The organism is Streptomyces luomodiensis (assembly GCF_031679605.1).
GTDB lineage: Bacteria > Actinomycetota > Actinomycetes > Streptomycetales > Streptomycetaceae > Streptomyces > Streptomyces luomodiensis.
The window spans coordinates 173,015-229,907 of record NZ_CP117522.1; the positions used below are offsets into that span (position 1 = coordinate 173,015).

Sequence of the window (56,893 nt, forward strand, 5' to 3'; positions counted from 1 at the left end):
ACCTCGACGAAGTTGAGGGCGGCGTGCACCGCCAGCCGGCCCTCCTTCACCGGACGCCCGCGCAGCTGCTCGGCCTTCTTCACCCGGTACAGCACGGTGTTCTTGGCGATATGCAGCCGTTCGGCGACAGCAGAGACGGCACGGTCGTCGTCGAGGTAGGCGCTCAGCGTGCTCCGCAGCTCCGCCATCGCCGGGTCGTCGGCCGCGAGCGGCCCCAGCACCCGGGTCACGAACTCCGCCGCCGCGACCGGGTCGGCGTTCAGGAGAATCGGCAGTTCCAGCCGCTCGTAGTCGTACACGGGCCCCGGAGACCGTCCCACCCGGCCGGCCCGTTCGGCCGCCAGCGCCTGCTCGTGGGAGCGGCGGAAGCCGGCGAGGGCGTATCCGGGACGCCCCAGCGCGACGCGCAGATGTGGCGGGAGCCCCCGGTTCCGCGGCGCGGACTGCCGGTCCGGGCCCGGCGTGGGCGGACCGCTGACCCTGCCTCCCCACGCCCACAACTTGGCCGTGCCGGTGGGTACCAGCAGGACCGAGGAGCATCCGGCGGTCGTCAGCAGCCGCGTCGCGGCCTCGGCGAGTTCATCGGCGCCGCCGGCCACTTCGGTGTCGGACCAGGCGATAAGCGCCAGATGGTGCACGGTCAGATCGTAGGAGAGTCGGCTCATGGCCACGTCGCGGTCGATCTTCCGGCCCGCGAGGATGTCCCGCACCATCTCCTGCCGGGCCGCCGCGGCGCCGGCGAGCCAGCGGTCACGGGTGACGGCAAACTCCTGTGCCATCAGGGCGCTCAGCGCGGCCATCCCCTCGAACAAGTCCGCGGACATCTGCCGCATGACCTCCGACTGACTCTCCGGGGGCAGATGGGCACCGCACCAGTCGAAGAGTCTGCCGAGGAAGTCCGAGTGGAACAGTTGGACGCCCTGGAGCCCCACGTCCACCGACACACCCCTCGGTACGGCTTCCCTGACCAGGGCGGAGACCTCGCTGCGCAGAGCAGCGGGCGGAGTGTGGTCCCCCGACAGGGAGACGACGGCGGACAGAGCCAGGGCCTCGTAGGAACGGCGCGGCCGGAAGTGGACGTACCGGACGTCGGAGAGACCGTGGACGTCTCGTCTGGCCGCCATGGCCTGGCCGGCCTCGATGGCCCACCCCGCCGCGGCGCGGCCGACCCGGGCGACCACCTCGGCGACCAGCATGGGATCGGACACGGCGGAGCCGATCACCGCCTCGTCCTCGGGCCGAAGCCGTACCAGCCATACCCGCTCCCGGTCCCTGATCCCGTCCGTGCTCACCGGGCGCTCCGGCGCATGGGCCGACGGTGACTCATCTTGCTTTCCCGTGTCCCCTCGTTGGCGAAGTAGAGTTCACGGCCAATGCGCAGTGGCCGGCCGCGGGACCGGGTTGACGAGGAGGACATGCGGCTCATTGTAGCGGAAATTAATGAACAACGTTCATTTAAGAGGGTGTCTCACGTGGCACGTTTCGCGAGCTTCTTGTAGCCGGTCAGGGCGGCGGCCAGGCCGAGAAAGGCGAGGACCGCGTGGAGTTTGACGGGTCGGCGCCGCCGTGGTCCAAGGCGGGACGGGACGGCGGGTATGCCGCGGATGAGCGGCTTGAGGGCGAGGCTGTCGTGCATGTTCGCGCCGGACACGGCGACGGCGAGCGGGATGCCCTGGGCATCGGACAGCACGTGCGGCTTGCTGCCCCTTCTTGCCGCGATCGACCGGGTTCGGCCCGGTCAGCGATCCCCCCTTTTGGCGCGAACGGAGGCCGCGTCGACGATCGCCGAGGTCCAGTCCACCTCGCCCCGGGGCCCGAGTTCGTCCAGCACCGCCCGGTGCAGCCGACGCCACAGGCCGGCCTCGGTCCGTACCGTGAAGCGGCGATGCGCGGTGGCGGGCGACGTGCCGAACGTCGGCGGCAAACGGGATGGCCAGCACCCAGAGTTCATCAGGAACCAGACACTTTTCGATAGATCAGCACCCACGACCGGCATCATGCCGCACGAACATCACGTCACGTGAGAAACCTCTAAGCCTTGATTGATGCGGCTGTCCTGGCAGCCTGCTCGATCTTCGCGCAGTGGGCTGTACGGGCTTGCTCGTCGATCTGCTCCTCGTTTTCGGCGCGCACCCCGGTCCGGCCGTCGAGGCCCTCGCGCAGGATATCGGCGTGCCCGGCATGCCGGTTGGACTCGCCGAGGACATGGACCATGATGGCGAACAGGTTGGTGTTGGGATAAGGCTCCGGCCACCACGGCACGTGGCCGGGGGCGTCGAGGGGAAGCTCGTTGATCGTCGCGTCCGAGTGTTCCCACGTGCGCCGGTAGAACCCGATGATCTGCTCGCGGGTCTCGTCCTCGGTCGCCCACAGATCGCTGCCGTTGTAGTCCTGCCACCGGGGCAGCGGTTCCGGGGAAGGGCGGTCGAAGACCTCGCCGAAGTACCTGGCCTCGACGGTGGCCACGTGTTTGACCAGGCCGAGGAGGTTGGTCCCGGTCGCTGTCAAAGGTCGGCGGGCGTCGTATTCGGACAAGCCGTCGAGTTTCCAGAGCAGCGCCTTGCGGTCCCGCCGCAGTCTCCCGTGCAGGTTGTCTTTCGCGAATTCATCGATCATGCGGCACGAGCCTGCCATGGGGTGCTCGTGGGCTCAAGATCCCGTGCGTGGTCCGCAACGACTGGCAGAGCCGAGGCCTGGCCATGGCCGCCGCCCTGACCTGCTACAAGAAGCTCGCGAAACGTGCCACGTGAGACAACCTCTTAGCGTGAGAACTCCGACAGCCGCTGCGAGTAAGGCGGGACGGTCGCCCGGTGGCGGATGGCGGCACGGGGCGGGGCCGCCCGCCCGGCCGTGACGGACCGGGCGGGCGGTGGTGCAGACTGCGGGGCGGGTACTACTCGGCGAGCGTCTCGGCCATCCACTTCGCCGAGCGGGCGATGATCTCGCCGAAGTGGTTGGAGAGGATCTCGTAGTGCTGGCCGGGATACTCGATGAGCTCCTTCGGCTCGGGGATGCGCTCGAACATCTCCCTCGCCTCCTCCACCGGCGCCACGGTGTCCTCGCTGGCGAGGATCATCAGCGTGGGCTGGGTGATGCGCTCGGCGTAGGCGCGGACCTCCATCTCGAAGAGGTGGTCCAGGGTGGAGATGGTGATGGCGTTCTTGAAGCTCGGCAGGCTGTGGATCATGTTCTCGACGAACTCCAGCCCCTCCTCGTCGCTGAACATGACGGGGTCGCCGGGCGCGGGCTCACCGTGCAGCCGGATGGTCCTGGCCGGTTCGCCCTTCGCCTGGGCCTGACGGTCGACGGGGATGAGCGCCTCCAGCTCCGCGAGGGTGTCGGCGGGCTGGAGCTTACGGGCGCTCCAGCCGCTGACCGGCGGGATGATCGCGGAGACGGCCTTGACGCGGGTGTCGGTGGCGGCGACGAACATCGAGTTGGCGCCGCCGATGCTCACGCCCCACAGGCCGATGCGGTCGCCGTCGATGTCGTCGCGCAGGGTCAGTTGGGTGATGACGTGCCGCAGGTCGCGGCACTGCTGCCAGGGGTCGAACATCTGGCGGGGCTCGCCGCCGCTGTATCCGGTGCAGCGGTGGTCGTACGTCAGACAGGCCAGGCCCTGTTCGGCGAAGCCCTGGGCCTGGAACGTCATCGACTCGGCCGGTCCGCCGAGGCCGCCTTGGAGGATGACGACGGGCAGCGGTCCCTCGGCGTCGTCGGGGCGGGTCAGCCAGCCGCGCAGGGTGATGCCGTCAACGGTGAACTCGATGTCCTCGACCACGGGCATGGTGCTCTCCAAAAGTACGTGGGTGTACGGGGGTTGCGGGAGGGTCAGCGGCCTGCGACGGGCACGTCGTCCGGCAGGAAGTCGGCCTGGCTGAAGGAGCGCGGGTCGGCCGAGGCGCGGAAGATCGGCCAGACCTCGGCGCGCATGCCTTCCTCATAGGCGGCGATCTCCCGCAGCAGGTCGCCGTCGCCGTTGGCCGCGCGGTCCAGTGCGCCGGCCAGGGACGCCGCGTCGCGCAGGGCGGTGTTGGCGCCGGAGCCGAAGGAGGGCGGCATCGCGTGGATGGCGTCGCCGAGGAAGGTGACGCGGCCGGTCTCCCAGGCGTCGACGGGCTCCAGGCGCCGTACCGACATGGGCGCGACGGTGGACAGGTCGACGCGCTCGACCAGTTCGACCACGGCGGGGTGCCAGTCGCGGACGGCCTCGCGCATGACGGGGTGCAGTTCCTCGGGGCCAGCGCTCCACAGGTCGGGGATGCCGGCGAGGTAGGGGCTGCCCTCGGTGAAGCCGCAGTGGACCATCATGTACGGCTCGACGTGGTCGATGTCGGCGTCCGGGGCGAGTTCCGCGACGGCCTCGGCGACGGGGCGGCGGGGCTGCCAGGCACCGAAGGAGAAATTCACCCCGTCCGCCGAACTGGCCAGCACGAAGCCGTCGAACAGGGCGTCGGGGAGCATGGCGACCAGGTCGTCGGTGAGCGGGACGCAGGCCGCGATGCTGCGCATGCCCGTGTCGAACGTGGGGATCTCCGGCAGCCGCTGACGGCGGACCGGGGAGTGGAGTCCGTCCGCGGCGACCAGCACGTCACCGGCGGCGGAGGTGCCGTCGGCGAAGAGCAGGCGGATCGCGTCGCCGTCCTCCTCGTAGCCGGTGACCGTGTGGCCGAAGTGGACGATGTCCTCCAGGCCCGTGTGCATGATCTGGCGCAGCGTGCGCCGGTTGACCGCGGTGTGCGGGCGGTCGGGGTCGTTCGGCGGCCCGATGTGCGGGCGCGCGCCCAGCTCCTCGCACTGGCTGTCCAGCATGACGAACACCTCGCGGCGCGGTGTGATCCGCGAGGTCTGCATGTACAGCTCGTACAGGTTCTCCGGGAGGCACTCCTTGAGGGCCCCGCCGCCGGTGGCGTTCATGTGCAGCCGGTATCCGGTCCGCACGATGCCGGGGGCCGCCTCATGGACTGCGCAGCTTATTCCGGCCTTCTTCAATCCTTGCGCCAGACAGAGGCCCCCTATTCCTCCGCCGGCGATGAGAACGTGAAACGAGGACATCGGCGTCCCTGCCCTTCTGGAACTTTCCACGCGTCGATACGGCAGGCGATAGGCGCTGCCGGGAACGCGGAGTCCGGTGCGGCTGTGTCCCCGGACTCGCGGTGCCCTAGTCTTGCCGGGCGGAACTTCATCAGGGAAGCTGAATTCGCTGATGTCCGTTATAGATGAAGCTGATGCGCCGTGACGGCTCCTACGAAGGGGTGGACATGAGCCCGGACCTCAACCTGCTCATCTCCCTGGACGCCCTGCTCCAGGAGCGCAGCGTGACGCGTGCCGCCCAGCGCCTCGGACTCAGCCAGCCGAGCCTGAGCGCCGCACTGGCCCGGCTGCGCCGCCACTTCGACGACGAACTCCTGACCCGCGTGGGCAACTCCTACGAGCTGACCGCCCTGGGCGAGCGCCTCGCCGAGCAGACCTCACTCGCCCTGAGCTGGACGGACCGGGTCTTCCAGACCCGCGCCGACTTCGACCCCGAGGAGTCGGAGCACGAGTTCACCCTCGTCGTGGCCGACTGCCACCTACCGGTCTTCGGCCGGGTCCTGGCCGACCTGGTCCAACGGCAGGCACCTCGGGTGCGCCTGACGTTCCAGCACAGCACCGCCCAGTTCGTGCACCGCGCCTCCGACCAACTCCGTGCCGTGGACGCGATCGTGCTGCCGCAGGGCGTCCTGGTGAACATGCCCATGCTGCAGCTGTACCGGGACCGCTGGGTCTGCGTGATCTCCTCCGACACCGCCGACCGGCCACTGGACCGGGAGGAACTGTCCAGCCGCCCCTGGGTCTTCGCCTACCAGCACCCCTTCTCGGGGCTCTCCACGATGCCGCGCCTGGCCCAGGAGGGCGTACGCATACAGTCCTCGATCACCACGGAGGACTTCCTGTCCGTACCCCACCTGGTGCGCGGCACCGACCGCATCGGCCTGATGCCCGAGCGCGTCGCCCGGCTGCACCCCGCCGGCCAGGGCGTCACCATCGCCGCCCTCCCCTTCGAACTGGGCGACCTGCTGGAATCCCTGTGGTGGCACCCCGCCCACGAACGGGACCCCGCCCACACCTGGCTGCGCCACATGGCCTCGCAGGCGGGACGCATCGTGGAACAGTCCTGAGCCCCGTACCGCCCTGGTTTGCGTACGGGACCGTTTCAATTCATCCAGGAGGCGTCTGTGGCTACGGACGAGGCCGCTGCCCCCGTCAAACGCCCACGGGTCACCGCGGAGCGCGAGCGGGAGGTGCCGACCGCCACCCTCCAGGCGCTCGGCGACACCGGCTACGAGGCGCTGTCCATGGACGACGTGGCCGCGCGTGCCCATTGCAGCAAGGCGACGCTCTACCGGCTCTGGCGCACCAAGGCCGGCCTGGTCTCGGCCGCGGTCCGCAGCAGCGGACCGGTGCGGCCCGCGGAGGTCGACACCGGCAGCCTGCGGGGCGACCTGATCACGGTTGCCGAGCGCCTGGCCCGGCACGCTCCGGAGGACAGCCGGCTCTACGCGGCCCTGAGCCACGCCATCCTCACCGACGACGAGCTGGCCTCCGCCGTACAGACGGCGCTGTTCCGGCCGGACACCGAGCACGTCATGCGGTTCGTCGACCGGGCGGTCGAGCGCGGGGAGCTGACCCACCGGCCCGCGGCGGCCGACTTCCTGCCGCAGACCATGCGGAGCCTGGCCATGAGCCGCCCCGCGCTCGACGGGACCCTGCTCGACCCGGACTACCTCGGCCGGTTCATCGACGACTGGGTGATGCCGGCCCTGCTGCACACCTGACCGGCGGGCCGGCCCCTTCTCCCCTTCTCAGACGGCCACGGCCGCCGCCGGCAAAGCGCGCACCACACGGTCCCCTCGTCGGCCCCGTTCACCTTCACCCGCGCGATGTCGTGTACCTCACCGAGGCCCGGCCAGGTGCCGAGCCGACTGATCGTGTCGGTGATCTCTTCCGTCCATGGTCAGTGGCGGGCGAATCGCAGGCGCCGTTGGCGTGCGGTCGCGAGGAGTCGGGCAGCGCGGAGAACAGCAGCAGCCTCCCGCGGCAGCAACGACCGGCGAGTCGAGGTCCGTGGCTTCCGGGTCGAGACAGCATGACGGCGGTGGTGCCGGCCGGGCCGGCACCAGTCGCAGTCACCTCATCGCCCCACCGCTCGCTCCCGGGCTGTTGGATCCAGGACCGGCCTTCGAAGACGGGTCGTGGTCTCGGACATAGACGGTGACTCGCGCCCCGTTGACATGGGTTGTTCCGTACTCGCGGAAATGGCGCCGCAGAGTGCGTGTTTTCGCTTCCTCCTGCGGGTTGGTCAGCGAGTGCGCACCCGCCGCACGGACCGCGACGATCCGGTCGAATTCCAGCATGCGTGCCGCAATATCCTGGGCGGGAAGCTCGACACCTGCAAGGGTGTTCGACGAAACGGGATCCTGCGCCAGGGCCAGATCTGTCAGAAAACGGGTGTCCTCGGGGTTGGCCGCGGTCAAGATCCGGTGCTGGCCGGAGAGATAGAGCAGCCCGTCGCCGGGACGGCCTTCCCCGCGTACGGCGGCGCCGATGGCGGTGACGTCATTGCTCCGGCTCTGCGGCGTCCTCAGCGACAGGCTCGGCGGGACCAGCGCGGCCAGTACGGCAACCACCGCGATCCACACCTTGCGGGAAGACTGCTGCAACCGGTGGAAGTAATCCATCCAGGTACCCAGCAGCAACGCGATTCCGATATTGCTGTAGAGCACATACCGGTCGACGAAAAGAGGCTTGACCAGTGAGGTGATCAGCAGCAGAAGGCCCGGAAGCACAAGAATCGGCACAGCCAGCGCGGAAAGCCGCACGGGCCCCCTCACCCCCAGGGGCCATCGGGCACACGCCACACCCACGACCGCCACAACCAGGAAATAACGAAGCCGCACCGGTCCGCCGATCCAGGACACCTGCCCCGACTGCCCCGCACTGCGGATCGCCAGTGGCAACAGCCCGGCCACAACGCCCGCGGCGGCCACACTCCACGCCCTCAGCACCGGTCGTGGAACACGGGAGACGACCAGTGTGACGCCGTGTGCGACCAGGGCGAGAACCGCGAACTCATGGAGCAGACAGGCCAGCAGCATGGTGGAGCCATAGACCGCCCACCGCCACCGGGCGCGATGCGGGACGCTGACCACGAGCGCATAGGTGGCCCAGGTGACCAGGGCACAGACCATGGCATACGAGCGGCCTTCCTGCGCGTACTTCTGCACCTGGGGAAGGAGCGGAAACACCAGCCCGGCCAGCAGCCCGGCGCGGGGTCCCGCCAGGCGTAGCCCCAGAAGCCCGACTCCGCTCGCCGCCACGGACATTGCCAGCACAGACGGCAGCCGCAACGTCAGCAGCCCTCCGCCGAAGAGACCGAAGATCTCATGCATCACGGCGTAGTAGAGGGCATGGACCAGATCAATATGCTGGGCGGTGTGCCATATCCGCGAAAGATCGCGGTGCGCGAGCTGATAGGTGACGGACTCGTCCCCCCACATGGTGTTCTTCCTGCGGATACCCCAGAGCCCCAGAGCGATGGTCAGCGACAAGGGCGCGATGACGACAACGGCTCTGGCCGGGCTCGGTGATTGCCGACGGGCAGGTACGGGAGGGGAAACGGTCCTGACCACGGCCGGGGCACGTTCATCAAGGGACATCGGCGACAGGGCCTTTCAGCAGTGGCGAACACACTCCGCCAGCGTGGCCGGACTCCATTGACCCGTTGCTGACCCAACCTGACCGGCCGATCAGGAAGGCGGGCCGGCGCTGTGCGAGGCTGCACCCCATGCGCATCCTGGTGATCGAAGACGAGGTGGACCTTGCCCACACCCTGCACACCGGTCTGACCGCCGAGGGCTACAGCGTCGACCTCGCCCACGACGGCCGGCAGGGACTGTGGATGGCCCGGACCGGCGAATACGCCCTTGTCGTACTGGACTTGATGCTGCCGGGACTCAACGGCTACAAGGTCTGCGCCCAGCTGCGCCGGGAGGGCAACGCGACCCCCATCCTGGTACTCACCGCCAAGGACGGGGAGTGGGATCAGGCAGAGGCCCTGGACACGGGGGCCGATGACTACCTGGCCAAACCCTTCTCCTACATGGTGCTCGTCGCACGGCTGCGGGCCCTGGTCAGACGAGCCGCCACGGCCGCCCCGCCCGTCCTTGCGGTGGGCGACCTCTCGTTGGATGTCGCCGGCCGGGTCTGCCGCCGGGCCGGGACCCGGGTGGAACTCACACCCCGGGAGTTCGCCGTGCTGGAGCTGCTGGCCCGCCGGGCGGGCCAGGCGGTCTCCAAATCGGATCTGCTCTATCACGCGTGGCCCGACGACGCCCAGGATCCCAACCTGGTGGAGGCGCGCGTCAGCGCTCTCCGCAAGAAGGTGGACACCGCGTTCCACCGGAAGTCCCTGCAGACCGTACGGGGTACCGGCTACCGGCTGGTGGACGACCGTGAACGCGACTGAGCCGCGACGCCGCTGGTGGCCGCGTTCGGTACGAGCCCGCGCGGCCCTGGCCGCCGCCTCGGCCGCCGCCGTCATCCTGGTCGGCACCGGCTGGTGGGTACACCACGACGTCTACCGTGAGGGCACGCGGATCGCCGAGAAGCAAGCCCAGGAACAGCTCTGGGCTCTCGTCGATCAGCTGAAGGAGGGTGTGGTTCCCGTTCGCAGAAGCGCCGTGCCGTACGAGGTCGTCGCGAGCGGCCGGCGCTCCGCTGTCGCCTACGGCGGAGGCATGGACGATCTCGATCCCGGCACCCGCCATGTGCTGCCCGCCCCATCGCAGGCCAAGGAATCCGCGCTCTTGACGATCCGTCCCATCCGCATACCGGTGCGCCGCGACGACAACCCCAGGGACGGATCCGATATGGCCGGCCGGACCTACATGGTGATGTCCGCCGATATCAGCGCCGATGAACTGAGCAGCGACAAAGCCGCCGCTCTGGGCGTCGCCGCCGACGCCCAGCTGCGCGTCTATGTGGTGGTGCTCCCCCACACGGCCGAGGCAATCACCAAGACCACCGACCGCCTGCTGCTGCGGGCCGGGCTCGTCAGCCTCGTACTGATCGGCGCCATCGCCTACTTCGCCGTCCGCATCGCGCTGCGGCCGGTCGAAGCCATCCGCGTCCTCACCGCCTCGGTCACCGCGAGCGACCCCCGCGAACGCGTCACCGTCCCCGCCACGGGACACGAGATCACCGCCCTGGCCACCACCATCAACACCACCCTCCAACGCCTCGACAACGCCGCCGCCCAGCAGCGCCGCTTCGTCGCGGACGCCGCCCACGAACTGCGCAGCCCCCTCACCACACTGCTGGCCAGCCTGGAAGTCGCGCTCGCCTACCCGGAACGCACCGACTGGCCCGCCGCGGCCACCACCGCCGCACGACAGACCCGCCGCCTCCAAGCCCTCGCCGAAGACCTGCTGCTCCTCGCCCGCCTCGACACCCGCACCCCCACAGCCGACCCCGAAACCGTCGACCTGACAGCCCTCGCCTCCCGGCTGACCGAGCAATACCCCCTCACCGAACGACCGTTGACCCTCACCTGCGACAGCACCGCCCCCGCACACGTACACGGAAACCCCGACGAATACGAACGGCTGCTGCGCAACCTCCTCGACAACGCCGCCCGCCACGCCGCCCACCGCATCCAGATCACCATCCGGAACCAGGACACCTGGGTCGTCCTCACGGTGCACGACGACGGACCGGGCGTACCCACCGAGGACGCCGAGCGCATCTTCGAACGCTTCGTCCGGCTCGACGACGCCCGCTCCCGCGACCACGGCGGCACCGGCCTGGGCCTCGCCATCGCCCGCGACCTGGCCCACCGCCACCGAGGCACCCTCACCCTCACCCCCCGGACCCTCGGAGCATGCTTCCAGCTACGCCTTCCCCGAGCCCCCGCCCCGGCCGAGAAATGACGCGCTTCACCGCGGCAGCCCCTCGGAACCGGAAGACCACCAGATGACCACGTGGCCGGCCGACTCCGCGCGGCCGGCCACGCCGCGATCACCGGCCTCGGCTTCGTCGGCCTCGACGGTGGCGGCGACGACAGCAGCGCCCCAGCGGTCATCACCGGCTGGAAGAAGCCCAGGGGCAAGAAGCTCCCGCCCGCGAAGAAGCAGGTCAACCGACTGATCGCCGCAGAACGAGCCGTTTGCGGACACGCCTTCGCACACCTGACCCACGGCGGGTCAGTTCCGTTTTCTGAGACGTCTTGTCAGGCGGTCTTGACAGCTCCAGCGTCAATCAGCAGGTCCGTGCCGGACATGCTGGCCGCCAGCGGTGAGGCGAGGTAGGCGACGGCCGTGGCAACCTCGGACGGTTCCAGCAGGCGGCCGGTGGCCATGCCCATCGAGGCCGGGATCTGAGCCAGCAGCTGCTCCTGGGTGATCCCCATGGAGCGGGCCAGCTCCGCGCCATAGCCATCCGGGCTCTCCCACATCGCGGTACGCACCGCGCCCGGCGAGATGGTGTTGACGCGCACGCCCTGCGGTCCGAACTCCTCTGCCAGTGCCTTGCCGAACGCGGTCAGCGCGGCCTTGGCAGTGGTGTAGGGGACGGGCCCGGCATGCGGCATCCGGGCGCCGTTGGAGGAGATGTTGACCAGCGCCCCGCGGCGGCGCAGCAGGCTGGGCAACGCCGCCCGGCTGGTCCGCACGGCGGCCAGGAAGTTCAGGTCGAGGGACTGTTGCCACTGCTGGTCGGTGAAGGAGAGGAAGCCGCCGGTCTGGCCCTCTCCGCTGTCGCCGCCGCCGACGTTGTTGACGAGCAGGTCGAGGTCGCCGAGCTCGGTGGTGGCGCGGTCGATCAGCTGGGCGGGGGCGTCGGGAGTCAGCAGGTCCACCGGTATGGCCAGGGCGTCGGTCTCCTTCAGCTCCGGGGTGATGGTGCGGGCGGCGGCCACCACGCGCACGCCTTCGGCGATGAGCGTTTGGACGGTGGCGAGTCCGATGCCGCGGCTCGCGCCGGTGACCACGGCGGTGGTGTTCTTCAGCTGCAGATCCATGGGATGCGCTCCTGTCGCGGCAATGAACAAGTCGCTACTCCAGCGACGCTGTAAAGCTAGTAGATGCAACATCTGTGATGCAAGTAGCCGGGGTTCGGCGTCCTGGATGTACTGTCGCGTTCATGGAGACGAGGGGGCGCGCGCTGCGCGCCGATGCGGAGCGGACGGTGCGGACGATCCTGGAGGCGGCCGAACGCGTCCTGGCCGCCGACCCGGCGGCGACCATGGAACAGATCGCAGCGGCGGCCGGGGTGGCCCGTACCACCGTGCACCGGCGCTTCGCCACCCGCGAGGCACTGGTCGAGGCGCTGGTGATCTGGGCGACCGAGCGGTTCCACCAGGCCGTGGAGGCCGCCCGCCCGCTCACCTCCCCACCGCTGGTCGCCCTGCACCAGGTGACCGCCAACGTCCTGCAGGTGAAGATCGGCTGGAGCTTCGCGATGAGCCGGACCGCTCCCTCCGACCCCGAGGCGGCGCGCGTGCACGCCGACGTCCTGGCCCAGTGCGATCAGCTCTTCCGCCGCGCACAGGAGGCCGGCCTGCTGTCCGCGGACACCGACCTGGAGTGGGCCCGCCGGGTCTACTACGCCCTGATCCACGAGGCGGCCGAAGAAGGGCGGGAGCTCGTCGATATCGGCGCCGTCGACCAGCTGGCCGCACGTGTGGTGGACACCCTGCTGCACGGAGTCGGAACACCGGTATAGACCTCGCCGCGGGGGCCGGTCGGGGGCTCGGCCCATCCGCCCGGATACCCGGAGTCCGGGCGACCTCATCAAGATCAAGTACAGCATCCACCAGCCACACGGACGGCACCGTGGCGCGGCGCGGACGGAGACGGACTGTCCGCCCGCGGCTCGGTCTCACCCGTTCGCGAGCGGTTCGTTTGCCGGACGTGAGTGAGACGTTTCCGAAACGTCAGCGGCCCCGGGAAAAGTGGTGTCCAGACCGCGGGAACCGCCAACGAAGACTCCCGCACCAAACCCAAGGGGGAACCCGATCATGCGTACGTCCCGGATTCGTACCGCCGCCCTGGCCGCCGTCACCGCCGCGCTGGCGCTGGGCCTGACCGCCTGCGGCGGCGCCGACGGCGACTCCAAGGCGGCAGGCGGCGACAACGCCGCCGCTACCGCGCAGAGCCGGTCCGCGTCCAACGGGGACCGCAAGGACGGCGCGGAGCAGGCCAACAGCAACGGTGACACCAAGACGGACGCGCGCTCGGCCACCACCTCGGACGGGTCCGACGAGGTCGCCAGCAAGGACGCAGCGGCCGCCGCCCAGCAGTGCCGCGGCGACGAGCTGCTGGTCACCGCGGTGCACCGGTTCGCCGGACAGCAGGGCGACCACCTGCTGATCACCGCCTCGAACGAGGGCACCACGCCATGCTGGGTCACCTCCTACCCCGCCGTGAAGCTCGGCGACGACGACACCGCACTGCCGCACTCGAAGAAGGACAACCCGGGCGGCGACCAGCACATCACGCTCCAGCCCGGCGGCACGGCATACAGCGCGGTGAACCTCTTCGACTACGGATCGGAGAACCAGACGGCCCAGTCGCTCGCCATCGCACTGCGCGACGCGGACGGCCACCAGAACCCCTTCTACTCCGTCGTCATGAAGGGCGAGAAGCAGCAGTTCAGCTGGAACGAGGCCGACGTACTGAACTGGAACACCGAGAAGCCCTACGACTTCTGACAACCCGCCAGACAGCGAGGGCGTCATCCCGGACACGCCACACCACACCTCCCGCACCCCACCGGCACGGCCTCGGTGCGCCGCTCCCCCGCAGCTCCGGGGCCGCGTCATACCTCCGCTCTCCGGGGAACGACTGATTGGGCCGGGCCGTCCGGCCCGGCTCACCCTCCACACGCCTCCTCGCCAGCCAGGCCGGCCAGGCCGGCCACGTCAGGATCGCGCAGCGGCCACCCAGGGCCGCGATTCACTTCGACACGCCGAACGCGACAGAGAAGTGGCCGGTCGGCGAGCTCCAGGGAAACGCCGCCCGCGCCGAGGGGTCAGCCTGCGGGCAGGCTCCGAGGCGCGGATCGGCGTCCCTGTCCCGGCGGACGCTCCGAGTGCGGCGTTCGCCGCCAATAGCGCTTCCAGACTTCGAGTTGCAGCGTGCATGCGACGGCCGTGACCTCGACGTCCGCGGCGGCCCCGCCCATGATGAAATCGGCCAGGTCTCCTTCGTCGCGGAACACACCGTCGCACACGAAGGTGCTGGCAGCGCCGATGAGCGCGAGGAACCGTGTGGCCGGGTGGGCGGCGAGCGCTGTGCTCAGCCGGGTGGCCGCGCTCGGCGGGCAGGAGATTTCGAGTACCGCCTCGACCTGGTAGCCGAGGTGTCGCGGTTCGACCTCTACGCGGGGGCGCAGCAGTCCCGAGGCGAACATCGCCGTCGCCGTGCGCCGGGCACGGGACTCGGAGACGTCCAGGGCACGGGCGAGGTCGGAGTAGGGGGTCCGCGCGTTGTCCCGCAGTACGGCCGCCACCTCGCGTTCCAACGGGCCGAGGTTCGGGTCGTTGCCCTCCTCGGCCGCGGTGTGCGCGGCGAGCGCCGCCTCCTGGTCCGCGGTCAGCCGCGGCAGCCGCCACGCCGCGGAACTGGTGAGCCTCCGCAGACTCCAGTGCGCCCGTACCCCGCGGATACCCGGGATGCCCGGGATGTCGTCGACCAGCGCACAGCTGGTCGCCGCCCGGGTCATCCCGTGCAGGACGGCGTAGACGTCCCCGTGCCCGGATGTGATGCCGACGTGTGCGGTGTCCGCCCGGTCGGCGAGGGCGGCGGCGACCTCGCGGGCCCGTCCGGGTTCGGTGTCGATCCACAGGTGCACGGGCGGTCCCTCGGCGAGCAGCGACCAGTCCACCTCGCAGATGACACGGAGCAGGCCCTCGTCCAGCAGACGGCCGTACCGGCGCCCGACCGTGCGCGCGGAGCTGCCGAGCACACGCGCCAGCATGTCGAAGGGTGCCCGGGGCGCGTGCTGCAGCGCAGCGATCAGGTCGAGGTCGGCGTCGTCCAGCTTGCCATCGTCCGCCATCGGCGCCCTTCTTCTCGTCACGTGGTGCGCGGAACCGGCGTCCACGCCGCCGACAGCGCACGGATCAGGCAGCCTATCGGCTCGGCCGCCGTGCTGGTGCGCCACCATCGGCGGAACGACTGAATCAGGCATTGGTCGCCGAATCCTTGCCTGAATGCGGCGGACACTGTAGAACTGCTGCACGACTTCGTCACCAAGGGGCGCCCAAGCGCGTCAAGGAGAGTGGCTGGATGGCCGCACCACCCGGAGCACGCCCCGGCATGCTCAAGATCTTCTTCGTGTCCTGTATGGGGACCACGCTCGAGTACTACGACTTCCTCATCTACGGCACCGCAGCCTCGCTGGTCTTCAACAAGCTGTTCTTCCCCGCCGACGATCCGCTCGTCGGCACACTGCTGGCCTTCGCCGCGTTCGGCACCGGTTTCCTGGCCCGCCCGCTCGGCGGGATTCTGGCCGGGCACTGGGGCGACCGTGTCGGGCGGCGCCGGATGCTGATCCTCACGCTGACCACGATGGGGCTGTCCACGATGGCCGTCGGGCTGCTGCCGACCTACGCGGTGATCGGTGTGTGGGCCCCCATCCTGCTCGTGGTACTGCGCCTGGTGCAGGGCCTCGCCGCGGGCGGTGAGTGGGGCGGCGCGGCGCTGTACGGGGTCGAGTCCGCACCACCGGACAGACGGGCGTTCTACGGCAGCTTCACCGGCGCCGGGATCAGCATCGGCGGACTGCTGGCGATCGCCGTCTTCGCGACCATGAACGCACTGTTCCCGGACGCGATGCTCACCTGGGGCTGGCGGATCCCGTTTCTGCTGGGCGGTCTGCTGATCGTCGTCGGCCTGGTCGCTCGCCAGGGCGTGGACGACGTGCCGCGGCAGGCGGACTCCGGCGCCCCACCGGCCGTTCCACTGGTCACCGTGGTCCGCCACCACCCCCGCGCGCTGCTGCTGACGTTCGGCCTGAGCCTGGGCTACAACGCCATCGCCTACATCGGCTTCTCCTTCTTCCTCACCTACGCCGTCGCGGTGGGCCATTCCACCGGTGAAAGCCTCGGGGCACAGGCGGTCTTCCTCACCGGAGCCACCATCTTCTCGCTGGTGTCCGGAGCGCTGGCGGACCGCTTCGGCCGGCGTCCCGTCGTGCTCGTCGGCGCGGTGCTGACCGGGGTCTACCTGTTCGCCTTCTTCTGGCTGGTGAAGAACGGCAACCCGGTGCTGTTCCACCTGGCGTTCGCGCTGGCTTCACCGCTGACGGCGTCGATGAAGGGCGCGACGCCCGCGATGATCGCCGAACAGTTCCCGGCAACGGTCCGCTACAGCGGCGCGTCGCTGGGCTACCAGCTCGGTGCCGCGCTGGGCGGCGGGCTCGCCCCGACCGTGGCCACCCTGGTGTTCGTGTCCTCCGGCAGGGCCACGTGGAGTGTGCCGCTGCTGGGCCTGGCGGTTGCGGCGCTCGTCGCCGTCTGCGTCCTGGGCCTGCCGGAAACGATGCGGCGGTCGGTGGCCGTGAACGAGAGGACTCCACAGGAGGCATGGCGATGATGGCTGTACCCGACCCCTCCGCGCTGCGCGATGTCGACGTCGCGGGCCTGCACCGATGGCTCGAACGGCACCGCGGGCACGTGCTGGACGACGTCCTGGACCTGGTCGGTCAGGAAACCCCCAGCGATGACCCGGCACTGCTGGATCGCGGCCTGGCCCGGCTCGAGCGGTGGGTCACCGGCATGCTCGGCGAACCGCGGCACCGCTCCCGTACCGACGGCGGCTCTCACGGGGACACACTCACCCTCGAGTTCGCCGGTACCGGTTGCGCGCCGGTTGTCCTGCTCGGCCACTACGACACGGTGTGGCCGGCGGGCACGCTCGCCGACTGGCCGTGCACGGTGGACGGCGACCGGGCGACCGGGCCAGGGATCTTCGACATGAAGGCCGGGCTGGCGCAGGCGGTCTGGGCGCTGCGCGCGCTCTACGCCACCGGACACCAGGCGCCCCCGGTCCGGCTCGTGCTGAACGGCGACGAGGAGATCGGCAGCCCTGTCTCCCGTCCGGTGATCGAGCGTGCCTGCGCCGGGGCGGCGGCCGTCCTCGTGTTCGAAGGCAGTGCCGCCGGTGCGCTGAAGACCGGCCGCAAGGGTGTCGGCATCTTCGACGTGACCGTGACCGGACGCGAGGCGCACGCCGGGCTGGAGCCGGAAAAGGGGGTGAGCGCCATCGACGAGATGGCCCGGGTCACGTTGGAACTGCACGCCCTGGCCGATCCGGCGGCCGGTACCACGGTCAACGTCGGCCTCGTACACGGCGGCAGCGCGATCAACGTGGTGGCGGGGCGAGCCGCCGCACGGGTCGACGTGCGGGTCGCCAGCCAGGCCGAGGCGGACCGGGTGGACCACGCGCTCGCGCGCCTGAAACCCCACGACCCACGGGCCGACATCACCGTCACCGGCGAGTGGAACCGGCCCGTGATGGAACGCACCCCCGCGATCACCGCCATGGCCGGCCTCGCCCGCGCGGCGGCCGCGGAACTCGGGGCGGACCTCGCCGAGGTGTCCGTGGGCGGCGCCAGCGACGGCAACTTCGCCGCCGCGACCGGAGTCCCGGTGCTCGACGGGATCGGCGCGGTCGGTGACGGCGCCCACGCCCGTCATGAACACGTGTCGGTCGCGGCCCTGACCGAACGATCCGCGATCGCCGCCGCCGTGCTCGCGGCCTTCCCGAAAGGACGAACCGAATGAAGATCGAGGGAATCGAGCTGATCCGGGTGACGATGCCGTTGCGGAACAAGTTCCGCACGTCCTTCGGCACCGTTCACGAACGGGACCTGCTGCTCGTGCGCGTGGTCACCCCCGCAGCCGAGGGCTGGGGCGAATGCGTTGCGTTCGGCGCGCCGATGTACTCCTCCGAATACGTGGCGGGCGCGGCGGAGGTGCTGGAACGGTTCCTCGGCCCCCGGCTGCTCGAACGCGGCGAGGTGCGAGCCGAGGAGGTCGCGGAACTGCTCGCGCCGGTGCGCGGGCACCGGATGGCGAAGGGCGCCTTGGAAACCGCCGTGCTCGACGCGCAACTGCGGGCCCGTGACGAGTCACTGGGCAACTACCTGGGCGCGACCCGGAACCGGGTGCCCGCCGGCGTCTCGGTCGGCATCCTCGACTCCGTGCCGGAGCTGCTCGACGTCGTCGGCGGCTACCTCGCCGAGGGCTATCTGCGGATCAAGCTCAAGATCGCGCCCGGATGGGATGTCGAGCCCGTGCGCGCGGTGCGGGAGCGGTTCGGCGACGACATCCTGTTGCAGGTCGACGCCAACGCCGCGTACACCCTCGCCGACGCCCGGCACTTGGCGCGGCTCGACGACTTCGGACTGCTGCTCGTGGAACAGCCGCTCCAGGAGGAACAGCTGCGCCAGCACGCGGAGCTGGCACGGCTCATCCGTACGCCGATCTGCCTGGACGAGTCGATCGTTTCCGCCCAGGGGGCCGCAGACGCGCTGGCGCTCGGGGCGTGCCAAATCGTCAACATCAAACCGGGGCGTGTGGGCGGGTACCTCGAGGCCCGGCGCGTTCATGACGTCTGCCGCGCCCACGGCGTGGCCGTCTGGTGCGGCGGGATGCTCGAGACCGGCATCGGCCGCGCCGCGAACGTCGCGCTGGCCGGACTGCCCGGTTTCACCGTGCCGGGCGACACCTCCGGCTCCGCCCGCTACTACGAGCACGACCTCACCGAACCGTTCGTGCTCCGGGACGGACACCTCGACCTGCCCACCGGTCCGGGCATCGGGGTCACCCCGGACGCCGCCGCGCTGGCCGCGCGTACCACCGCGAGCACATGGCTGACCGCGTGAGGCGGAACCACGCCAGGCTCTGGCGGGTCACGTTTCCTCCCGCCGCGCGATGATGTCTTGCCGCCAGGGCGCGGAAGGGGGCGGCGGAGCGCCGTAGGAAGGCCGACGCCCCGCCGCTCTCCACCAACCGCGCCTGATCCTCACCGCTCCTCACCGCCGTCAGCCCTCCTCGGGCTCGCCCGGCGCGACGAGGGCACCGCCCACCTCAAGGACCGGTTCCGGCAAGCCGTCGACGAAGGCGACCTGCCCCCCCCCGGACCCCGACCCCCCGGGGGGACCCGCCCGAGGGCGTGGACCGGCCGGTCCACGGCGCGGTCCCCCTCCCGTCCGGTGCGGCGCGACGGCGTGGACGCCGGACGACGGCCGGTGCCGACTCCGCCCGGTGGCCGAGGCCCGGCCCGCTCCAACGACCCGTACCACCACGGGCGTCAGCAGACCGGTTGTCGTCACCCCAGACGGAGCGCAGGGGCGACGCCCGGTGATCACGCGCAGGCGTCCCCCTCGCCGGCTGGTCCCGCCGTACTGAAGGTGGGACCAGCCGGGCAAACACCGGGGCCCTGGGGTTGGAGCGCCTTGCGTGACGAGTTCGGCGCCGCTTGTCACCCGCAGAGCGGACCAGGCGGCATCGCAGTACTGCGATGCCGGACTGCGGGTGCCGGTCCTCACCCTTGCTTCCGCCCAGTCTCAATCGTCTTCGGTGATGAAGTCGGTCAGCGCGGCAGCGACGGCATCGGGCTGTTCATCGGGGATGAAGTGTCCTGCGTCCGGCACGACGATCCCGGTGGCGTGGTCGGCCCACGGCCTGATGGAAGCTGCCATGTCGGGGATGGAGCCGTGGCTGCTGGAGATCCCGAGAACCGGGACCCCCAGGCGCTGTTGTTCCAGCGCTTCGTGGTTCTTCCGCGCCGACTCGGCGGCGTCCCGGTAGTAGGCCAGGGATGCGCGGAGACCGCCGTCGGCGGCCACGGACGCGGCGTATTGCTCAACTTCAACGTCGTCGAAGGTGTCGGTGAAGAGGGTCTTGACCTTCAGGAACCAGCCGACGTACTCCCGTTCGCGGCCGGCGAGCAGTGTCTCGGGCAGGTCGGGCACGAGGTGGAAGGCGAAGTGCCAGGTCTTCCACGCCCGCTCGGGATCGGTCGGAATGGCGTCAGGGAGTGTGATGCCCGGGATGCCGGCGTCGAGCAGTGCCAGGCCACGCAACTGGCTCTGGTACTTCAAGGCGAGGGAAAAGCCGACCCACGCGCCGATGTCGTGGGCGACCAGCCAGTATGTCGAGACTCCGAGGGCCTTGACCGCAGCGTGGACGTGCGCGGCGACCGTGTGCGTGTCGTAGCTGATGTCCGGGCGTTCGGAGTGGCCCTGGCCCGGCAGGTCGATCGCGATGACGTGGAATCGGTCGGCCAGGTTCGGCATCACCTTGCGCCATGCCCACCAGGTCTGCGGGAACCCGGCGAGCAGCACGACGGCTGGACCGTCCGGCTGACCGCCCTCGACCGCGTGCAGCCGGACGCCGTCCGCGTCGACCCAACGGTGGGTGAAACCGGCCAGCTCGGGTAGCGGCAGGTCGCGGACCGGGTTGCCGGGGACGCGGGGGGCGTTTGCGGGGTCATTCATGATTTTCCTCCACTGGGGTGAGGTGTGTTGACGGTCTGCTGAAGGTGTCGGGTGTGCTGGTTGATTCGGTGCGTCGGCCGAGGGCGAGGCCCACGAGCGCGGTGGATATGACGAGAGCGGCGAGCATGGTGCTGGAGGCGCGTGTCCCGACGGCCTGGTCGGCGAAGCCGAGCAGCAGGACCGGGACGACGAGCCCGGAGTAGAGGAACAAGAAGTAGGTTGCGTTGAGCTCGGCTCGATTGCCGGGATCGCACAGTGCGTCGGTAACGCTCAGACCGTGTCGCAACAGCGTTCCGACTGCCGCGCCGGCGAAGACAGTGCCGACGATGAATAGCGGCGCGGAGTGGGTCCACAGCGCGGCCTCTATGACGATCATCCCCACGGCCAGGAGGGCCGTCCCGATGTCGCGTCGCAAAAGGGCCGCAGGCGTGACGGTCTGCGCCAGCAGCGCGCTGATGAACAGCGTGCCGACGCCCACGCCGATGACGGCGAAGTTCGATACGCCCAGGTCGTCGCGCAGGAACGCAGGAGCCAGCGAGGAGAAGAACCCGTTGACGCCCGAGGAGGCCGCGACGAGCACGCCGCTGGCGACGAACGACCGCACCCGGCTTGCTCCGTCGGGAAGGACCGGGCGGCGGATACGAGGCTGCCAGCGCGCTGTTCGGTCTGCGGTCTCCTCTGCGGTCTCGGGGATGACCAGCCAGGAGACGCCGGCGACGGCGCACGCCGCCAGGTAGCACCAGAACACGGTGTGAGTCGGTGCCGTGACCCATTGTGCCAGGACGCCCGCGGTGACGACGCCGAGACTGAGGCCGCCGATGTTGGCAGCGGTGCTCAGCACGGCTGCCGCCCTGCGCCCGCGCACGAGTTCCCCGATCGCCGACGTTGCCGTCGCGGTGATGAGCCCGGTCGCCACGCCGCTCAGCACACGCGAGATCAGCAGGACCGTGAGGCCGTCTGCCAGCGCAAATCCCAGAGCGCTCAGCGCCGTGAGGGCGAGCGACAGCGCGAGAACGGGACGGCGGCCAATGGCGTCGGACAGGGAACCGGCCACGAGCAGGGTGCCGACGACTCCGACGACGTAGGCGATGAACACGACAACGGTGATGAGCGGTCCGAAGCCGAATTGCGTGGCCCACAGCACGTACAGCGGGATCGTCAGTGTTCCGCCCGCCATGACAACGGTGTAGGCGAACGCGACGGCGCCGACCGCGAGCACGCGGTGCGTATGTCGCCGCGCCGTGAGGTCTGCGGGGTATCCGGCCTTGATCATGCCTTCACCCTACCTCATCTTGAACTGTTTAGTTCATGATGGATGATGGTCTCCACCAAGAAGGCAGAGCAGGAGGGAGGGGCGGCATGGCAGGCAAGAAGCAGTTCGACATCGCCACGGCGCTCGATGCCGCGATGATCCAGTTCTGGCGGGACGGCTACGCGGACACGTCGCTGGACGACCTGTCCCGGGCGACCGGACTCAACCGCAGCTCCATCTACTCCTCCCTCGGCGACAAGGACACGCTCTTCATGCGCTGCCTGGAGCGCTACGCCACGCGTTACGGAGACAAGTACGACGCCGCGTTGTCCTGCGCCGCCGACCGGCCCCTGGCAGCCGCGCGGGCGTTCTTCGACATCACCCTGGAACGCATCGCGGACCCCGGTCTGCCCGACGGATGCCTGGTGGCCCAAACGGTCATGGCGATCCCAGCGCTGAGCGCCAGCGTCGCGGCGCGTGCACGGGAGGCGATCGGCTTCCAGCACACCCGGCTACGCGCCGCGCTGAAGGCCGGCCGACTGCCCGACGAGACGGCCGAGTCCTTCGCGACCCACCTTGCGGCCGTGAACCAGTCCCTCGCCGTCATGAGCAGAGCCGGAACGAGCACGGAGCAGCTGCGCGCCATCGTCGACGTGACCCTCGACGCACTTGCGCAGACTCTCGGCGCGAGCGACTGAGATGTGTCCGGCACAGCGGACTCCGCCGTCTGCCTGAGCAGAACCCGCCATGCGTCAGGGTGCGCGTCAGAACCCCGGTGTTTGCCCGGCTCGTCCCAGCTTCAGTTGTTGGTTGACGTCGGTGGTGGGCCCTGGAAGCAGACGAACACGGCCCCTGTGGATCATGGCGTCCTCCACCCTTCAAGATCGGAAGGTGGCCGTGTTCGTTCCGCCACCCATCCCCCATCGCCGCTCCGGTTCGCCCGCGCCCCATCAGGAGCGTGAACAGCGCCGGGCCCACCGGGCTCCCCGGCCATCGAGGAAACGGTGCGCACCACGCTGCGGCATGGGCTGTTCGGCCGGCAGGTCAGCGATTGCGCCGTCACGTCCTGACCCGTACCGGCTTCGCCCGTTCGGTCAGCGCGGCCGATGACTTCCGCCTGACCACGCCGCTGTTGCCGCTGGAGCGATCAGGGTTCATCGCGTTGATCACGGCCCGGCGCGCGTCGTGGATGTCTGATGTCTGTCCCGCTGCCGCTCGCCGTCGTCGTGAGTGCCTCGGCCTTCCTCGACGCCGACGGCCGGAACGCTGCCCGCGGCCAGGGCCCAGAGCTCCGGGGGCCGCTCCGGCACGGAGATCGTCCGTACGACGGAACGCTGGTCCACCCCCCTCACGGACCTGCTCGTCGGGGCGGGCCCGTCAGGCGCTGCCGCGGGTGACCAGGTGGGTGGGCAGGATCAGCGGGGTGGGGTCCTGTCCGCTGATGAGTGCGACGAGCATGCGCGCCGTCTCCCGGCCGAGAGCGGCTATGGGCTGATGGACGGTGGTGAGGGGCGGATCGGCGATCTGGGCGACGGCCAGGTCGTCGAAGCCGACCACTGCGACGTCGGCGGGGACCAGTCGGCCGGCCTCGCGCAATGCGCGCAGCGCTCCCGCGCCCATGTTGTCGTTGGCGGCGAACACCCCGTCCACGTCGGGGTGGTTCACCAGCAGCGCGGCCATGGCGGCGGCTCCGCTGGGCTCGGTGAAATCCCCCTCCTGCGGCGGGAACGGACCGAGGCCGGCTGCCAGCATGGCGTCCCGGTAGCCTCGGTACCGGGCGCGTCCGGCCTCGGTGTCCAGACGCCCGCAGATCGCGGCTACGCGAGTCCGGCCGCGCGAGACCAGGTACTCGGTCGCCTCGCGCGCTCCACCGACGTTGTCGACGTCCACGTACCACCGGGGAACCGTGCCGACCGGGCGTCCGCCGAACACTACGGGCGTCTCCGCCTCCTCGGCCATCCGGCCCAGCGGATCGTCCTCACGCAGCGCCATCAGCATGACGCCGTCGGCGCCCTTGGAGCGAAGGAGCCCCTCCACCCGCTTGCGGCTCCGGTCGGAAGCTGCCAGGCACAGCATCAGATGCAGGTCGGCCTCCTCCAGAGCGGCCGACGCTCCTACGATCACCTGGGCGAAGAACGGATCCGCGAAGATCGACGGATCCTCTCCCGAGACGACCAGGGCGGCCGCTCCGGTCTGACGGGTGGCCAGAGCACGGGCGGTCGGATTGGGTACGTAGCCGAGTTGCCGGACGGCCCGCTCGACCGCCTCCCGTTTGGCGCGGCTGACGTGCGGTGCGTTGTTGATCGCGCGGGAGGCCACGGAGCGCGAGACGCCGGCGAGTTCGGTCACCTCGTCGAGCGTCGGCTGCCGACGCGGCGCGTCTTCCGCCATGAGTCATGCCCCCTTCCCCTCGATCGGACGGGAAGCGTCTCTCCCCGGCTCATGCCCCTGCCACCCGCCCGGTGGGCGACGGAGGACGGGCATGGAGCCCTCAGGGACCGGGAGATTGGGAGCGCTTCCAGTTATGGGACTGTAGAGCCTTGCCCTCGCCCTGTGAAGGGCGAGTTGTACGTCGGCCCTTGACAGCTTGACCAGCTCGCAACACGATACCGACCACACCCCAAGTGCTCTCAGCGCTTTTGGAAGCGCTCCCAATGGGAGCGCTCCCAACTGCGCTGCCGACCTTCGGCCCTGTCCGTCCCGGCCGGAGAGTCGTCGCGGCACAAGGGGGGCGTCGTACCACCGCACTTCCTCAGCGCGTCGCTCGCTCGTGACCGAGAGCGTGCGACACATCCCTGTCAGGAAACCGAGGTACAGCCATGCGCCACAGACTCCGCGCCCTGATGGCAGCGCTCTTCGCCCTGCCGCTGGCGCTCGCCATCGCACCGTCCGCCCACGCGGCCGACCCGACCACCATGACCAACGGGTTCTATGTGGACCCTGACTCCAGCGCGAAGAGATGGGTCGCCGCCAACCCCGCCGACGGCCGGGCATCCGCGATCAATGCCTCCATCGCCAATACCCCGATGGCCCGCTGGTTCGGCTCCTGGAGCGGCACCATCGGCACCGCGACCGGCGCCTACGTGGGCGCCGCCGACCAGGGGGACAAACTGCCCATCCTCGTCGCCTACAACATATACAACCGCGACTACTGCGGCGGGCACTCCGCGGGCGGGGCCGCTTCGCCGTCCGCCTACGCGACCTGGATCGCCCAGTTCGCCGGCGGGATCGCCAATCGCCCGGCTGTCGTCATCCTCGAACCGGACTCTCTCGGGGACTACGGTTGCATGACCCAGGCTCAGATCGACGAACGCGAGGGCATGCTCACCGGCGCCCTCACCCAGTTCAGCCGCCAGGCCCCCAACACCTGGGTCTACCTCGACGCCGGCAACCCGGGCTGGACGGACGCGGCGACCATGGCCCGGCGCCTCCACGAAGCCGGCCTCCGGCAGGCCCACGGCTTCTCCCTCAACGTCTCCAACTACTTCACCACGAACGAGAACACCGCCTACGGCAACGCCGTCAACAGTGAACTCAACGCCCGCTACGGTTACACCAAGCCGTTCGTCGTGGACACCAGCCGCAACGGCAACGGCTCCAACGGCGAGTGGTGCAACCCCTCAGGCCGCCGTATCGGCACCCCCACCCAGCGGGGCGGAGGCGCCGAGATGCTCTTGTGGGTCAAGACGCCGGGCGAGTCCGACGGCAACTGCGGTGTCGGAGCCGGCTCCTCGGCCGGGCAGTTCCTCCCCGAGGTCGCCTACAAGATGGTCTACGGCTACTGATCCAAGACTCCCGTGGCCTGGCCTGGCCTGGCCTGGTTCATCGCTGCCCCGCGACCGGGCCGCGGGCACCGTCCGCCACACCCCGGCCACGAAGTTCTCCGCTTCTCTGACGGGGCCGGCCGGAACCGCCTACTCAAGAATCCAGAGGTCCCCATGCGTGGAGGAAGTTTCAACCGCAAACGTCTGTCTGTGATGCTCGGCGCCTCGGTTGCTGCCCTGGCCTCGTTGGCGGCCACACTTGTCGCCAACCCTGCTCAGGCGGCCACCAGCGCGTGTTCTCTCCCGTCGACGTACCGGTGGACGTCGACGGGTGTGTTGGCGCAGCCGGCGAACGGGTGGGTCTCGCTCAAGGACTTCACCAACGTGGTGTACAACGGCAAGCACCTGGTCTACGCGTCGAACGTGTCGGGTTCGTCTTACGGCTCGATGAGGTTCAGTCCCTTCACGAACTGGTCGGACATGGCGTCGGCCGGTCAGACCGGGATGAGCCAGGCCGCGGTGGCGCCCACGCTGTTCTACTTCGCGCCTAAGAACATCTGGGTGCTTGCGTACCAGTGGGGTGCGTGGCCCTTCATCTACCGCACGTCGAGCGACCCCACCAACCCCAACGGCTGGTCCTCGCCGCAGCCGCTGTTCACCGGTAGCATCTCCGGCTCCGGCACCGGCCCGATCGACCAGACCCTGATCGGTGACGGCCAGAACATGTACCTGTTCTTCGCCGGTGACAACGGCAAGATCTACCGAGCGAGCATGCCGATCGGGAACTTCCCGGGCAGCTTCGGCTCGTCGTACACGACGGTCATGAGCGACTCGACGAACAACTTGTTCGAGGGGGTGCAGGTCTACAAGGTTCAGGACCAGAACCAGTACCTCATGATCGTTGAGGCGATCGGTGCGAACGGGCGCTACTTCCGCTCGTTCACCGCCTCCAGCCTGAGCGGTTCGTGGACCCCGCAGGCCACCAGCGAAAGCAACCCCTTCGCGGGCAAGGCCAACAGCGGTGCCACCTGGACCAACGACATCAGCCACGGTGACCTGGTCCGCAACAACCCCGACCAGACCATGACCATCGACCCCTGTAACCTGCAGTTCCTCTACCAGGGTAAGTCCCCCTCCGCGGGCGGCCCCTACGACCAACTGCCCTGGCGGCCGGGTGTCCTTACCCTGCAGCGCTGACCCCGCGCTTTCCTCGGGCGGGCTGTCCGAGGCTTGATCACCGACCCGAGAAGTGCTTCTGACCCGCAACGACAGGGTTTGTCGAGAGTCCTGGTGGTTGCGAGGAAAGAAGCACTTCTCAGGTGACCGAGCGTATCGGGTCATACCCACGTGTCCGGGTTGAGGGGGACGGCCGTGGGGTGGTGATCGATCGTGTCCGGGCCGAGCAGACGGACACCGTCGACCTCACCACCGCGGGCGATCGCCGGCAGCACACGTGCGACGGAGCGAGCATTGCCGTGCACGTTCACCGCGCCCATGTCCGCGCGGCGCCAGCCCGGTGTGCGGGCATCGTCCGCCTCTGCGGAGGGCCCGCTCGCGGCCCTGCCGCCCAGGTGGTCCGCTCCCCGACCGCTCCCCGAGCGTCGGCGTGGTGGCACTGCAAGAACATGCCCACTGCTCCGTCAATTCCCCGAGGGTCTCCCATGTCTTCCTCTTCCCCGCCGCTCAGCCGGCGCCGACTGCCGGCGGCGGCCGGCGCGGCCACGGCCTTCGGCCTGCTGCGGTTCGCCCCCGAGGCCGCCGCGACCGACGGCCCAGGAAGCCACACCGCGAGCTGGTCCTCCGTGGACCAGCGCCCGCCGGCCCCGGGCCTGGCTCCAGGACGCCGCATTCGGCATCCACTCCCCTGGGGCGTCTTCAGCGTTCCCGCGTTCGGACAACCGGTCTCCCAGGGCGGCACGTAGGATCCGGACGCCTGGGCGCAGTTGTTCAAGGCCGCGGGCGCCAGGTTCGCCGGGCCGGTCGCCGATGCACCACGATGGCTTCTCCACGGGGAACTGCCGCTCCACCCTATGGAACGCGGTTTAGCACGGACCCGTCCCCGTCGGACCCGACACTCCGCGTCCTCCATGCCCAGCAGGCCCGACGGCACGCCCTGTTCTGCCATGCCGCTCGGACCGCGCGTCCCTCCCCGCCCAGACGCCGTGCAGCAGACCGATCGCCAGTCCCTGCTGCCACAGACCCCGGCGCCATCCGGCTGGGCCCGCGGACGGCCGCCATCGAGGGCACCAGTGTGTGCCCGCCCGACAACGGCTGCTCCACAGCGGGCTGACGGAGTTCCTGTGCCGGTCCGGGACCCGGCACATCCCGCTGAGCACGAGACGGCTCCCGGACGGTTCGGCCAGCGGCCGTTCCTCCGCACGACGTCGATCGACGCCTCGAAGCGTGAGGAACGGCCGCCCGGCGGTCTCAGGAAGGACGTGAAATCATCGGGTCAGGCCGACTGCCGAGCTTGCGCAACAGGCTCAGAGGCCGAAGAACTGCACGGCTGCCGCGGCCATGCCACCCATCGGCAGCTGGTGCCCGGCCCCGGAGACGCTGATGGCTTCCAGCTGCACGGTGCCGTCGGCCCCGGCGAAGCGCTGCCGCGTCCAGCTCGGCTGCGGCTGGTCCGTCGAGGTCGGCGTCTGGCTCAGCCCGAAGACGTCCGTCCACTGCTTGGTCTCTTCCTGCAGGAGCTGGAACGGCACGAGTGTGTCGTTGGTGCCGTGCCAAAGCTGCACGCGAGGACGGGTGCCGGAGTAGCCCGGGTACGCCTGCCGGACCAGGTTGCCCCATTCCTGTGCCGTCTTGTGCATGGCCCCGCCCACGCACTTGCTCGTCCACGGCGGGAAGTCGGCCTCGTTCGCGAAGCAACCGAAGGGGACGCCCATGAACGCCGAGCCGGCCTTGAAGACGTCCGGGTAGTCGGCCAGCAGCGCGGTGGTCTCCATGCCGCCGGACGAGCTGCCGGTGACGAAGACCCGCTGCGGGTCGCCGTTGTAGTGCTGTTCCACATAAGACACCATCGAGATGATGGATACCGGGTCGCTGCCGCCGTTGTGGCGTTTGGAGGCATCGGACCACACGTCGAAGCAGTTGCTCATCGCCGTCTGCTTCGTGGCGGTCGGGTAGACAACGACGAAGCCGCGCTGGTCGGCCAGCGACGCGAACTCGCTGCTCTGGTAGAACCCCGGCCCCGAGCCGCCACAGCCGTGCATGGCGACCACGATCGCCGGCTTGGCCGGGTGGGAGTCCGGCACGTACACGTGCATGCGCAGGTTGCCCGGGTTGCTGCCGAAACTGGTCACCTCCACGAGGGAAGCCGCCGTTGCCGGCGGCGCGAAAACGAGACCAGGGACGAGGAGTGCCAAGGCGCCGGCGACAGCCGCCAGCACGGTTCTGATTGCGGTCATGGTGCGACCACCTCCTAGTGATCACGAGATTCGCTCATAACTAGGTGAGGGCCGCCTGCCAGGAGGTGCCGTTGCTGGTGGCGTCGCTTCGCAGGCGGTCGCGGGCGGCGGTGTCGCCGTACAGGCTCCAGCGGAACCAGTCCAGGAAGGTGTTCTTGGTCTGGGCGTAGTACCGGTACTCCGGGGTCAGGTACTGGCCGTGGTCCGCCCCGACATGAGTGAGGAACGCCTTGGGCGAGGGGAGCTCCGCGTACGCGGTGCGCGCCGAGTTGTAGTCGCAGGTCGGGTCGTGGTCACCGTGGATGAACAGCACATTGGCGTGGAGGCCGGCAGGGTTGCCCATGTCCACGCAGGCAACCGGGACGGCGGCGACGATGCGGTTGTCCGGCCAGGCGGTAAGCAGGCCGTGGGTGGTCATCCCGCCCATCGAGTGACCTGACACACCGACACCGGCGCGGGTGTCGATGTGTCCGGCGAACGGGTCGCCCGCGGTGTTGTTGAGCGCCAGCGTCCGGGTGAGGACCTCGGAGACGTCCCTCGACCAGTTGCCGTTGTAGACGCTGCCGATGTTGGTGTTGTCGGAGAACGAGGGGGCGGGGCAGATGAAGCCCGCGGAGGCCAGATCGTGGGTCTGGGAGGAGTAGCAGTCGGAGTTGCACCCCATGCCGTGGCTCCATTCGGCGATGGGGAAGACGCCGTTCGCGATGGGCGCGTTCGGGATGGGGTTGCCGCCCGCGGTGCCGGAGGCCGGGTAGAAGATCTTCGTGGTCAGTTGGCGGTTGCCGCGCGACCAGGAGAACTGGCGTACGCCGATGGCGAACTGCTCGGTGGGTGCCTGCCGCGGTGAGGCCATCCGTGGCGACAGGGCGCCGGCGGCCGCGCTGCTGCCGAGCAGGGACATGCCCGCGCCCGTGGCCGCGGCCGCGCCGAGGCCCAGTAAGGTACGCCGTCGCATCGACATGGGTGTCTCCTTGTTGTGGGTGAGCGGGGTGCACGGGCGCCGTGCACCAGCGTGAGAGGGGATCCCGCGAGGTTGCTCAGGGGGGCCGGGGCCTAGGTTCGGTCCTGAACTCATGAGAGCGGGGCCGGGGCGCTCAACAGCTGTTGCTGGTCCGAGTGAGCAGGCCGAGGCGATAGGGGAACTGGGAGTAGTCGCCGCCGGAGTTGGGGCCCTTGCCCTGGTAGACGAGACGACGTTATGGCTCGCCTCGCGCTTGGGGGAGATCAGCTGGCCGCTGTATCGGCCACGCCGTCGGCGTCTTGGACGCATGGAAAGCTCCATGGGGTCGGTGGGAGGTCCGCCACCCCAATGTGGCCGTTGCGGCGTGGCCGACCCGGCATTGTCGCGTCCAAAACGGCAGAGAAGACGTGCCTGTTGATCGTCATGACATGACCTTCTGTCGGCATGCGCGGAGGCGGGGAGTGCGCGTACGGGACGGGCAGCAGGGCGCACCGATACATCCCATGCCTCTCTAGGGGTCCCACGGGATCTCAGAAGCTGTCAAGTGGCGTGAGGTCGAACGACGCAGTGGCTTGCTGCCGCATCCGGGACGGCGCCCTGCGCCATGGCGGCGGGGAGAGACCGCACATCACACGTCGCCGACGATTCCGCACCGCAGGACCATCTCCGGACTGCGGTTTTCATCGCGCTCACCGAGTCGGCCCGTTGAGCGGTATTGACAGTCTTCAGCGCTTCCTTATCATCCATCCTTGTCCGATGCTTCGACAGTGGTTCGACATATCGAACGCTTGATGTCGCCCCCCTGACATCCGGCGGATGTCCAGTGTCGACATGTCATGTTCATGATCGCCTCGGGAGGAGACAGTGCAGTCTTCATGGGTTTCCGTGCCGGGCGGCGTGCCCCGCAGACGGCGCTCGCCCGCCGCCTTGGCCACGGGCTCGGCCCTGATGTTGATTGCGGTACTGGTGGCGGTGTTCGGCCGACCGGGACCGGCATCCGCCGCCGGCACCGGCCCCTGTGACATCTACGCGTCGGGCGGCACGCCTTGTGTGGCCGCGCACAGCACGGTGCGGGCGCTCTATGGCTCGTACGCCGGCAAGCTGTACCAAGTCAGGCGCTCGTCCGACAACGCGACCCGGGACATCGGCACCCTGGCGGCAGGCGGCGTCGCCGACGCCGCCGCCCAGGACTCGCACTGCGCGGGTACCTCATGCGTCATCACCTGGGTCTACGACCAGTCCGGGCACGGCAACAACCTGGGCTACCAGGGGCCGGGCGGAGTCGGTGGCTCCGATACCGCCGCGAACGCGACGAGTGAATCGCTGACCGTCGGGGGCAACAGGGCCTACTCGCTGTACATCAACCCCAGGAACAGCTACTGGCGTGACGGCCACACGACGGACGTCCCCACCGGCAGCGCACCCGAAGGCATGTACATGGTGACCAGCGGCACACACGTCAACAGCGGCTGCTGCTTCGACTACGGCAACAGCGAGACCACCCGCAAGGCCGACGGCCCCGGAGCCATGGACGCGATCAACTTCAGCACGCAGTGCTGGTTCGGCGGATGCGCCGGGAACGGCCCATGGGTCCAGGCAGACCTCGAATGGGGCCTGTACTCCGGGGGAAGCCAGTCCTGGAACCCGAACCAGAGGGCCTTCCCCAGCAAGTTCGTCACCGCCACGCTGAAGAACAACGGGAGGACCCGGTTCGCGATCAAGGGCAGCAACGCGCAGTCCGGGAATCTGACCACCCTGTACGCCGGTCCCCTCCCCAGTGGATACGGCCCCATGAAGAAGCAGGGGGCCATCATCCTGGGCAGCGGCGGTGACTGCTGCGACGGCAACACCAATCTCAGCGCCGGAACGTTCTACGAGGGAGCCATGGTCTCCGGCTACCCGTCCGACCAGACGGAGAACGCCGTACAGGCCAACATCACCGCGGTCGGCTACCGCTGAACAGGAAGGAACCATCTCGTGGCGAAACCACGCGGACGATTACTCCGCTTCCTCACGGCTGCCGCGCTGATCGGCAGCGTCTTCACCACGGCCTCGGGCCACTCGGCCGCCCAGGCGGCCCCGGGCAGTCCGGCGCTCACCCCTCCGCTGGGCTGGAACAGCTGGAACAGCTTCGGGTGCGGGGTCACCGAGGCACAGGTCCGCCAGGCCACCGACGCGATGGTCTCCTCGGGCATGCGGGACGCCGGTTACCGATACGTGGTGGTCGATGACTGCTGGTTCGACCCGCAACGCGACACCGCGGGCAACTTGCGGGCCAACCCCACAAAATTCCCGAGCGGGATGAGAGCGCTCGGAGACTACATCCACGGGAGAGGCTTGAAGTTCGGCATCTACCAGGTGCCCAACGAGCGCACGTGTGCGCAGGGCGGGGGCAGTTACCCCGGGTCCACCGGCAGCAAGGGCCATGAGAGCCAGGACGCTCGCACATTCGCCTCGTGGGGCGTGGACTACCTCAAGTACGACTGGTGCTCCTCCGCCGGCACCCGGGACGAGCAGGTCGCGCGGTTCACGCTCATGCGCGACGCACTGCGCGCGACCGGACGCCCGATCGTCTACAGCATCAACCCGAACAGCTACCACGCCATCACCGGCGACACGTACAACTGGGGCGAGGTGGCCGACCTGTGGCGGACGACCGAGGACCTGCTCGACATCTGGCAGAACGGCAACACCAACAGCTATCCGATGGGCGTGGGCAACGTCGTGGACGTCACCGCGCCACTGGCCGCGCAGTCGGGTCCGGGCCACTGGAACGACCCCGACATGCTCGTCGTCGGCCGCCCCGGGCTGTCGCTGACCGAGTCCCGCTCCCACTTCGCCCTGTGGGCGCTGATGGCCGCGCCGCTCATGGCGGGCAACGACATCCGCACCATGTCGGCCGATGTGAGCGCGGTCCTGCGCAACCCGCGCCTGCTGGCGGTGAACCAGGACCCGCTGGGCGCGGGCGGGCGCAGGGTGCGCGACGACGGAGACACCGAGGTGTTCGCCAAGCCCCTGTCCGACGGCTCGGTCGCCGTGGGCCTGTTCAACCGGGGGAACAGCACGGCGACCGTCACCGCCACGGCGGCACAGATCGGTCTGTCCGGCGGGTCGTTCACCCTCACCGACCTGTGGACCGGCGGCACATCGAGCACGACCGGACAGGTTTCGGCGAGTGTGCCCGCACACGGCGTCGCCGCGTTCCGGGTGACCGGCGGCACTCCGCTGGCCGCCGCCATATCCCGGCTGCGCGGTGACGGGTCCGGCCGTTGCCTGGACGTGGAGAACGCCTCGACCGCGGCGGGGGCGAGGGTGCTGATCCAGGACTGTCACACGGCCGCCGGCCAGCTGTGGACCACCTGGGCCGGCGGCGAGATACGCGTCTTCGGCGACAAGTGCCTGGACGCCTATGACCAGGGCTCCACCAACGGCACACGCGTCATCACCTGGCCCTGCAACGGACAGGACAACCAGAAGTGGACACTCGACGAGAACGGCTCGATCCGCAACGTCCACGCCGGCCTGTGCCTGGATGTCGACCACGCCGGCACCGCCAACGGAACCCCACTGATCCTGTGGACCTGCAACGGTCAGGGCAACCAGAGGTGGACCCGCGGGTGAGGAGCGCCGCACGCCGGCCGGCCTGCCCCGGGCCGCCGTCCACGACCGGGCCGTCGGCCCACCCCTTCCGGGCCGTGACGATGTCCGCCGCCGTGACCATCGACTCCTGTCCGCCCGACTCCCGCAAGAGGCGCTCATGACTCCGGTACGACCACACCTGGCCTTCGCCCTCGTGCCCACCACGGTGTATCCCCAGCAGGCCAAGGCGGACAACCCGATCGTGCAGCACGGCTGCACGGCCGCCCCCGCGCCTTTGGTCCATGACGGCCGCGTCTGCCTCTGGACCGGGCACGACGAGGACAACTCGACCAACTTGGACCATGAAAGAGTGGCGGACCCGCTCCTCCGCCGACATGGTCAACTGGACCGACCACGGCTCTCCGCTCAGTGTGGCCTCGTTCAGCTGGGCGTCCACCGACGCATGGGCGGGCCAGGTAGTCAACCGCAACGGAAAGTTCTACTGGTACGTGCCAACAACGGAGCGCGCGACCAGCCGCATGGCCATCGGCGTGGCGGGGGTCGGACAGCCCTACCGGACCGTTCCGCGACGCCCTCGGCCACCCGCTGGTGGGAAACGGTGAGATCGTCTGGACCGCCGCAGGTGGGTCATGGAGCGCACGATGTCCTGGCTGACCGGCTACCGCCGGCTCAACCACCGCTACGAACGCGCGGCCGAGATCAGTGGCGGTAGCGACGGCGACGGTACGCGAGTCGACGCCGACTCCGGGGTTCGTCAGCTCAGCTCGATGGTGACGCCGCGCTCCAGGCCGTCCGCTCCAGCCTCGATCGCCTCGCGTGCCGCGGCCTGCTGGGTGGTGTGGACGGTAACCCGAAGGCCCCGCTCGTGCCCGGCCTCGATCCCCGCTCGAAGGAGATCGAGGGGAAGCCGTTCCAACTCGACACCATCCGGGAAGGCGGGATTCCGCCAGAGGTACTTCGGTCCGCCCGAATGTGCGCACGCGCCTTCCGACAGGAGTTTGATCGCGTCCACCTTGCGGTCGGCGAGGTGGTGCACCAGGTCGCGGATCTGCTGCACGCTGTCGACCTCTCCCGTGAAGCGCTCGCGCGCCCAGGGGTTGTCGCTGAAGACCGTGGCGGCGGGGTGCCCATCGCGTCGTACAGGCCGGCGAGCGCCTGGCGGCCGTCGAAGACATGTGCGCGCCTGATCACGAGGTCGTAGGTCGCAGGGCCGCGAGCCTCGGTGCTCACGATTGCTTCGGATTCCTGGGGCACCGCTCTCCTCCTGGCACGTAGGTGTTCGGGCCGTGCCGCACGCATCGTGCGGCCGCTGGCATCGGGAGCTGGGAGGGTCCGGACACCCACCCCAGAACACACCGCAACGAAATCAGTTACGGCTAGACCGTGCGTGGTGGCGCAGGGTGTGTATGCGCCACCGCTCGATCAGTGATCCTTCGCTTCGTTGTCGGAGGCCAGTATCTGCTGCAGCAGGCCGGCGATCGTCGTCCTGCCGAGCTGTTGCTCCAGAGCTCGCTCCGCGTTCTGGAACTCGGCGTCAAGCAGGTCGCCGATGTTGCGGCCGACCTCACACGCCCCGCTGGGCGGATGGGTGTGCCGCGAGAAGATCTGACCCTCCTCGACGGCGGCGTACGCGTCATAGAGCGTGATGTCCCGCGGGGCGCGAGCAAGGGACCAGCCGCCCCCTCGGCCTTCGGTGGACCGCACCAGGTGAGCGTCTCGCAAGCGGCCGAGGATGCGCCGCACGAGGACTGGATTGCTGTCAAGGCTGTCCGCGATCTCCGCGGAAGCCAACGAGCCCCCACGCCGGTGCGCCAGCATCGCAAGCGCGTGAATCGCGACCGCGCTCCTGCTGCTGAGCCCCGCCAACTCCTGCTCCTGTCATCGCCATCGATTAACCAGTTAAGTCGATGGTCAACCGAGCTGTCTTCTGAGCACGTCGGGTGCAGGGTGACGACGGCCAGCGCCACGCCGACCACGGTCAGGACCAGCGACAGATGATCGCGGCGAGTTGCATGGAGAAGGCCGTCTGTTTACCGCGCGGTTCAGCCCTTGCGGGCTATGACGTCCTCGGTCAGCTGCGGGACGACGTCGAAAAGATCGCCGACGACGCCGTAGTCGACCAGGTCGAAGATCGGGGCCTCGGCGTCCTTGTTGACGGCCACGATGGTCTTCGAGGTCTGCATACCGGCCCGGTGCTGGATCGCACCCGAGATGCCCACCGCGACGTACAGCCGTGGCGAGACGGTCTTGCCGGTCTGGCCGACCTGGTGGGTGTGCGGGTACCAGCCCGCGTCGACGGCGGCGCGCGAGGCACCGACGGCGGCGCCGAACGAGTCGGCCAGCGCTTCGATGATCGCGAAGTTCTCCGCACCGTTCACACCACGGCCGCCGGAGACCACGATCGCGGCCTCGGTCAGCTCCGGACGCCCCGTCGACTCACGCGGCGTACGACTCGTGATCTTCGTGCCGGTGGCCTGGTCGGAGAACGTCACGTTCAGGGCCTCGACGGCGCCCGCGGCCCGAACCGCTTCCACGGCCGCGCTGTTCGGCTTGACCGTGATGACCGGAGTGCCCTTCGACACCCGGGACGTGGTGGTGTACGACGCGGCCAACACCGACTGTGTGGCCACCGGGCCGGCCTCACCGGCCTCCAGGTCGACGGCGTCGGTGATGATGCCCGAACCGATACGCAGCGCCAGACGTGCGGCGATCTCCTTGCCCTCCGCGGTGGACGGGACCAGGACGGCGGCCGGGGACACCTGCTCGTAGGCGGCCTGCAGCGCGTCCACCTTCGGCACCACCAGGTACTGCCCGTACTCCGGGGCGACGTGCGTGAGGACCCGCACCGCGCCGTGCTCGGCGAGCGTGGACGCGGTGTCACCGGCGCCGTCTCCGAGGGCGACCGCGACCGGCTCACCGATGCGGCGGGCCAGGGTCAGCAGCTCCAGGGTGGGCTTGCGGACCACGCCGTCCGCGTGATCGACATAGACGAGAACTTCAGTCATGGGGAACAACTCCTGGGGATTTGGACGGACTTTGGAACTTTCGAGGCCGCGTCACACGAACTTGCGCTTGGCGAGGAAGGCAGCGAGTTGCCTGCCGCCCCCGCCCTCGTCCTTGACGATCGTGCCCACCGTGCGCGCCGGGCGCTCGGCCGCCGACTCGACCGTGGTCCAGGCGCCCTCCAGGCCGACCTCTTCCGCGTCGATGCCCAGGTCGGACAGGTCCCAGGAGGTCACCGGCTTCTTCTTCGCCGCCATGATGCCCTTGAACGACGGGTAACGCGCCTCACCCGACTGGTCCGTCACCGACACCACCGCCGGCAGGGACGCCTGAAGCTGCTCAGAGGCGGCATCCCCGTCACGGCGGCCCTTCACGGCACCGCCCTCGACCGACACCTCCGACAGCAGCGTGACCTGCGGCACGCCCAGCCGCTCGGCCAAGATCGCCGGCAGCACGCCCATGGTGCCGTCGGTCGACGCCATGCCGCAGACCACCAGGTCGTAGCCTGCCCTCTGCACGGCCTTGGCCAGCACCAGCGACGTGCCCATCACATCGGTGCCGTGAAGGTCGTCGTCCTCGATGTGGATCGCCTGGTCCGCACCCATCGACAGCGCCTTGCGCAGCGCCTCCTCGGCGTCCTTCGGGCCAACGGTCACAACGGTGATCTCGGCGTCGGCGGCCTCCTTGATCCGCAGGGCCTGCTCGACGGCGTACTCGTCCAGCTCCGAGAGCAGACCATCGACGTCGTCGCGGTCGACGGTCAGGTTCTCGGTGAAATGCGGGTCGCCGATGGCGTCAGGCACGTACTTCGCACAGACAACGATCCTCAGACTCACTGGGTGTCCCTTTACACGTGATCCGGTACTTGTTCCTGCGGGCGGAGCGGAGATCTGGGTGATCTTCGCCGCCTGCAGCGTCCGCTCACCGGGCTGCCCCTCCCGGAGCCGCCCGGCGGGTTCATGCGGCCGTGGTGGCCGTTGACGGCCTCCTCGGCCGTCGTCGCGACGGGCGCGGGCATTCCTGCCGCGGTCTCGATCGCGTCCTCGCCAGGTGGTGTACGAGTTCCTCGCTGGTGGCATAGGCCGTCCGACCCCTCGGGTGGCCCGCCGCGGCGGCCGGAGGCCTTGGCGAGCGTATGCGGCCTCGACCGGGGACTGGCTGAGACCACGTCAGTCGGCGTGGGCGATGAAATCGATCAGCAGCTGGGAGAAGACCACTGCCAGGACCACGGCGAAGGCGAGGAATCCCAGCGCCCAGCGGCGGGCGTCGAGCAGGGGCAGGCTCGCCGCCGTACTGTCGTCGGAGAGGGAGGAAGTGGGAGTCACGGGTCACAGTTCTTTCCGGTAGACGATGTCGATGACGACGGCGGCGATCGCGGCGGCGGCGACGCCGATGCCGACGAAGACCCAGCCCGCGCCGCCGGAGCCGGAGTACCAGCCCTGGACGTAGATCAGCAGGAGCACGGCCAGCAGCAACGTGCAGAGCACGGCCAGCCCGGACAGGCGGCGCAGCTTGGCCCGAGCGGCGCGGCGAAGGTACGCGTCGGCGAGAGCGTCGTCGGCGTTCGAGGGCAGTGGGCGGGTGGTGGACACGGGGCCTCCGTTCGGGTTCGGGGCGGACGGCACGTCAGGAGCGCAGCCGAGCCAGGTGCCCCTTGGGCTCGGTGACGATGAACAGGGTGCCGACGATGGTGATCGCGGACCCCACGATGACGACGGCGCTGAACGGGGCGCCGTAGATGGTCAGGGAGAAGAAGGCGATGAAGAAGAAGGCGAGGGTGTTGGTCAGCACCCCGCCGCGCACCGCCCCGGCGTAGGAAATCCCGATGTAGTAGCCCATGATCATCCAGATCGCCCACCCCAGCCCGATGACCGCGCCGATGGCGATCAGCCGCGGCTCCGACCAGGCCAGCGCCGCGATCCGCCGTCCGCCGGGGAACAGGGCGAGGAGCAGGACCCCGGCGATGAGCAGTTCGAGGCACACGCGCCACCACAGGAAGCTCTCCGCGGGCATGAGGTCGGTGCCGGCGGAGATGGCGAAGCTTTCGAATCCCCAGGTGAGCACCGCGCCCACGATGATCAGCAGGCCGACGGCGAAGTAGACGCCGTGGGTCGGCGCGTTGAGCTCGCCGCCGGAGACGGCGAGCCAGATCCCGACGGCGAGCGAGCCGAGCCCGATCAGGGTGGACGCGCGCAGGATGCGCTCGCGGTAGAGCAGCGCCGCGATGACCGCACCGACCACGCCTGCGAGGCCGCCGATGGAGCCGGCCAGCGCGCCACCGATCAACACGGAGGCGGCGGCGAAGCAGAGATCGCCCACGAACCCGCCGACGGCGACGAACAGGTTCCACCAGCTGACCCGGTGGCCGAGGATCCGCCCGGTGTCCCGCCACGTACCGGTCACCAGCAGAAAGATCGCGACAGCGAGTGCGCCGAAGGGCACCTGCAGCACCGCTACGAGGACAAAGGCGCCGGTCGGCTGTTCGCGGGTGAACGGCGGCGTGACGACGACCGATCCGAGCAGTCCGAAGGCCAGGCCGAGAGCGGGAGCGGCGAGAATCGCGTAGATCATCCCCATCCGCGTCTTCTTGCCGTCGGCCAGGCGGGACCGCTCCGCCAGCTCCGTCGCGGAGACGGTCGGGGCGCTCATACGGGCTCACCCGCGGGTGCCGGCGCCGGGAGCTCGACGGGGAGGCAGCGGCGCAGATCGAGCTGGTGCTCGACGAGCCGCCTGGCGGAGGGGGCGAGGGCGTAGCGGCGCAGGATCTGGCCCCGGTGCTCGCGCTGCTCGAGGACCTGCAGCCAGCCGACGGTGTTGAGCCCGATCAGGTCCTCTCGCAGCCCGGACAGCTCGGTCTCGCCGTAGTGCTGTTGCAGTGCCTTGAACAGGTGGTGCTCCCAGATGCCCTGCTCGCCGAGGTGGTAGAGCGTCATCGCCGCCTGGAACTTGGGGGCCGGTGTCATGGTTGGCTCCTTCACATTGGACGAGGTGGAACTGCTCAGGCCTGCCAGACGGTCTTGGCGTTGATGAACTCGCGGATGCCGAACGCGGACAGCTCACGCCCGTAGCCGGAGTCCTTGACACCCCCGAAGGGGACGCCGGGGAAGGAGGCGGTGAGCCCGTTGACGAAGACCCCGCCCGCGTCGATCTCGTGGGCCAGCCGGTCGATCTCGCCGGGTTCGGTGGTCCAGACGCTGGAGCTCAGCCCGAAGTCGGAGTCGTTGGCCAGCCGGATCGCCTCGTCGAGGTCGGTGACGCGGTGCACGCAGGCGACCGGGCCGAAGCATTCCTCGCGGTACAGGCGCATCGCGGGGGTGACATCGGCAAGCACCGTCGCGGGGTAGAAGAAGCCGGGCCCCTGCGGGGTCACACCGCCGGTGAGGACGGTCGCGCCCTTGGCCACCGCGTCGCCGACGAGAGCCTCGACGTCGCGGCGGCCGCGTCCGGTGGCAAGCGGTCCGAAGGTCGTCGCCTCGTCCCGCGGGTCCCCGGTGGTCGTGGCCGCCATCCCCTCGACGAACCGCGCGGTGAACTCGTCATAGACGTCGGTGTGGACGTAGTAGCGCTTGGCGGCGATGCAGGACTGGCCGGAGTTCTGCACCCGCGCGGTGACGGCGGCCTCGGCCGCGCGGGCGATATCCGCGCTGGGCAGCACGATGAACACATCCGTCCCACCCAGCTCGAGCACGGTCTTCTTGATGTTGCGTCCCGCGGCCTCGGCGACCGCGGCGCCCGCGGCGACCGACCCGGTGAGGGTGGCTGCCCGGATCCGCCAGTCGTCGAGCAGCGGGGCCACCTCCGCGGCCTCGACGAGCAGGGTCGGGAACGAGCCGGCCGGGAACCCGCCACGCTCGAACAGGCCGCCGAGATAGAGCGCGGTCTGCGGGACGTTGGACGCGTGCTTGAGCAGACCGGTGTTGCCCGCCATCAGCGCGGGGGCGGCGAACCGGACGCACTGCCACAGTGGGTAGTTCCACGGCATCACCGCGAGCACCACACCGATCGGGTCGAAGCGGACGGCGAGCTCCGCCGCGCCGACCGTGGCGGGATCGACGGGGCGCTCGGGGGTGAGGTAGCGCTCGGCGTGGTCGGCGAAGAATCGCATGGCGGTGGCCGACTTGAGCGCCTCGTAGCGTGCGGAGGCGAGCGTCTTGCCCATCTCGGTGGTGATCAGGTCGGCGACCTCGTCGGCCTCGGCCTCGAGGATGTCCGCGGCCCGGCGCATCCAGTCGGCGCGCTGGGCGAATGTCGTGCCTGCGAGGGTACGGAAGGCCGCGTCGGCGGCGGCGATGCGAGCCTCAACCTCAGCCGGGGTGTGCGGGGCGAATTCCTTGAGGACCTTGCCGGTCGTGGGGTCGATGGTGGCGAGTGCCATGGTCGTTGTCCTTTCAGCTGCGGGGGGTGCCTCGGAACAGGCGCGGGCGACGATGTGCTCGGCCCGCGGAAGCACGAGGGTCACGTCGTGCGGGCGGAATCAGCGGCGGCCCCGCTCGTGGACTGAGCCGTCGCAGACGTGGGGGCTGTCGATGTCGTGGTTCCGGCCGAACGCGTCGAGGACGGCCGGCCGCGGGGTCGTCGCTCATGCGCGCTGTGCGCGGGGTGTGGCCGGAAAGCATGGCCACAGCACATTGCGGAGCGCGTCGGCGACCGGCCGGAGCCGCTCCTCCTGCCGGTGAGCGTGCTCGCGTATCAAGCGATCGTTGGGATGTCGATATGCGCCTCGGGGCAGTCCGAGATCATCGACGAGGGCGACAGTCGCCACGGCGCCACCCCGTCGGCCGCCGCGAGCTTCGGAAGGACGAGCCTGGGGAGATCGCCCCGAGCCTCTGTGCGCGAGCTCCGTGGCCCCGCCTTGGCGAGCCGGACGCCGCGGGCCCTGACGAGCAGGTCGTACGGGTGCGGGGCGCCCGAAGCCCGAGTAGCCGAACACGCCGCGGACCGGGAGGATCCGCCCGGAGAAGAGCTTTGTATCGGATCGCGACGTCATCGTCCCTACCTCCCGGTGTGCAGCGCCTTCGCTGCGTCGGCGAGCGATCACGAGGAACGTAGAACCGATTCTGAACGGCGTCAACAGTTCTACTGCAGCATTGGTTCAGAACTTCTGTACTCCACGTAATGTCTGTCTTTGGCAGGCCCACAACCCCTGTGATTGAATGCGGAGTCGGCATGCCACGCCCACCGCTCACCTCGCCGCCACGGGAGCCGCTGACCATGACCAAAGTCGAGTCCGGAGGGGGCGGCGTGCGCGGTGACAGCAACCGCGAGCGGCTGGCCGATCTGGGCGCCCGGATCCGCGACTACCGCCGGATGCGGCAGCTCACCCTCCGCCGCATCGCCGATGCGGCAGGGATCACAGAGAGCTACCTCAGCCAGATCGAGCGCGGCACAGCGACGGGTAGCGTGGACGTGCTCAGCCGGGTCGCCACCGCGCTCGGCCTGAGCCTGTCCGACCTCTTCGGCGGGGAGCCGCCGCAGCACACCGCGCTGCGGCGGGCGGACCGTCCGCAGATCACGTCGGAGGGTGTGCGGAAGTACCTGTTCACCCGCCGGCCGCTCCGCCACCTCGAAGTAATGGAGGCCGTGCTCGACGGCGGCGCGTCAATCGGAGACGCACAACATGTGCACGGCTCCTCCCAGGAACTCGTGATCGTGCTCGAGGGCAGCGTGGTCTGCACGGTGGAGGGCCGCCGCTGCGAACTCGACGAGGGCGACAGCATCGAATACACGTCGTCCCAGCCGCACTCCATCGAGAACCCGGGCACGGAGCAGGCGCGCATCCTGTATGTGATCAGTCCGCCCAGCATCTGAAGCAGCCGGTGTCGTCGACCGCGCGGGTCCACACATCGCGGTTGAAAAACGTGTCGTTTTCCGGCCGCGGCTTCCGTCCGCAGCGCGGTGATGGTGCACATCCGGGTCTCCCAGCCGTGCCGTGGCCGACAGGGACGCCTTCGCCATGGGTGCGGCCGGCCGTCCAGGCGTTGACCGCCACGTTGACGATAGAGGTTGTCTGCACTCGGATGGCAAGCGCAACGGTAAGCGCTTTCCACCTCAATAGGAACTCCGCCTACAGGACTCCGGAGCCAAGACCCAGCCTCGCCCCCACCGGCGGCGAGGCGGCGGGGCAGTCAGGCCCGCACACCGTACACATCCACTGATCACCCTGGTGGCCTGCACTAAGGCAGAACCCAGGACAGTCGGCCACGCACCGCCGAGCCACGGCGACCACTGGACCCCACAGCCCCCGGCCGGCTCTTTCGACGGTCTCAACGCTTGTCACGGCTACCCGGAAACCGTACCTTCTGCAGAAAGCGATTGCTAAGTGTCGCCCGTATGGTGCGAGAGGATTGCCATGGAGCAGGCTGACGTACTGATCATCGGCGCGGGGGCGTCAGGCGGTGTCGCCGCCGGCGCGCTGGCCCAGGCCGGGTTCGATGTGATCTGCCTCGAGCAGGGGAACTGGCCGGACCGGGCCGACTATCCGGCTCAGCGCGGAACCTACGAACTCGAGGCCCGCAAGCAGTGGTCGGGCAGCCCCAACGTGCGGCAGAACCCGACCGACTACCCGATCAACGACACCGATTCCGACGTCGCGCCACTGATGTATGCCGGCGTCGGTGGCAGCATGACCCTCTATGCCGGAGACTGGCCACGGTTGCTGCCATCGGACTTCCGCGTACGCTCGCTGGATGGCGTGGCCGACGACTGGCCCCTGCGCTACGCCGACCTGCAGCCGTTCTACGAACGCACCGACGTGGCGTTCGGGGTGTCCGGTGTGGGGGGCGACCCCGCCTACCCAGAGGGTGCGGAGCCGCCGCTTCCGCCACTTCCGATCGGCAGGATGGGCGCACGCATGGCGCGCTCCCACGACAAGCTGGGCTGGCATTGGTGGCCGGCCGCGCAAGCCGTGCTGTCCGCGCCGTACCAGGGCAGGCGGCCGTGTGTGCAGTTCGGCGCCTGCATGCAGGGGTGCCCGGAGGGCGCCAAGGCGTCCACCGACCTCACTCACTGGCCAGCCGCGGTCGCGAAGGGGGTACGACTGCTCACCGAGGCCCGTGTGTCGCGGATTCTGATGTCCGGCAACGGACTTGCCACTGGTGCCGAGTTCGTGTGCCCCGACGGTTCGTGGCATGTCGTGCGCGCCGACGTGGTGATCCTCGCCGCGAATGCCGTCGGCACCCCCCGCATCCTGCTCAATTCCGCATCCCCGCGGTACCCGGACGGCCTGGCGAACTCCAGCGGGCTGGTCGGACGCCGGCTGATGGTGCATCCCTTCGCTAACGTCACCGGCTACTTCGACGATGACGTGGAGGGTTGGCGTGGGCACGTCGGCGCGAAGATCACGTGCTTTGAGTTCTACGAGACCGACACCGATCGGGGTTTCGTACGGGGCGCGAAGTGGAGTCTCGCGCCGACTGGCGGACCGCTCAACGCGGCCCTGCCGACCCGCGCCGGGGACGCGGTCTGGGGTGCCGCTCACCATGAGCACGTGCGCCGACACCTCGGACGCACGATCAGCTGGGGCATCTTCGGTGAGGATTTGCCCGACGAGACCAACCGGGTCACCGTCGACGCCGCCCTCACGGATTCCTCGGGTATTCCGGCCCCGAAAATAACCTACTCGGTCAGCGAGAACTCCCGGCGCCTGCTCGACTTCCACATCGACCGGGCCACCGAGTCGCTGCAGACCGCTGGAGCCTACGACGTCGCCATGGAATCGCTGATGCGCTACTCCGGCTGGCATCTGCTGGGCACTGCCCGGATGGGCACCGACCCGCGGACCTCAGTGGTCGACCAGTACGGCCGGTGCCATGACATCCCCAACCTGTACATCATGGACGGCAGCGTCTTCGTCACCTCCGGCGGGGTGAATCCGACGAGCACCATCGCCGCGCTGGCCCTACGCTCCACCGAACATCTCATCGCCGCCCGTCGCGACCAGCAGGTTCCGGCCTGACCGCGACCGACTTACGGAGACCCCATGAACCTCAGCCAAGCCCCGGACACCACCGCGGCCGATATTCCCGAGGAGTGCCGCGACTGGCTGCGCCACGTGGCTGACCTGCTCATACCCGCTTCGGCGACAATGCCGGCGGCCGGCGACGCCGGTCTCGGCGACGGACAGCTGAATGTCGTACTGCGGGCCCGCCCCGACCTGATCCGCGACCTGGTCCGGGCGTGGTCGAGCACCAATGAGCTCGCGCCGACCGAGGCTCTTGACGAGCTGCAACAGATTGACCTGCCCGCTTACCATGCGGTGCTGTTGATCGTCGCGGGCAGCTACTACACGACTCCCACAGTCCTCAGCCTCCTCGGCTACGCCGGCCAACAGCCGCGCACCGTCCGGATCGCCGAGGACATCGACGAAGACCTGCTCATGCGGGTCGTCGAACGAGGTCCCCGCTACCGCCAGGCCTGACGTCATACATCGACACCGCAGGCGTTCCCGTCCCACACGCGGTCAACAGCAACGCTGTTGTGCTTCCGGCCGACCGGTCACCACGTAGGACCCGGGCATGGGGAACGCCGCCGTAGCGGATGGCATGGGTGACCAGTTCGCTGACCACGAGTTCCGTTGCGAAGGAGAGGTGGTGCAGTCCCCCGGCGTCGAGTTGGCGGTCCGCGTGCGTGCGTGTTCGAGCGACAACGGCGGGGTCGGCGGGCACGTCCCAGGCGGCGACCTGGTCGGTGTCGCGGGTTCGGGTGCGGGCGATCAGCAATGCGACATCGTCGTCAGGCACTCCAGTGAGAAGCGCGCCCAGGATCGCGTCACAGGTGGACTCGAGTGACCGGGGGACGCCTCAAGGGCCCGGCGCAGTCCGTCAAGGCCCGCCGCGACGTCGTGATGCCGCGCTGCGATGAGCCCGTCGGTGTAGAGGACGAGGAGACTTCCTTCGGTCAGGTCCAGTTCGGCGCATTCGAAGGGCAGACCGCCCAGGCCGAGTGGCGGGCCCGCAGGCAGCTCCGGGAAGTCGACGGAACCGAATGACGTCGAACCGGTCGCCGCCCACGCCGGCTGGGGAGCCAGCCGAAAGGTACCGGGAGGCCAGCTCCACGGCAGGGTGCGCAGGCGGCCTGCTGGGGACGTCATATCGTCCGACTCACGGGCGGCCCGCGCGGGGACCGTGAGCAGGCGACAACGCCGGGCTCATGGCCCGGGGCCGGTGCACCGCCGGTGACGCCGACCGGAACCTGTACCAGGGACGCGAGCGGCATGGCCGCGCGAGCCGTAGCCGGCGGGACTCTCGTTCGTTCCCTCGGACAACCACCTCGGTCAGGGCTTGTCCAGACGCTTTGAAGAAGCTAGCTTCTTCCGCGATAGAAAGCGCTTACTAGCCGCGCTTACCGAGAAGATTCGATCCGAAAACCTGGGCGCCCGGACGCCAACGAAGGGACAGATGTGACACGCAAGACGGTGCGTATCGCCATGAACGGCGTGACCGGGCGCATGGGCTACCGCCAGCACCTCGTCCGCTCCATCCTGGCCATCCGCGATCAGGGCGGCCTCGACCTCGGCGAGGGCACCGTGCTGTGGCCCGAGCCGATCCTGGTCGGCCGCCGCGAGCACGCCCTGAAGGCGCTCGCGGAGCAGCACGGCCTGGAGCACTTCTCGACCGACGTGGACGCGGTCCTCGCCGACGAGACCATCGACATCTACTTCGACGCCCAGGTCACCTCCGCCCGCGAGGAGACCATCAAGAAGGCCATCGCCGCCGGGAAGCACGTCTACACCGAGAAGCCCACCGCCTCTGGACTCATGGGCGCCCTGGAACTCGCCCGGCTCGCCGACGAGGCCGGTATCAAGCACGGCGTCGTCCAGGACAAGCTCTTCCTGCCGGGCCTGCTCAAGCTGAAGCGCTTGATCGACGGTGGCTTCTTCGGCCGCGTCCTCTCCGTGCGTGGCGAATTCGGCTACTGGGTCTTCGAAGGCGACTGGCAGGAGGCCCAGCGCCCCTCCTGGAACTACCGCGCGGAGGACGGCGGAGGCATCGCTGCCGACATGTTCCCGCACTGGGAGTACGTCCTGCACGAGCTGTTCGGTCGCGTGACGTCCGTCCAGGCCCTCACCGCCACGCACATCCCACAACGCTGGGACGAGCGGTCCACGCCGTACGACGCGACCGCCGACGACGCCGCCTATGGCATCTTCGAGTTGGAGGGCGGGATCGTCGCCCAGATCAACTCCTCCTGGGCGGTCCGTGTCAACCGCGACGAGCTGGTGGAGTTCCAGGTGGACGGCACCGAGGGCTCCGCCGTGGCCGGCCTGCGCAACTGCCGCGTCCAGCACCGCTCCGCCACCCCCAAGCCGGTCTGGAACCCCGACATCCCCGCCACCGAGGACTTCCGCGGCCAGTGGCAGGAGGTCCCGGACAACCAGGACTTCGACAACGGCTTCAAAGCCCAGTGGGAGCTGTTCCTCAAACACGTCCACGCCGACGCCCCCTACCACTGGGACCTGCTCGCCGGCGCCCGCGGCGTCCAGCTCGCCGAGCTGGGCCTGAAGTCCTCGGCCGAGGGCTGCCGCCTCGACGTACCGGAGATCTCCCTGTGACCCTCCACCTGCCCGATGCCCAAGGGGTGCTGAGGACGTACGAGCCGCGCTCCGAGCCGCTCGCGCCGGCCCCCGGTGCCCCTTTTACTTCCCGGGCCGTGTTCTCGGCGGCGCACGTGGTCGCCGACCCGTACTCCGACCGCCGCCGACTCGGACGCCACCCTGGCCTTCCACCGCCATCTGCGGTCCCACGGGCTCGGAGTCGCTGAGACGATGGACACCACTCAGCGCGGCATGGGCCCGGACGGGGCGGGCGGGAGGTGGGGGCCCGGACCGGAGCGGTATCCCGCCTGTGTCACCGGATGAGTGCGTGGCCACGCGGACCCTTGCGCCCTCTCGGAACCGGACGTCAGCCTGCTCGATGGGTGGACTCACCCGGGTGCTCAACCGCGCCAACACCCGGGTGCCGCGTACGCCGGATGCGTACGCATACCGGGGCCCAGTCAGATTCCCTGACTGGGCCCCGCCCAAGCGGTGTTGGAGAGCACCGCAGACACTTCGCGCTCCGCTCTGCGAGCAAGACTGCCGGCCAGGGCCAACGTGAATGTGGCCGGGATACGCGGCGCAGGCGAGAGCGTCAGCGAGCGGTGCCCGCGCTGCTACTCCGGGTCCACCGCGTTGTGGCCGCCCGGCTCCCTGATCGGCTCGATCTCCAGGGCACGGTCCCCGATGGCGAACTGCCCGCGCCGGGTTACCCGAGTGACCTGCTGTTCGACGCTTCGCGCCACTCGCCCAGGAGCGCGAGGTCGTCTGGTACGACCAGCTCGGCGTGGGGCGTTCGGATCCGGTCGAGGATACCTCGCTGCTGACGGTGGACCGCTTCCTCGACGAACTGGGCGCATGGCACGCGTCGAAGCACGCGCGTGTCCGAACGGTCGGCTCCTGGGTTAAGCGGACGCCCTGCAGAAAGTGCCTCGCCTCGGCGATGAGGACGACGGTGTCCTCCGGTGCGTTTCGGTCCGGGCGGTCAGGTCGTCGGCGCGCCAACTCCAGTCCGCGTCCCGGACGATGCTCGCCCCGGACGGTGCTCGCCCAGAGGGGACGCAGCGCCCCGGCGGGGGCCTCAGTCGCCATGGGCGACCGGCTCGGGATCGGCGTCGAGCGCGTCGAGCACTGCGTCGCCGTTCGCCCTCGCCCACTCGGTCAGCACGTGGATCGGATCGATCAGCGTCGCCCCGAGCGGGGTGAGCTCGTACTCGACGCGGGGCGGCACCTCGGCGTAGGCGTGGCGGCGGACGAGTCCGTGCGCCTCGAGCCGCCGGAGCGTCTGGGTGAGCATCTTGCGGGAGATGCCGCCGATCAGCTCGATCAGTTCGCCATGGCGCACCGGTCCCTCGCTGAGGCCGTAGAGCACGACCACCGTCCACTTGTCGGCGATCAGCTCGACCGCCAGACGCGCCGGACAGTCGGCGAGAAAGACATCACCGGGACCGAAACCGCTCATGGCGCCAAAGGTACCTGCCGGTTCCTATCGGAAACATAGCCTGGGTTCTCTCCCCCTCCAAAACCAGGAGAGTCATGCGAGTCATCACCCAACACACGCTCGGCGGTCCCGAGGTGCTCACCATCGTGGACGCGCCCGAGCCCCAGCCCCTCCCGACCGAGGTTCTCGTCCGCGTCAAGGCGATCGGGCTGAACCCGCTGGAGGCGCTCATACGCGCCGGCGAGTTCCCCCCGCTGATCGGCCAGCCGCCGTTCGTCCTCGGCTGGGACATCAGCGGCGTGGTCGAGGAGGCGCCGCAGACGTGGCGGTTCAGGCCCGGTGACGAGGTGTTCGGAATGCCGCTGTTCCCGCGGGCGGCGAGCGCGTACGCCGAGGTCGTGGCTGCGCCGGCGTTGCACCTGGCGCGCAAGCCGGCGTCGCTCTCGCACGTCGAGGCGTCGGCGCTGCCGGTCGTCGGGCTGACGGCGTGGCAGGGCCTCGTTGACCTCGGCGGCGTGACCGAGGGCGATCGCGTCCTGGTGCACGGCGGTGGTGGCGGAATCGGCCACGTCGCGATCCAGATCGCGAAAGCGCTCGGCGCGCATGTGATCGCGACCGCCGGCGGGAGCAAGCGGAAGTTCGTCGAGGGGTTCGGCGCCGACGAGGTGATCGACTACACGGCGGTCGACTTCACCGAGGCGGTCCGTGACATCGACGTCGTGCTCGACACGATCGGCGGCGACACCGCCGAGCGGTCGCTCGACGTGCTCCGCCCAGGTGGGCACCTGGTGACGGCGGTCGCCATGCAGGATTCGGAGCTGGCCGCCACGTACGAGGCGGCCGGCAGGCGCTTCAGCGGCATCGCGGTCGACCCCGATCCGGTCGCCCTGCGCGGTCTTGTCGAACTCGTCGAACAGGGCAGGCTCCGGGTCCACGTGCAGCAGACGTTCCCGTTCGAGCGCGTCGCCGACGCGCACCGGCTGCTCGACGGCGGCCACCTCCAGGGCAAGCTCGTCCTCACTGTCTGATCCCGTCGTGGGGCCTCGCACCGAGCGAGGCCCGACCGGAACACCAGCACACCGCCCGCGCCCCGGCAGCCTCTCGGAGCAGCCGGTCCCCCGCGCTGAGCGGTATCACACGCCACACCATCGGACCCGCCAGTCTCCGGAGCGTACCCGTGGCAGGCTCGCCTTGAGTCGTTGCGGGGGCACATCCGCAACCGCAGCGCTCGAAGGTCACAGTTGCGGCCGGGTCAGGGGCGGGGCGATGTGCCGGCAGTGGTGGCCGAGCGGAATGCCTTCCGGTAGGCGGACGGGGTGGTGTCCAGGGTGGTGCGCATGTGCTGTCGCAGGTTCGTGCCGCTGCCCATGCCGGTCCGGGCGGCGATGTCGTCCACGGGCAGTTCTGTCGATTCCAGCAGGTGGCGTGCGTGTTTCAAGCGGACGGAGGCGAGCCATTCGGCCGGGGAGCAACCGGTCTCCTGCCGGAACCGCCTGGTGAAGGTCCGCACGCTCATGTGGCAGTGGGCCGCGAGCTCTTTGAGCGAGAGCTGTCTGCCCAGGTGCTCGGTCATCAGTGTCCGCGCTCGGGCTGTCGAGGTTCCGGCGTCCTCCGTGACGGGGCGATCGATGTACTGCGCCTGCCCTCCTTCCCTCATGGGCGCCACGACGTTGTACCGAGCCACTCGGTTCGCCACGGAGCTGCCGTGGTCCTCCCGGACCAGATGCAGGCACAGATCGATGGCCGCCGCGCCGCCGGCCGAGGTCAGGATCCCGCGGTCGGCGACGTACAGCGGATTGGTGTCCAGGTCAACGGACGGGAAGAGCCGCCTGAACTGCTCGGCGTAGCGCCAGTGTGTCGCGGCCCGGTATCCCTCCAGCAGGCCGGCGGCCGCGAGAACGAACGACCCGGTGCACAGGGACACCATCCGAGCGCGACGCCGGGCCGCACGCAACGCCTCCGCGACAGAGGAGTCCACCGTGCCGTCCTCGAGCACGTCCGGGCAGCGGGTACCGGCGACGATCACGGTGTCGGCGTGTTCCAGCAGGGACAGGTCGCCCTGGGGAGTGACGCCGTACCCGCTCACCGTCGGCACCGCGGAGCCGTCCGGTGTGACGGTCCGCACCTCGTAGGCCGCGCTCCCCGCGCGGGTTTCGACCGCGGCCAGCATCTGGGCCGGGATGCTCAGGTCGAAGCCCACCACCGGTGCGAGGGCGAGAACCGTCACGTGATGAGGAGCCGCAACTGCCATGGCCCAATAGTTGCACATGATGGCCCTCGGGCCACTTCTGTGGTGCTCGTGAGGGGCAGAGACTGAAGCCGGTTCCGCACTCCGACTACCTGAAAGGCGGCAGCCCGCCGATGTCCGTCCCTCCCGTCGATCCCGAGATCCACACGCTGCTCGACACCGCCGACACCGGGGTCTTCCCCGTACACGGCCTGGACACCGTCCTCGCCGACCCCGCGCGGTACGCGCTACTGCGGGACCTCCCCGACACCCCCGTTGACGAGCGGGTGAAGGTCCAGAACCTGTTCGTACCGGGTCCCGGAGGGCAGCTGCGGCTGCGCGTCTACCGGCCCGAAATCCACGAGGACCTGCCGATGATCCTCTACGTGCACGGCGGTGCCTTCACCTACGGTTCCCCCGAGGCCGAGGAGGAGCGCTCCCTGCGGTACGCCAGGGACGCGCGGGCCGTCGTCGTCTCCGTCGACTACCGCCTCGCGCCCGAGCATCCCTATCCGGCCGCGGCCGACGACGCCTACGCGGCCCTGACCTGGATCGCCGCCAACGCGGCGCAGATCGGCGGGGACCGGGAACGCATCGCCGTGGCGGGAGGAAGCGCCGGCGGGAACATCGCGGCCTCCACCGTGCTGCGCGCCCGCGACCTCGAAGGACCGCACGTGGTCTTCCAGTCGCTGACCTACCCGACCGTGGACGGCAGCGTGACGAGCGCCTCGGCGCGGGAGTTCACCGACACCCCCGTCCTCAACCGGGCCGCGCTGGAGCTGGCCTGGCGGTACTACGCGCAAGAGAGCCACCCCGCACCGTACGCCTCCCCCCTCCGCGCCGCCGACCTCGGCGGACTGCCGCCCACCTACATCGCCGTAGCGGAGGTCGACCCGCTGCGCGACGAAGGCCGCGACTACGCCGACCGCCTCAGCGCCGCCGGGGTCACCACCGAACTGGTCCAGGTCCCCGGCGCCGTGCACGGATACGACCTGCTGTTCCCGAACGCCCGGATCAGCGAGCGCAGCCTGGCGGACCAGGTACGCGCCCTGCGCGAAGCCCTCCACCCGTGACCGACCCCCGGCCACACCGGGTCACTCTCCGCCCGGGTACCCCTGCCTGTACGGGCGGGGGTACCCGGGCGGCGGCGTCCGGACGGGGGCTCCCCAGGCCGCCGGTAGTGCGGCGTGCCCAGACCCCGACAACCGCGCCAGGAGCCGGGCGTGGACCCCGACCAGCGGGACATCGGCGCACGCGGCCCGCTCAGAACACCGGCCGCGTCCCCACGAACCCATGGCTCACCACGCGTGGCCGGCACCGCCTGGTAGCTGCCCGCCCAGCGCATCAGCCCCCCACCGAACCGTCCGCGGCGGCCGGAGACACGGTGGTGGCCCGGTTCACGCGACGTACCTCACCACGGTTCTGCCCCCAGCACCCGGGGCGAGGGAGGCGATCGCCCTCAGCAGGAAGGTCGGCAGGTCAGCCGGCCGGTGCGCCGGGCTCCCGTACTCCGGGCCCGGTCCTCACGCGGAGGAGGGGCCGCGGCGCTGCTCGCTTTCCTCCTCGCGCCGCCCGTAGGCGTCGAGCAGCAGGTGCGTGGTGCTGTTGATGTGCCGGCTGAGCGCCTCGGCGACGCCGGATACGTCCCGTTCGATGGCGCGATCGCAGATGGTCTTGTGTTCTGCCGCGATATCGCGGTCGCTGTGCTCGGTCGGTGTGCGGGCCCAGCAGCGGTAGACCTCCGCCACCTCGCGCAGCTGTGTGGCGATGTCCCGCAGCTGCCGGTTGGGGCATCCCTCCAGCAGGACGCGGTGGAAGCGGGCGTGGGCGTTCAGCCAGCGTTCGTTGATTTCGCCGGCGTCGTCGAGGAAGGGAACGCGGGCGAGGTGGTGGTGTGCGGCGAGCAGATCGGATTCCCATTCGATGGTGCCGGCGGTGACGGACTCCCGGACGAGGTGGGTCTCGATGAACACGCGGGCCTCGGTCAGCTCCTCCAGGCGCTCGGGTGAGACGGTGACGACCCGGAACCCCTGCTGCGGCGCGAAGGTCGCCAGTCCCTGGCCGACCAGCCGGGGCAGCGCCTCCCGCAGCACCCCGCTGCTGGCGCCGTACGTCTCCTTCAACGCCTCCACGCGCAGACGTGAACCGGGTTCGTGCCGTCCGTTGAGGATGTCCGCGCGCAGCCGCTGGTAGATCTCCTCGGCACGTGTCATGGAGCTGGTAGTCGCCATGTCGCAGATTCTAGCGCGCCTAGATATTTTCAAAAAATCTCGAGATTTCATTGACGTGTCGACTGAGGGGGGCGTTGACTCCAGTCATCCAGAAACAGGAAGACCGGAGGCGGCGCGCTATGCGGACGACGACCAGAGCAGGACGGATGTGCCTGGTGACCGGAGAGGCGGTGATCGATGTCGAGCAGGCCAGTGCGGGCCGGTTCCCGGCTGATCCGCTGACCGTGTTCGAGGAGTGGGACGCGTTCCGGTCCTGGGCCGCCGGACTGGAGCCCACGGGTGTCCAGCCGCCGGCGGGGCCGGACGGCGGTGTCTCGCCGACACCGCGGCAGGTGTTCGCGATCGGGCTGAACTACCGCGACCATGCCGAGGAAGCCGGCCTGGCGTTGCCCGAGTCCCCGTCGGTCTTCACCAAGTTCGCCACGGCCCTCACCGGCCCGGACACGCGGCTGCGGCTGCCCGGCGGCCGCGTCGACTGGGAAGCCGAGTTGGTGGTGGTGATGGGGCGCCGGGCGGAGCACGTCGCGCCCAAGGACGCCTGGTCCTACGTGGCCGGGCTGACCGTGGGCCAGGACTACTCCGAGCGCGGGGTGCAGTCCGTGGGCCCCGTGCCGCAGTTCTCGCTCGGCAAGTCCTTCCCCGGATTCGCGCCGACCGGCCCGGTGCTGGTCACCCCCGACGAGTTCGCCGATCCGGACGATCTGGCGATCGAGTGCCTCGTCAACGGGGAGAGCGTCCAGAAGTCCCGGACCTCTTCGATGGTCTTCCCCGTCCCGGAACTGATCGCCCGGCTGTCCGCGGTGTGCCCGCTGCTGCCGGGCGACCTGATCTTCACCGGCACCCCCTCAGGCGTCGGACACGCCCGCACCCCCCAGCGCTACCTGCGGCCGGGAGACGAGGTCGTCACCCGTATCGAGGGCATCGGACAGCTCCGGCAGACCTGCGTCGCCGCCTGAGAGGAGGGCACCCCATGGCATTGCACAGGCTTCAGTCACTCACCGTCGGAGTGCCGGATGTGGCCGGGGCGGCCGACTACTACGCCGACTTCGGACTCGAGCAGGTGGCACCCGGGAGGTTCGCCACCGTCGAGGGCGGTGAGCAGTTCTTCCTCGAGCACTCCCCCACCCGGCGGCTGCTGGGGATGGCGGTCGCCGCCGACGACGGCGACGACCTGGACCGGATCGCCGCGAACCTGGACCGGCTCCACCTGCCGTGCGAACGCGACGCCGGCACCCTGCGCACCAGGGAACCCATCGCCGGTATCTCGGTCGAGGTCCGTGTCGCACCCCGGCTGACCCGGGCCACCGTCGCGGCCACCCCGTACAACGGCCCCGGACGCCCGGACCGCGCCGGCACCCGGGCGCCCGTACTCTCCCGCACCGGCCCGGTCCGGCCCCTGGCCCTGGGCCACGTCGTCATCGGCTCGGTGGAGCAGGAGTCGACCCAGCGGTTCTTCACCGACGGGCTCGGCTTCAAGGTCAGCGACGTCGTCCCCGGCACGGCCGCGTTCCTGCGCTGCTCCACCGACCACCACAACGTCCTGGTGCAGCAGGCGCCGCTGAACTTCCTGCACCACACCTCGTGGCAGGTGACGGATGTCGACGAGGTGGGCCGGGGCGCCACGCGCATGCTCGCCGAGCACCCGGAACGCCATGTGTGGGGACTCGGCCGCCACCACATCGGGTCGAACTTCTTCTGGTACCTGAAGGACCCGGCCGGCAACTTCAGCGAGTACTACGCCGACATGGACTGCATCGTCGACGACCAGCTGTGGACGCCGCGCTCGTTCGAGGGCATGCAGGCGCTCTACACCTGGGGGCCTCCGCCCCCGCCGTCGTTCCTCGCCCCCGAGGACTTGGCCGCGCTGATGACCGGCGCCCACACGGCCAACGTCTGAGGGTCCCCGACACCGTGCAGATGCGGCGAGGCACACGGCCCCGCCGCACCGGACACGGCCGCCCTGCCCGCTCCACCCGGATGAGGCCCACACCGCCCCTCCCCCAGCCGATGCGCCGTCGGCACACCGCACAGAGGTACCTCCGCCCTCTCCCGCAGCGCCGCGGTCACTGGCCGCGACGGGTGAGAGCGCCAAGATCGGAGTCGGAACATTGAGCACACCAGCGTTCGCCCGCCGGGGCGGCCGATCGTCCCCGGGGGGTTCGTCGCCGGCCGGCACCGCGCTGGCCGTCGGCCTGGCCGTGATGACACTGGAGGGTTTCGACCTTGTCGCCTTCGGCGCGACGACACCCCTGCTGCTGGACTACCGTCCCTGGCACCTCTCCGTCGCCTTCGTCGGCCTGCTCGGCAGCCTCACCCCCATCGGCATGCTCATCGGCTCCTTGCTGGTCGGCCAGTTCACCGACCGGTTCGGCCGGCGCCGCACGACGCTGATCAGTATCGGGGTGGTCAGCGCCGGGATGTTCGCCTGCGCCGTGGCCCCGATTCCGCCGCTGTTCGGCGCGGGCCGATTCGTCGTCGGGCTCGGTGTCGGTGCGATCTATCCGGCGATGAGCCCACTGATCTTCGAACTCGCCCCGGCCCGACGGAAGAACCTGTTCTCGGGGATCGTGCAGTGCGGGACCGCCGTCGGCGGTTCGTTCGCGGCCCTTGTCGCCAATACCGCGCTGACCGGGCGCAGCTTTCATCTGGAGTACCTGGTCGGCGGCATCGCCGGTCTGCTTCTGCTGCCCATGGCCTTCGCCTGGCTGCCCGAGTCCGCGGAGTACCACCGGGCGGTCAGCGCGTCGGCCCCGGTCCCTGACAGCCGCGGTGGGTGGCTCGTGCTCAAGCCGCCCTACCTCGGCACCACCGTGATGTTCTGCGCCATGGCGGCCCTGTCGTTCCTGCTCATCTTCGGCGTGAACACCTGGCTGCCGCAGCTGATGCAGACCGCGGACTATCCGTTGCAGGACTCACAGACCTTCCTCGTCCTGCTGAACCTCGGCGCCACCGTCGGCGGGCTCGCCATGGCGCTGCTGGCCGACCGTGCCGGATCACGCGGGCCGATCACGGCCTGTTTCCTCCTCGGAGCCGCTGCGATCATCGCCATGAGCGCCCGGCTTCCGCTGCCGGTGCTCTACGCCATCGTGGTCATCGGCGGCTGCGGCGCGGTCGGGGTCCAGGGACTGATCAACGTGTACATCGCGCGTTCCTACCCGGTGACCATGAGGGCCGGCGCGGTGGGCGTCGCGCTCGGTGTGGGCCGCCTCGGCGCCATCGCCGGCCCGACGCTCGGCGGCTGGATCCTCGCGGCCGGCCTCCAACCCCGGTGGAACTTCGTCTCCTTCGCCGTCCCCGCCGTCCTCGGTGCGGTCCTCACCCTGGCCGCCGGCGGACGAGCACTCCTCCATCAGGGCCGTTCCGCTCCTTCGCCGCGCGCCAAGGAGCCGACGGCCGGACACACACCTTGAGAAAGCACATCATGAACACCTACGACGTCGCCGTCGTCGGCTGCGGCCCGGTGGGGCTGACCCTCGCACGGCTGCTGGCGATGAAGGGTCTGCGGGTCGCCGCCATCGATCCCAACCGGCTCGTCTGCCATCATCCGCGCGCCACCCATCTCGACGACGAGATCATGCGCCTGCTGCAGACCCTCGGCGCGCAGGACATGGAACAACGGTTCCTGCGCCAGACCGCCTGGACACTGCACCGGGAGGACGGGCAGCCCTTCCTCCAGCAGACGCTGTCCGAGGAGGAGTCGGACCAGGGGTGGCGCACCGACTACCAGTTCCACCAGCCGGACTTCGAGTCGCGGCTGCGGGGCCTGCTCGCGGCCGACGCGAACGTGGACCTCTGGTTCGGCTGGACGGTCAGCGCGATCGAGCAGACGGACACAGCGGTGCGGCTGACGCTGCTCGACCGGTCGACCGGAGCCGAAACCACTCTCACGGCCGGCTACGCCGTCGGCTCGGACGGCGCCAACT

The 56,893-nt window shown here is 69.7% G+C and carries 49 protein-coding genes and 8 pseudogenes (2 of these 57 cut by a window edge); 28 read left to right on the top strand and 29 right to left on the bottom strand.

The genetic code is table 11. The features are described from left to right. From PS467_RS00800 to PS467_RS00820, 5 genes and pseudogenes are all read right to left on the bottom strand, one after another. Positions 1 to 1,292, bottom strand: partial view of a PucR family transcriptional regulator gene (locus PS467_RS00800; protein ID WP_311033456.1) — the 5' portion only. The gene continues 31 nt to the left of window position 1, outside the view; only the first 1,292 of its 1,323 coding nucleotides appear in the window; the start codon lies at positions 1,290 to 1,292; its stop codon lies beyond the left edge, outside the window. A 248-nt stretch (positions 1,293 to 1,540) separates the two neighbouring features. Next, positions 1,541 to 1,966: pseudogene (locus tag PS467_RS00805) on the bottom strand (transposase); the annotation flags it as partial. Between the two features lie 65 nt (positions 1,967 to 2,031). After that, positions 2,032 to 2,616 carry a DinB family protein gene (locus PS467_RS00810; protein WP_311033457.1) on the bottom strand — a complete coding sequence of 195 codons (585 nt, stop codon included), beginning with the start codon at positions 2,614 to 2,616 and terminating at the stop codon, positions 2,032 to 2,034. A gap of 277 nt (positions 2,617 to 2,893) precedes the next feature. Beyond that, positions 2,894 to 3,787 (bottom strand): alpha/beta hydrolase, encoded by an 894-nt coding sequence (locus tag PS467_RS00815; protein WP_311033458.1) that lies wholly within the window; start codon positions 3,785 to 3,787, stop codon positions 2,894 to 2,896. Between the two features lie 44 nt (positions 3,788 to 3,831). After that, complete coding sequence (locus PS467_RS00820) at positions 3,832 to 4,917, bottom strand: FAD-dependent oxidoreductase (protein ID WP_349256455.1); 1,086 nt, start codon at positions 4,915 to 4,917, stop codon at positions 3,832 to 3,834. A 302-nt stretch (positions 4,918 to 5,219) separates the two neighbouring features. Between PS467_RS00820 and PS467_RS00825 the strand changes: the two genes are divergently transcribed. Continuing rightward, positions 5,220 to 6,161, top strand: a complete 942-nt coding sequence (locus PS467_RS00825; RefSeq protein WP_311033460.1) for a LysR family transcriptional regulator — start codon at positions 5,220 to 5,222, stop codon at positions 6,159 to 6,161. A gap of 57 nt (positions 6,162 to 6,218) precedes the next feature. Continuing rightward, positions 6,219 to 6,818 carry a TetR/AcrR family transcriptional regulator gene (locus PS467_RS00830; RefSeq protein WP_311033461.1) on the top strand — a complete coding sequence of 200 codons (600 nt, stop codon included), beginning with the start codon at positions 6,219 to 6,221 and terminating at the stop codon, positions 6,816 to 6,818. 351 nt (positions 6,819 to 7,169) lie between these two features. On the opposite strand, the gene PS467_RS00835 is transcribed toward PS467_RS00830, so the two are convergent. Continuing rightward, positions 7,170 to 8,699 (bottom strand): glycosyltransferase family 39 protein, encoded by a 1,530-nt coding sequence (locus PS467_RS00835; RefSeq protein WP_432280521.1) that lies wholly within the window; start codon positions 8,697 to 8,699, stop codon positions 7,170 to 7,172. 128 nt (positions 8,700 to 8,827) lie between these two features. Between PS467_RS00835 and PS467_RS00840 the strand changes: the two genes are divergently transcribed. Next, positions 8,828 to 9,508 carry a response regulator transcription factor gene (locus PS467_RS00840; RefSeq protein WP_311033463.1) on the top strand — a complete coding sequence of 227 codons (681 nt, stop codon included), beginning with the start codon at positions 8,828 to 8,830 and terminating at the stop codon, positions 9,506 to 9,508. Then, complete coding sequence (locus PS467_RS00845) at positions 9,495 to 10,970, top strand: sensor histidine kinase (RefSeq protein ID WP_311033464.1); 1,476 nt, start codon at positions 9,495 to 9,497, stop codon at positions 10,968 to 10,970. The genes PS467_RS00840 and PS467_RS00845 overlap by 14 nt, the downstream gene beginning before the upstream one ends. A gap of 6 nt (positions 10,971 to 10,976) precedes the next feature. Here PS467_RS00845 and PS467_RS00850 read toward each other — a convergent pair whose 3' ends face one another. Both PS467_RS00850 and PS467_RS00855 read right to left on the bottom strand, forming a co-directional pair. Next, positions 10,977 to 11,216: a hypothetical protein gene (locus PS467_RS00850; RefSeq protein WP_311033465.1), complete on the bottom strand. Its 240-nt coding sequence runs from the start codon at positions 11,214 to 11,216 to the stop codon at positions 10,977 to 10,979. A 53-nt stretch (positions 11,217 to 11,269) separates the two neighbouring features. Continuing rightward, positions 11,270 to 12,058 (bottom strand): SDR family oxidoreductase, encoded by a 789-nt coding sequence (locus tag PS467_RS00855; protein WP_311033466.1) that lies wholly within the window; start codon positions 12,056 to 12,058, stop codon positions 11,270 to 11,272. 122 nt (positions 12,059 to 12,180) lie between these two features. Here PS467_RS00855 and PS467_RS00860 point away from each other — a divergent pair, with 122 nt between their 5' ends. Further along, positions 12,181 to 12,762 (top strand): TetR/AcrR family transcriptional regulator, encoded by a 582-nt coding sequence (locus PS467_RS00860; RefSeq protein ID WP_268969473.1) that lies wholly within the window; start codon positions 12,181 to 12,183, stop codon positions 12,760 to 12,762. 295 nt (positions 12,763 to 13,057) lie between these two features. Further along, on the top strand, positions 13,058 to 13,750 hold the full coding sequence (locus PS467_RS00865; protein WP_311033467.1) for a DUF4232 domain-containing protein: 693 nt from the start codon (positions 13,058 to 13,060) through the stop codon (positions 13,748 to 13,750). A 320-nt stretch (positions 13,751 to 14,070) separates the two neighbouring features. On the opposite strand, the gene PS467_RS00870 is transcribed toward PS467_RS00865, so the two are convergent. Continuing rightward, positions 14,071 to 15,099, bottom strand: coding sequence for an Lrp/AsnC family transcriptional regulator (locus tag PS467_RS00870; protein WP_311033468.1), 1,029 nt, complete (start codon positions 15,097 to 15,099; stop codon positions 14,071 to 14,073). A 230-nt stretch (positions 15,100 to 15,329) separates the two neighbouring features. On the opposite strand from PS467_RS00870, the gene PS467_RS00875 reads away from it, so the two are divergent. From PS467_RS00875 to menC, 3 genes are read left to right on the top strand one after another with little or no spacing between them, the layout of a single operon-like run. Further along, complete coding sequence (locus tag PS467_RS00875; protein WP_311033469.1) at positions 15,330 to 16,637, top strand: MFS transporter; 1,308 nt, start codon at positions 15,330 to 15,332, stop codon at positions 16,635 to 16,637. Next, entirely contained in the window at positions 16,634 to 17,827 is a 1,194-nt protein-coding gene (locus PS467_RS00880) for a M20 family metallopeptidase (RefSeq protein ID WP_311033470.1), read from the top strand. Before PS467_RS00875 ends, PS467_RS00880 begins: the two co-directional genes overlap by 4 nt. Then, positions 17,824 to 18,930 (top strand): o-succinylbenzoate synthase, encoded by a 1,107-nt coding sequence (gene menC / locus PS467_RS00885; RefSeq protein ID WP_311033471.1) that lies wholly within the window; start codon positions 17,824 to 17,826, stop codon positions 18,928 to 18,930. Before PS467_RS00880 ends, menC begins: the two co-directional genes overlap by 4 nt. Before the next feature lie 684 nt (positions 18,931 to 19,614). Here menC and PS467_RS00890 read toward each other — a convergent pair. After that, positions 19,615 to 20,547 carry an alpha/beta fold hydrolase gene (locus tag PS467_RS00890; RefSeq protein WP_311033472.1) on the bottom strand — a complete coding sequence of 311 codons (933 nt, stop codon included), beginning with the start codon at positions 20,545 to 20,547 and terminating at the stop codon, positions 19,615 to 19,617. After that, on the bottom strand, positions 20,540 to 21,820 hold the full coding sequence (locus PS467_RS00895; protein WP_311033473.1) for an MFS transporter: 1,281 nt from the start codon (positions 21,818 to 21,820) through the stop codon (positions 20,540 to 20,542). The genes PS467_RS00890 and PS467_RS00895 overlap by 8 nt, the downstream gene beginning before the upstream one ends. An 86-nt stretch (positions 21,821 to 21,906) precedes the next feature. Here PS467_RS00895 and PS467_RS00900 point away from each other — a divergent pair, with 86 nt between their 5' ends. After that, positions 21,907 to 22,497 carry a TetR/AcrR family transcriptional regulator gene (locus PS467_RS00900; protein ID WP_311033474.1) on the top strand — a complete coding sequence of 197 codons (591 nt, stop codon included), beginning with the start codon at positions 21,907 to 21,909 and terminating at the stop codon, positions 22,495 to 22,497. A gap of 679 nt (positions 22,498 to 23,176) precedes the next feature. Here the strand turns inward: PS467_RS00900 and PS467_RS00905 are convergent. After that, positions 23,177 to 24,190, bottom strand: coding sequence for a LacI family DNA-binding transcriptional regulator (locus tag PS467_RS00905; protein ID WP_311033475.1), 1,014 nt, complete (start codon positions 24,188 to 24,190; stop codon positions 23,177 to 23,179). Between the two features lie 428 nt (positions 24,191 to 24,618). Between PS467_RS00905 and PS467_RS00910 the strand changes: the two genes are divergently transcribed. The 3 genes and pseudogenes from PS467_RS00910 to PS467_RS00920 form a co-directional block, all read left to right on the top strand. After that, entirely contained in the window at positions 24,619 to 25,584 is a 966-nt protein-coding gene (locus PS467_RS00910; protein ID WP_311033476.1) for a glycoside hydrolase family 6 protein, read from the top strand. 273 nt (positions 25,585 to 25,857) lie between these two features. Then, positions 25,858 to 26,760: pseudogene (locus tag PS467_RS00915) on the top strand (non-reducing end alpha-L-arabinofuranosidase family hydrolase); the annotation flags it as partial. A 464-nt stretch (positions 26,761 to 27,224) separates the two neighbouring features. Further along, positions 27,225 to 27,606: pseudogene (locus PS467_RS00920) on the top strand (alpha-L-fucosidase); the annotation flags it as partial. Positions 27,607 to 28,046: 440 nt separating this feature from the next. Here PS467_RS00920 and PS467_RS00925 read toward each other — a convergent pair. The 3 genes and pseudogenes from PS467_RS00925 to PS467_RS42315 all read right to left on the bottom strand — a co-directional run. Beyond that, positions 28,047 to 28,958, bottom strand: coding sequence for an extracellular catalytic domain type 1 short-chain-length polyhydroxyalkanoate depolymerase (locus PS467_RS00925; protein ID WP_311033478.1), 912 nt, complete (start codon positions 28,956 to 28,958; stop codon positions 28,047 to 28,049). Positions 28,959 to 29,016: 58 nt separating this feature from the next. Then, positions 29,017 to 29,937, bottom strand: coding sequence for an alpha/beta hydrolase family protein (locus PS467_RS00930; RefSeq protein ID WP_311033479.1), 921 nt, complete (start codon positions 29,935 to 29,937; stop codon positions 29,017 to 29,019). A 133-nt stretch (positions 29,938 to 30,070) separates the two neighbouring features. Continuing rightward, positions 30,071 to 30,157, bottom strand: a pseudogene (locus tag PS467_RS42315) (hypothetical protein); the annotation flags it as partial. Positions 30,158 to 30,942: 785 nt separating this feature from the next. On the opposite strand from PS467_RS42315, the pseudogene PS467_RS00935 reads away from it, so the two are divergent. From PS467_RS00935 to PS467_RS00950, 4 genes and pseudogenes are all read left to right on the top strand, one after another. Next, positions 30,943 to 31,896, top strand: a pseudogene (locus PS467_RS00935) (arabinofuranosidase catalytic domain-containing protein); the annotation flags it as partial. Positions 31,897 to 31,914: 18 nt separating this feature from the next. Continuing rightward, the gene (locus PS467_RS00940) at positions 31,915 to 33,558 is read left to right on the top strand and encodes a glycoside hydrolase family 27 protein (protein ID WP_432280522.1); all 1,644 of its coding nucleotides are present in this window, start codon (positions 31,915 to 31,917) and stop codon (positions 33,556 to 33,558) included. 353 nt (positions 33,559 to 33,911) lie between these two features. After that, on the top strand, positions 33,912 to 34,139 hold the full coding sequence (locus PS467_RS00945) for a hypothetical protein (protein ID WP_311039737.1): 228 nt from the start codon (positions 33,912 to 33,914) through the stop codon (positions 34,137 to 34,139). Continuing rightward, positions 34,140 to 34,226 (top strand): annotated as a pseudogene (locus PS467_RS00950) (IS5/IS1182 family transposase); the annotation flags it as partial. A 65-nt stretch (positions 34,227 to 34,291) separates the two neighbouring features. Here PS467_RS00950 and PS467_RS00955 read toward each other — a convergent pair. From PS467_RS00955 to aldh, 9 genes are all read right to left on the bottom strand, one after another. Then, a complete protein-coding gene (locus PS467_RS00955; protein WP_311033480.1) occupies positions 34,292 to 34,594 on the bottom strand; it encodes a hypothetical protein in 303 nt (100 codons plus the stop codon). Positions 34,595 to 34,959: 365 nt separating this feature from the next. Further along, positions 34,960 to 35,403, bottom strand: coding sequence for an Rrf2 family transcriptional regulator (locus tag PS467_RS00960; protein ID WP_311033481.1), 444 nt, complete (start codon positions 35,401 to 35,403; stop codon positions 34,960 to 34,962). A gap of 176 nt (positions 35,404 to 35,579) precedes the next feature. Beyond that, positions 35,580 to 36,542: an electron transfer flavoprotein subunit alpha/FixB family protein gene (locus PS467_RS00965; RefSeq protein WP_311033482.1), complete on the bottom strand. Its 963-nt coding sequence runs from the start codon at positions 36,540 to 36,542 to the stop codon at positions 35,580 to 35,582. Positions 36,543 to 36,593: 51 nt separating this feature from the next. Further along, on the bottom strand, positions 36,594 to 37,376 hold the full coding sequence (locus PS467_RS00970) for an electron transfer flavoprotein subunit beta/FixA family protein (RefSeq protein WP_311033483.1): 783 nt from the start codon (positions 37,374 to 37,376) through the stop codon (positions 36,594 to 36,596). A gap of 333 nt (positions 37,377 to 37,709) precedes the next feature. Beyond that, the gene (locus PS467_RS00975) at positions 37,710 to 37,865 is read right to left on the bottom strand and encodes a hypothetical protein (protein ID WP_311033484.1); all 156 of its coding nucleotides are present in this window, start codon (positions 37,863 to 37,865) and stop codon (positions 37,710 to 37,712) included. Positions 37,866 to 37,868: 3 nt separating this feature from the next. Continuing rightward, positions 37,869 to 38,132, bottom strand: a complete 264-nt coding sequence (locus tag PS467_RS00980; protein ID WP_311033485.1) for a hypothetical protein — start codon at positions 38,130 to 38,132, stop codon at positions 37,869 to 37,871. A 34-nt stretch (positions 38,133 to 38,166) separates the two neighbouring features. After that, entirely contained in the window at positions 38,167 to 39,189 is a 1,023-nt protein-coding gene (locus tag PS467_RS00985; protein ID WP_311033486.1) for a DMT family transporter, read from the bottom strand. Then, positions 39,186 to 39,503 (bottom strand): hypothetical protein, encoded by a 318-nt coding sequence (locus PS467_RS00990; RefSeq protein WP_311033487.1) that lies wholly within the window; start codon positions 39,501 to 39,503, stop codon positions 39,186 to 39,188. The genes PS467_RS00985 and PS467_RS00990 overlap by 4 nt, the downstream gene beginning before the upstream one ends. Before the next feature lie 35 nt (positions 39,504 to 39,538). Further along, a complete protein-coding gene (aldh, locus tag PS467_RS00995) occupies positions 39,539 to 40,915 on the bottom strand; it encodes an aldehyde dehydrogenase AldH (RefSeq protein WP_311033488.1) in 1,377 nt (458 codons plus the stop codon). 836 nt (positions 40,916 to 41,751) lie between these two features. Here aldh and PS467_RS01000 point away from each other — a divergent pair. From PS467_RS01000 to PS467_RS01010, 3 genes are all read left to right on the top strand, one after another. Beyond that, a complete protein-coding gene (locus PS467_RS01000) occupies positions 41,752 to 42,348 on the top strand; it encodes a helix-turn-helix domain-containing protein (protein WP_311033489.1) in 597 nt (198 codons plus the stop codon). Between the two features lie 541 nt (positions 42,349 to 42,889). Next, positions 42,890 to 44,494 (top strand): GMC family oxidoreductase, encoded by a 1,605-nt coding sequence (locus PS467_RS01005; protein WP_311033490.1) that lies wholly within the window; start codon positions 42,890 to 42,892, stop codon positions 44,492 to 44,494. A gap of 24 nt (positions 44,495 to 44,518) precedes the next feature. Then, a complete protein-coding gene (locus PS467_RS01010) occupies positions 44,519 to 44,956 on the top strand; it encodes a hypothetical protein (RefSeq protein WP_311033491.1) in 438 nt (145 codons plus the stop codon). A 70-nt stretch (positions 44,957 to 45,026) separates the two neighbouring features. Here PS467_RS01010 and PS467_RS01015 read toward each other — a convergent pair. Further along, positions 45,027 to 45,520 (bottom strand): annotated as a pseudogene (locus PS467_RS01015) (SpoIIE family protein phosphatase); the annotation flags it as partial. Between the two features lie 417 nt (positions 45,521 to 45,937). On the opposite strand from PS467_RS01015, the gene PS467_RS01020 reads away from it, so the two are divergent. Together PS467_RS01020 and PS467_RS01025 are read left to right on the top strand one after the other, a co-directional pair. Further along, positions 45,938 to 47,089, top strand: a complete 1,152-nt coding sequence (locus PS467_RS01020; RefSeq protein ID WP_311033492.1) for a Gfo/Idh/MocA family protein — start codon at positions 45,938 to 45,940, stop codon at positions 47,087 to 47,089. Continuing rightward, positions 47,086 to 47,344 (top strand): annotated as a pseudogene (locus PS467_RS01025) (DUF993 family protein); the annotation flags it as partial. The gene PS467_RS01020 and the pseudogene PS467_RS01025, both read left to right, overlap by 4 nt. A 344-nt stretch (positions 47,345 to 47,688) precedes the next feature. Here PS467_RS01025 and PS467_RS01030 read toward each other — a convergent pair. Together PS467_RS01030 and PS467_RS01035 are read right to left on the bottom strand one after the other, a co-directional pair. Further along, positions 47,689 to 47,817, bottom strand: a complete 129-nt coding sequence (locus PS467_RS01030; RefSeq protein WP_311033493.1) for a hypothetical protein — start codon at positions 47,815 to 47,817, stop codon at positions 47,689 to 47,691. Between the two features lie 335 nt (positions 47,818 to 48,152). Next, positions 48,153 to 48,533: a winged helix-turn-helix transcriptional regulator gene (locus PS467_RS01035; RefSeq protein WP_311033494.1), complete on the bottom strand. Its 381-nt coding sequence runs from the start codon at positions 48,531 to 48,533 to the stop codon at positions 48,153 to 48,155. A gap of 74 nt (positions 48,534 to 48,607) precedes the next feature. Between PS467_RS01035 and PS467_RS01040 the strand changes: the two genes are divergently transcribed. Next, positions 48,608 to 49,540, top strand: a complete 933-nt coding sequence (locus PS467_RS01040) for an NADP-dependent oxidoreductase (RefSeq protein ID WP_311033495.1) — start codon at positions 48,608 to 48,610, stop codon at positions 49,538 to 49,540. 224 nt (positions 49,541 to 49,764) lie between these two features. Here the strand turns inward: PS467_RS01040 and PS467_RS01045 are convergent, their stop codons facing one another. Next, positions 49,765 to 50,781 (bottom strand): GlxA family transcriptional regulator, encoded by a 1,017-nt coding sequence (locus PS467_RS01045; RefSeq protein WP_311033496.1) that lies wholly within the window; start codon positions 50,779 to 50,781, stop codon positions 49,765 to 49,767. Positions 50,782 to 50,873: 92 nt separating this feature from the next. Between PS467_RS01045 and PS467_RS01050 the strand changes: the two genes are divergently transcribed. Then, positions 50,874 to 51,812: an alpha/beta hydrolase gene (locus tag PS467_RS01050; protein WP_311033497.1), complete on the top strand. Its 939-nt coding sequence runs from the start codon at positions 50,874 to 50,876 to the stop codon at positions 51,810 to 51,812. Positions 51,813 to 52,262: 450 nt separating this feature from the next. Here the strand turns inward: PS467_RS01050 and PS467_RS01055 are convergent, their stop codons facing one another. Next, the gene (locus PS467_RS01055) at positions 52,263 to 52,970 is read right to left on the bottom strand and encodes a GntR family transcriptional regulator (RefSeq protein ID WP_311033498.1); all 708 of its coding nucleotides are present in this window, start codon (positions 52,968 to 52,970) and stop codon (positions 52,263 to 52,265) included. Between the two features lie 119 nt (positions 52,971 to 53,089). On the opposite strand from PS467_RS01055, the gene PS467_RS01060 reads away from it, so the two are divergent. The 4 genes from PS467_RS01060 to PS467_RS01075 form a co-directional block, all read left to right on the top strand. Then, positions 53,090 to 53,926 carry a fumarylacetoacetate hydrolase family protein gene (locus PS467_RS01060; protein WP_311033499.1) on the top strand — a complete coding sequence of 279 codons (837 nt, stop codon included), beginning with the start codon at positions 53,090 to 53,092 and terminating at the stop codon, positions 53,924 to 53,926. A gap of 14 nt (positions 53,927 to 53,940) precedes the next feature. Continuing rightward, positions 53,941 to 54,867 carry a VOC family protein gene (locus tag PS467_RS01065; protein WP_311033500.1) on the top strand — a complete coding sequence of 309 codons (927 nt, stop codon included), beginning with the start codon at positions 53,941 to 53,943 and terminating at the stop codon, positions 54,865 to 54,867. 211 nt (positions 54,868 to 55,078) lie between these two features. After that, positions 55,079 to 56,380 carry an MFS transporter gene (locus PS467_RS01070; protein ID WP_311033501.1) on the top strand — a complete coding sequence of 434 codons (1,302 nt, stop codon included), beginning with the start codon at positions 55,079 to 55,081 and terminating at the stop codon, positions 56,378 to 56,380. A gap of 11 nt (positions 56,381 to 56,391) precedes the next feature. Further along, positions 56,392 to 56,893, top strand: the beginning of a protein-coding gene (locus PS467_RS01075) for a bifunctional 3-(3-hydroxy-phenyl)propionate/3-hydroxycinnamic acid hydroxylase (RefSeq protein ID WP_311033502.1). It continues 986 nt past the right edge of the window; the window shows 502 of its 1,488 coding nt (coding positions 1–502); its start codon is at positions 56,392 to 56,394; its stop codon lies beyond the right edge, outside the window.

Bases quoted from the DNA above. Each gene is read 5' to 3' on its own strand.
- PS467_RS00810 (WP_311033457.1), bottom strand. From the start codon at position 2,616: ATGATCGATGAATTCGCGAAAGACAACCTGCACGGGAGACTGCGGCGG.
- PS467_RS00815 (WP_311033458.1), bottom strand. From the start codon at position 3,787: ATGCCCGTGGTCGAGGACATCGAGTTCACCGTTGACGGCATCACCCTG.
- PS467_RS00820 (WP_349256455.1), bottom strand. From the start codon at position 4,917: ATGAACGCCACCGGCGGCGGGGCCCTCAAGGAGTGCCTCCCGGAGAAC.
- PS467_RS00825 (WP_311033460.1), top strand. From the start codon at position 5,220: ATGAAGCTGATGCGCCGTGACGGCTCCTACGAAGGGGTGGACATGAGC.
- PS467_RS00835 (WP_432280521.1), bottom strand. From the start codon at position 8,699: ATGTCCCTTGATGAACGTGCCCCGGCCGTGGTCAGGACCGTTTCCCCT.
- PS467_RS00840 (WP_311033463.1), top strand. From the start codon at position 8,828: ATGCGCATCCTGGTGATCGAAGACGAGGTGGACCTTGCCCACACCCTG.
- PS467_RS00855 (WP_311033466.1), bottom strand. From the start codon at position 12,058: ATGGATCTGCAGCTGAAGAACACCACCGCCGTGGTCACCGGCGCGAGC.
- PS467_RS00860 (WP_268969473.1), top strand. From the start codon at position 12,181: ATGGAGACGAGGGGGCGCGCGCTGCGCGCCGATGCGGAGCGGACGGTG.
- PS467_RS00865 (WP_311033467.1), top strand. From the start codon at position 13,058: ATGCGTACGTCCCGGATTCGTACCGCCGCCCTGGCCGCCGTCACCGCC.
- PS467_RS00870 (WP_311033468.1), bottom strand. From the start codon at position 15,099: ATGGCGGACGATGGCAAGCTGGACGACGCCGACCTCGACCTGATCGCT.
- PS467_RS00875 (WP_311033469.1), top strand. From the start codon at position 15,330: ATGGCCGCACCACCCGGAGCACGCCCCGGCATGCTCAAGATCTTCTTC.
- PS467_RS00880 (WP_311033470.1), top strand. From the start codon at position 16,634: ATGATGGCTGTACCCGACCCCTCCGCGCTGCGCGATGTCGACGTCGCG.
- menC (WP_311033471.1), top strand. From the start codon at position 17,824: ATGAAGATCGAGGGAATCGAGCTGATCCGGGTGACGATGCCGTTGCGG.
- PS467_RS00890 (WP_311033472.1), bottom strand. From the start codon at position 20,547: ATGAATGACCCCGCAAACGCCCCCCGCGTCCCCGGCAACCCGGTCCGC.
- PS467_RS00895 (WP_311033473.1), bottom strand. From the start codon at position 21,820: ATGATCAAGGCCGGATACCCCGCAGACCTCACGGCGCGGCGACATACG.
- PS467_RS00900 (WP_311033474.1), top strand. From the start codon at position 21,907: ATGGCAGGCAAGAAGCAGTTCGACATCGCCACGGCGCTCGATGCCGCG.
- PS467_RS00905 (WP_311033475.1), bottom strand. From the start codon at position 24,190: ATGGCGGAAGACGCGCCGCGTCGGCAGCCGACGCTCGACGAGGTGACC.
- PS467_RS00910 (WP_311033476.1), top strand. From the start codon at position 24,619: ATGCGCCACAGACTCCGCGCCCTGATGGCAGCGCTCTTCGCCCTGCCG.
- PS467_RS00930 (WP_311033479.1), bottom strand. From the start codon at position 29,937: ATGTCGATGCGACGGCGTACCTTACTGGGCCTCGGCGCGGCCGCGGCC.
- PS467_RS00945 (WP_311039737.1), top strand. From the start codon at position 33,912: ATGGTCAACTGGACCGACCACGGCTCTCCGCTCAGTGTGGCCTCGTTC.
- PS467_RS00965 (WP_311033482.1), bottom strand. From the start codon at position 36,542: ATGACTGAAGTTCTCGTCTATGTCGATCACGCGGACGGCGTGGTCCGC.
- PS467_RS00985 (WP_311033486.1), bottom strand. From the start codon at position 39,189: ATGAGCGCCCCGACCGTCTCCGCGACGGAGCTGGCGGAGCGGTCCCGC.
- PS467_RS00990 (WP_311033487.1), bottom strand. From the start codon at position 39,503: ATGACACCGGCCCCCAAGTTCCAGGCGGCGATGACGCTCTACCACCTC.
- aldh (WP_311033488.1), bottom strand. From the start codon at position 40,915: ATGGCACTCGCCACCATCGACCCCACGACCGGCAAGGTCCTCAAGGAA.
- PS467_RS01000 (WP_311033489.1), top strand. From the start codon at position 41,752: ATGACCAAAGTCGAGTCCGGAGGGGGCGGCGTGCGCGGTGACAGCAAC.
- PS467_RS01005 (WP_311033490.1), top strand. From the start codon at position 42,890: ATGGAGCAGGCTGACGTACTGATCATCGGCGCGGGGGCGTCAGGCGGT.
- PS467_RS01010 (WP_311033491.1), top strand. From the start codon at position 44,519: ATGAACCTCAGCCAAGCCCCGGACACCACCGCGGCCGATATTCCCGAG.
- PS467_RS01035 (WP_311033494.1), bottom strand. From the start codon at position 48,533: ATGAGCGGTTTCGGTCCCGGTGATGTCTTTCTCGCCGACTGTCCGGCG.
- PS467_RS01040 (WP_311033495.1), top strand. From the start codon at position 48,608: ATGCGAGTCATCACCCAACACACGCTCGGCGGTCCCGAGGTGCTCACC.
- PS467_RS01045 (WP_311033496.1), bottom strand. From the start codon at position 50,781: ATGTGCAACTATTGGGCCATGGCAGTTGCGGCTCCTCATCACGTGACG.
- PS467_RS01050 (WP_311033497.1), top strand. From the start codon at position 50,874: ATGTCCGTCCCTCCCGTCGATCCCGAGATCCACACGCTGCTCGACACC.
- PS467_RS01055 (WP_311033498.1), bottom strand. From the start codon at position 52,970: ATGGCGACTACCAGCTCCATGACACGTGCCGAGGAGATCTACCAGCGG.
- PS467_RS01060 (WP_311033499.1), top strand. From the start codon at position 53,090: ATGCGGACGACGACCAGAGCAGGACGGATGTGCCTGGTGACCGGAGAG.
- PS467_RS01065 (WP_311033500.1), top strand. From the start codon at position 53,941: ATGGCATTGCACAGGCTTCAGTCACTCACCGTCGGAGTGCCGGATGTG.